Here is a 57,671-nt window from a genome sequence, read left to right as displayed (position 1 = left end):
AGCGGCGTGTACACAAAGCCGTACAGCACCAGCGACAGCAGCGACAGCCCAGCCGTGAGGTAATTGAACTGCAACGCCAGCAGCGCTAGGCCTGATACGCCCAGCAAGACGCAAAACACCCACCCCTCGGCTGGCGAGATGATGCCGAGCGGAATTGGCCTCTTCGCCGTGCGGGTCATCAGCTTGTCCAATTCCTTTTCGTGGATTTGGTTGATGATGTTGGCTGAGCCCGTTACCAGCAGTCCGCCCAGCATCACCAGCAGCACGTTCGTCCAGCGGAACTCCGATACCCGTAGCATATAGCCGATGGCGCTGGAAAACGCTACCGTGAGCGAAAGCCGGAATTTGAGCAGTTGAAAATAGGCGCGGGCCTTGACCATCCAGTACAGTGACTACAAAAACCGCTTAGTCCAATAGAAACTAAACGGGGGCCCAAAGTTACGCAACAACCCCGTGGGCTGGCCGGGTGGGCACGCCAATTTCTTGTTTAATGCTTAATCGTCCCGCTGCCAACAGCGTCAGGAATTGCAGCCCGAAGAGCACGGTAGCCAACGTCAGGTGCACCGGTTGCACGGCCGGTGGCAGGGCCCCGTACGCCAGTATAAAGCCGGCCAATACCTCCAGCACCAGCACCGCCACCATGCCTTGCGCCAGCCGCCGCAAATAGGGCCCCAGCGACCACAGCTCATAGGCCAGGTACAGTACTAGTACTGATACCGCCGCCGAAAATGCCCGGTGCACCGTGAAACTACTGCCTAACTGCGCCACCCAATCGGCACGATTGGCATAGTTGGCCGCGGCCGATACCATGTCTACCTGCTCGCGCACCTGGGTTCCCAGCACAATTTGCCCAAACGTTACCAGCAGCCCTAACCATAGCACCGCCCGCAGGCCGCTCGGAGAGGCTTGGGGCCCCACAACCTGCGTTGAAGGCTTATCCTGCATCCGCGCCCGGTCCACGGCATACAGCAGCATGGCCACAATCAGCAAGGCCAGCCCCATGTGCACGGTTACCATCACCGGTAAGAGGTTGGTCGATACCACCAGCGAGCCCAGCCATCCCTGCACTCCCGTCAGCAGCCAGGCCCCAACTGAGAGCCAAAACACCGGCGGGTTACGGCGCCGGTACGACCAGGCAAATCCGGCCGTCAGGAATACGAATACGCCAATTAGGGCCCCCAGCAGTCGGTTCACGTACTCAATCCACGTTTTGACAGGATTGAAATCGGTTTCAATGTACTGGGTAGGGTGGGCGAAAATACTGCCCGCCACTTGGGCAAATCCCAGCCGTTGCAGCGTAAGGGCAAGCTTTTGGTTCTTGGCTACGCGCTGCGCCGTGTATACTTCCTTGTAATTCGATGGCAGCTGGCTGATGTTGGTGGGCGGTATCCAGGTGCCAAAGCACCGCGGCCAGTCCGGGCATCCCATGCCTGAGCCAGTGCTCCGAACTACCCCTCCTACCAGAATCAGTAAATAGATTGCCACTACGGTAAGCAATCCAACGAATCGAAAACGTCGATAAGCAGCGTTTTGCATGGCTATTAAGTTTAAAAGGGGCAATTGCAAAGCTTTTTAAGCAACGCAATACGCCACAAAAAAAGCGGGCCGCCGGTCAGGCGGCCCGCTCGGGACTTTAGTTCATTGCTCCAATTAGTCAGCTAGCTCTTGCTCGTAGGGCAAGTTAGACGACTGCGTCTGAGAGTAAGGAACGTTCTGAGGAATGAAGTCAGTCTCCGACCCAGGCTTGCTGTAGTCGTAAGGCCAACGGTAAACAGCAGGAATTTCGCCCGGCCAGTTGCCGTGGCCCGGCACAAGTGGGGTAGTCCACTCCAGCGTCGTCGAATTCCAAGGATTTTGCGTGGCACGACGGCCACGGAAAATGCTGTAGAAGAAGTTGAAGATGAAGATAAACTGGGCAGCAAAGGCGATAATGGCCGCTACTGAAATGAACTTGTTCATGTCAGCAAACTGCGAGAAAGAGTCAAAACCCGTCCAAGCGTAATAGCGACGCGGGAAGCCTGCGATACCGATGTAGTGCATGGGCAAGAATACCAAGTAAACACCTGCAAACGTCAGCCAGAAGTGGATATAACCAAGCTTCTCGTCCATCATGCGGCCAAACATCTTCGGAAACCAGTGGTAAACGCCAGCAAACAAACCGAAGAATGCCGAAGATCCCATCACCAAGTGGAAGTGAGCAACCACGAAGTAGGTGTTGTGCATCTGGATATCCAGCGTGGCGTTACCAAGGATAATACCCGTTAGACCACCCGAAATAAAGAGCGACACAAACCCGATGCTGAACAACATGGCCGTGGTGAAGCGAATATTACCGCGCCACAGCGTAGCCAGCCAGTTGAACACTTTCACACCGGAAGGCACTGCGATAATCAACGTCAGGAACATGAATACCGAACCTAAGAAGGGATTCATGCCGGTCACGAACATATGGTGAGCCCATACAACGAACGATAGCAGCGATATACCGATCAGCGAGCCAATCATGGCGCGGTAGCCAAAGATTGGCTTACGAGCGTTAGTAGCCAAAATCTCCGAGACCATGCCCATTGCTGGCATAATCACGATGTAAACTTCGGGGTGACCCAAGAACCAGAACAAATGCTGGAACAGAACCGGCGAACCGCCTTGGTTAGGCAACGCTTGGCCAGCAATGTAGATGTCCGAAAGGAAGAATGAAGTGCCAAAAGAACGGTCAAATACCAGCAGCAAAGCTGCCGAGAAAAGCACCGGAAACGAAAGGATACCAAGGATGGCGGTCAGGAAGAAAGCCCAGATGGTGAGCGGCAACTTGCTCATGCTCATACCACGGGTACGAAGGTTGATGACGGTGGTAACATAGTTAACACCACCCAGCAACTGTGACACGATGAAGAACACCATACTAACCAACCACATCGTCATGCCCATACCCGAACCTGGAATTGCCTGGGGCAAGGCCGAAAGCGGCGGATAAATCGTCCAGCCGGAGGCAGCAGGACCAGTCTCCAAGAACAGCGAGAAGAACATGATCAAGCTCGACAGGAAGAAGAACCAGTACGAGAGCATGTTCATGAAACCCGAAGCCATGTCCCGGGCCCCTACCTGCAGAGGAATTAGAAAGTTGGAGAACGTTCCGCTAAGACCAGCAGTGAGCACGAAGAATACCATGATGGTACCGTGCATCGTGACCAGTGCCAAGTAGAACTCTGGGTTCAGCTTGCCGCCTTCTACCCACTTGCCAAGTACTGGAGTAAGCCACTCCATTGTGCCTTCCGGCCAGCCTAGCTGTAAACGGAAAAGGCTGGACAGCGTACCACCAATTATGGCCCAGAATATCCCAGTGATGAGAAATTGCTTGCCAATAACCTTGTGGTCTTGGCTGAACACGTATTTCCATAACCAATGCTGGTCGTGGTGCTCGTGCTCATCGTGGTGAGCATCGCCATGCTCCGTGTGCGAAACAGGGGCAGTGCCTACACCACCAGCCGTCTGAACCCCGGCCGACAAATTCGGCTTGGCTGACATATCTGACATATAGAAAGGCTTTTGATTTGTATTTAGAAGGAAGCGTTAGCCAGAGGGACTGGTGCTACTTCTTTTGGTTCAGCAGGGGCAGTCGGCTTTGCGATGTCCTGGATAGCCTTTTTCTTAAAAGAAGCAACTAGATCAGGGTTTTGCGAAGCAAATGATTTTTGCGAAGCAAACCAGTTCTGGTAGTCATCTGGCTCATCAACAACAATAGTTGCCTTCATTGCATAATGGCTTTTACCGCAGATCTGGTTACAAGCCAATTCGTATTTAAAATTCGGATTGCCCAATTTAGCCCGCATCTCATCGGTCGAGGTAGTTGGGGTAAACCAAAAGCGGGTGGGCATTCCGGGCACTGCATACATCTGCACCCGGAAGTTGGGCATGTATACTGCGTGTAGGACATCGCGTGAGCGAATTTTGAACAATACTGGGTGGCCCTTCGGAACGTGAATTTCGGTTACCGTAAAGTCATCTTGTGATGCTTGGTCATTGAGGTCGATACCAAAGTCGTTAGAAGCATCAATCAGGCGGTAATTAATGACGCCCAACTTCAGGTCGCGGCCAGGGTAACGCACCAACCAGTTAAACTGCTTACCCATCAATTCCACTACCACAGAATCCTTAGGAGCAGGACCCGTAATTCGGGTCCAAGCCTTCCAGCCGGCGAAGATGAGCGCAGCCATTACAATGGCTGGAATAATCGTCCAGATTACCTCGATCTTGTTATTGTGTGAGAAAAAGTAAGCGCGGCGACCTTCCTTGTACTGGTACTTATAAGCATACACGAAAAGTAGTGTCTGGGTAATTGCAAAAGCAACACCAATAACTGCCATCGTCGTCCAAAACATCGTCTCCATGTGATGGCCATGAACCGACGCAATTGGGGGATTCATTTTGCTGTAGTTCTCAACAAAAGAATAGGCAAACCATCCGCCACCACCAACTAGGAACACGAGCATAAGCACAGCGTTTACGCTATTGCTCATGCCGATATCACGGGTGAATGATCCGGAGAAAATGGAGGACAGAATCTGGAGACGGAACAGCAAGCCGAATACGACCAGCAGTAGTACCAGGACCGCTACAATGGTAAGAGCAGACATTATGATTTATTTGGTAACCAGCAGAAATTAACTAATAGGTGCTTCAAGAACAGGTGCAACCGGCTTAAGTTATGTACCGTGACCATTAATATCAGCAAGCAGCTTCCTAGGTAGTATGGTGAACGCTTTCGTCAATAAAAGGGTGATTAACCGTAATCAACGACGCTTCCGAAAGCCGGCGAGTCAATAACAAGAGGAATGCGCCAAGGAATATCGCTGCGACCCCAATCTCTATCAATAACCCGTTTTCACCCTTTAGAGTGCCCGGCATCAACATCAAATAAAAGTCGCTCCAATGACCAGCGAGGATTGCAATACACACAATCTTCAAAATAATCATCTGACGCTTGGCATCGCGGGTCATCAGGCCCAGGAAGGGGAAAACGAAGTTGATAACGATGTTGAAGAAGAACATACCAGTGTACTGCCCGTTGAACCCTCCCAAGCGCTGATTGAAGTAAACAGCTTCCTCAGGCAGGTTTGCATACCAGATCAACATAAACTGGGCGAACCATACGTAGCACCAGAAGATGCTAAAGCCAAACATTAGCTTACCCAAGTCATGGAAGTGGTTAGCGTTCATGAAACGCAGGTAACCGTTTTGCTTCAAGAAGATGGCAGTGAGGGTAATGCCAGCAATGCCAGACACCCACCAAGATGCAAACACATACCACCCAAACATAGTGCTGAACCAATGTACATCAACTGACATAACCCAGTCCCATGCAGACATCGAAGACGTTACAGCGTATAACACTAAGAAAAGGGCCGCAGTTGTCACGCTAGTGTGGAAATACTTGGTGCCGCCATTCAAATCCTCCTCTACCGACAGCTTCCGCAACTTCCAAGAAAAGGCCCACCAGATAACCAGATAAGAAATCATCCGGATTAGGTAAAATGGCACACTCAAGAACGCACCCTTGCCCGCGATAATGGCATCGTAGTTGGGCGAGCCCTTGGTCATAATGCCTTCATGTGTCCAGTGAAATATGTCATGGCGACCTATCAAGAACACTACAAGCATTATGACTGCACCCGGTAGGATCCAAACGCTAAATGCTTCGGCAATACGTTTGACAATAACTGACCACCCAGCATACGCTACATAGTTGATGGCAACGAATACGGTACCAACAGCTGATATGCCTAGAAAGAACAAATTGCTATGCCACAGGCTAACCAGAAGCCGCTTGAGCCAGATAGGGCTGCCCTCTTCGTGAGCTGCTGATCCAACAGCCTCGTGCGCCTCTCCCCAATGGAAGATAGAAGCCAATAATCCTGCAATTAGTAAAGCTACCCCGGCCAGGATTATGATAAAGAATATTTTACGGGCGCCATCCGTAACGACGAGTTGCTCAGCCGTGGCGCTTTCTTGATGCGTCAGAGTTGCCATAGTGCGTGCGAGATGGGATTAGTTAGCGGAGCCGTTCTGGCCTTTAGTATTGCCCTGACCGGGCGTCTCAGAACCAGTGTTAGAACCAGCTTTGCTCGTAGGAGTAGTGCCAGCCGCCGCAGCGGTGACAGTAGTATCACTAGCTGAAGAGGTGGGGCCCTTGGCAATCATTTCGGTAAGTCCATCGGGGCCCTTGCCTAACTCTAGGGCTCTTACGTACATGGCTATTTTCCAACGCTCTTCAGGATTTACCTGTGAACCGTGGGGCATCATGCGGTTGCGGCCCCATTGAATAACGTGGTAGATGTGGCCATCATTCATTTTGGTGTACTGGCCAGCTGCGTAGTTAGGAACACCTTTGAACTTGAGTCCAACAGGGCCCTGGCCATTGCCTTGCTCGCCGTGGCAGTGCTGGCAGTAGCGTGAATAAAGCAGTTTGCCTTCTTCCAGGTTCACCTTGGTATAGGCATAGGGGTTACGCAGCGTACGTTCGGCAATACCCACACTATCCTTAGGGACGTGGGTATAGTAATTCAGCTTGCCACGAGCTACAGTACCAGTAGCAGGAGTGCGCTCATTAATCCCGAAAGCATTAATGGTATTATAACCCGTTTGGCGCAAAGGCTCATACGGGATGGACTCATACATCTCCGGGGCGTATTCTACCCCAGGGTTATCAGCTTGCGGCGTGCAAGATGACGCCAGTCCTCCCAGCGATAACAGCAGCGCCGAAACGCGCAGACTCAGGTTCAGCGGATGCGTCATTATTTCTTGGTCATTTCTTTCTGATTGACTTCCGATGCGCCGTTTTCACGCAATAGTTGAGTCAATTTTGGTAGCGCCGAGTTGTTTTCATCTAACTCGATAGCCATTACAAATTTATCGTCCGTGGAGCGCACGTCCATTACTGGCGTCTTGAAGCGTGGGTAAAGTCCAGTGATGGTGTAAAATGTTATAACCATGCCATGACATGTGAAGAACACAGTCAATTCAAAAGCTACTGGGATAAACGCAGGCAGTGCGATATGTGGCTTACCGCCAATGATCATTGGCCAGTCGAAACCCAGTGTGTAAATCTGGAGCCAGAGTGCGAAAGCAAGTCCACACATGCCGTAAAAGAATGCGGCGATAGGCAAACGCGAACGTTCTATACCCAGCGCATCATCGATGCCGTGTACCGGATAAGGTGAGAACACGTCGTAGATCTTGACCCCTGCGCCGCGCACATTGTCAATGGCGTGCAGGAGCACGTCCTCGTCTTCGAAGACGCCGAGGGCGAAACGCTTAGTCATGCTTGTCGTAGGTTACGGGAGCCGAAGCAGGCACACCAGGAGTTACGGAATGGGTAGTAGCCGGCGCGTGATGGGCGTGGTTACCGCTATAAGTAGGGCCGTTGTCAACGGTGTACTTGAGGATAGTTTTCACCTCGGCCATGTTGATGACGGGGAAAAACTTAGCGAAGAGCAGAAACAGGGTAAAGAACAACCCCAGTGTGCCTACATACACCCCAATGTCTATCATAGTGGGCGAGAACATAGCCCAGCTTGAAGGCAAGTAATCGCGGTGCAGCGAGGTAACAATAATTACGAAGCGCTCAAACCACATCCCGATGTTCACAATAATGGACAGTAGGAACGTCCAACCAATGCTGTAACGCACGCGACGGAACCACACAATCTGCGGCGTAATTACGTTGCATGACATCATGCTCAGGTAAGCCCACCAGTAGGGGCCCGTAGCGCGGTTGATGAAAGCATACTGCTCAAACTCTACCTGTGAGTACCAAGCAATGAAGAATTCCGTGATGTAAGCAACCCCTACGATAGAGCCCGTTACCATCATGATTTTGTTCATGAGGGCAATGTGCTCAAGGGTAATGTAATCTTCAAGCTTAAATACAACGCGGGTGATAAGCATCAGCGTCAACACCATTGCGAAGCCCGAGAAGATGGCACCAGCCACGAAATAGGGAGGGAAAATGGTAGTGTGCCAGCCTGGGACAACCGACGTAGCAAAGTCCATCGATACAATGGTGTGTACTGAGAGTACCAGTGGCGTAGACACACCGGCCAAAATCAGCGATACTGTCTCGTAACGTGACCATGCTTTAGCAGAACCCGTCCAGCCGAAGCTCAGCATAGAATAGCTGAACTTGGCGATGGGGCCCTTAGCGCGGTCGCGAATACTAGCAAAGTCAGGCACCAAACCCGTGTACCAGAATACCAAAGAAACCGTGAAGTAAGTCGAGATGGCGAACACGTCCCAAAGCAGCGGGGAGTTGAAGTTTACCCACAACGAACCCAACGTGTTTTGCAACGGAAACACATAGAAAGCCAGCCAAGGACGGCCCATGTGCAATACCGGGAACATGGCAGCACAGATAACCGCAAAAATCGTCATAGCCTCTGCAGCCCGGTTGATGGACGAGCGCCACTTTTGGCGAAACAACAGTAGCACAGCAGAGATAAGGGTACCGGCGTGACCAATACCTACCCACCACACAAAGTTGGTGATGTCCCATGCCCAACCGACAGTTTTGTTTAGGCCCCACTCGCCAATTCCGTACCATAGGGTACGGTAAACGGAGTAGAAGAATATACCTAAGAAGAATAAGGATACGCTCATAGCGCCAATCCAACGGATGTTGGGCTTGGCCTCTACCTGATAGCAGATATCCTGGGTTACGTCATGTAACGTTTTGCCCCCAGTGATGAGCGGCTCACGAATGGCTGATACGTGTTGCATAATGGGTATTGGGGGCTTAGGTGCGTAGAAACTAAGTACTCCGATGCAATTAAGCTTCTTCCTCCGGCCCGAACATTTCGGATACCGAATTGCGAATCTTTGTTAAGTAGGTCACGTTCGGCTGCACGTTGATAGAATCTAGTGAGTGGAAAGCCCGCTCACCGTCCTCACGACGCAGCAACTGGCTAATGCGGCTGGTAGTGTCGCGCATATCGCCAAACACAATAGCATCAGTGGGACACGACTGTGCACAAGCCGATACTATCTCCCCGTCTTTAGGACGGCGCTTTTGCTTCTTAGCTTCCAGCTTACCCAGTTGGATACGCTGAATGCAGAAAGAGCATTTTTCCATCACCCCTCGGGCCCGCACAGTTACGTCAGGGTTGAGGATCATACGGCCCAGGTCAGTAAACATGTGGCCGTTAACAGTTTCAAATTTCTCGTTAGAGTAGTACGAGAACCAGTTGAATCGACGCACTTTATACGGGCAGTTGTTGGCGCAGTAGCGCGTACCAACGCAACGGTTGTAAGTCATCTGGTTCAAACCTTCTGAGCTATGCGTAGTAGCCAACACCGGGCACACTGTTTCGCAAGGTGCGTGGTTGCACTGCTGGCACATCATCGGCTGGAAAATTACCTGCGGGTTATCCGAAGGGTCTTCCATAGCGCTGTAAGTCGACAACTTACCTTTCGTATCGAACTCACTCTTGTGGTGGTCCGAAGAGTAGTAGCGGTCAATGCGCATCCAGTGCATTTCGCGGCGGTTGATAACCTGCTGTTTGCCAACCACAGCAATGTTGTTTTCCGTCTGGCAACCCAATACGCACGAGCCGCAGCCGATGCACGAATTGAGGTCGATTGCCATGCCCCAGTGGTGGTTGTTGTACTGGTAATCTTGCCACAGCGAAACCTTATTTGGCTTCTCAAGGCCATCAGGCGTGGTAATCTTCTCGTACTCCGTTACCTCTTTAGGGTTCTCCTTATACTTAGCCAGCGTATTCTCTTGCACCACCGAGCGGCGGTCCATGATGGTATGGTGGGTCTGGGTTTGAGCAATGGGCGACGTAGCAGAGGTTTTTTCCAGCGTTACTGCCGTGGCATACATAATGCCGTTAGGAGTAGTAACCAACAAAGGCGCTGCGTTGGCACCCACGTTGTCACCAGCTTTGCCACTCAAAACCCGGCCATAGCCCAAAGCAATGCTGACCGTGCCAGCAGCTTGGCCAGGCTGCACTAGCACGGGCAATTCGATAGGAGCCACATTAGGGGCCGTAACCTTAATTACATCACCTTGCTCCCACTTGTTGGCTACTGCCATCGAACGCGGAACAGCCAAATAGTTGCCCCAAGTAGCTTTAGAAATCGGATCGGGTAGCTCTTGGAGGAAAGGATTATTAGCCCCTGAGCCGCTAGCAGGCAAACCTACTTTTTCGTAGAATGAAACCTCTACTAAATTATTAGCGGGCTTAGGGGCCCCAGTAATACGTACTACGGCATCGCTAGCGCCTAGTGCAGCCGTAGTCATAGCTGGCGCCGCAATCAACCCCGTGCCAGTGGCTACACCATCGTGAACAGCTTTATCCCAAGCGGCATTGAAATTACCGCTGCCCAGCACCTGGCGCCAGTTGTTGCGCAGGAAGCTGTAGTATGTTTCATTGTTGCCGGCCCACCGCAATAGGCTTTCTTGGGCCTGCCGGGTAGCAAAAATTGGGGTAATGGCTGGCTGTGCCAAGCTCAAGAAACCACGCTTCGGCTCGAAGTCATTCCACGATTCCAACCAGTGGTTGTCCGGAGTAGCATAGTCACACAAGCTACCGGTTTCGTCAAGACGGTCGTTGAACGAAATGCTCAGCGGCACTTTGGCGATACCGGATTTTACTTGGGCAGATAGTGGATGGTTGTATACAGGGTTGGCATTGTAGAAAATTACTGCACCTACCGTCCCGGCATTCATCTCTTTCACCAATGCAGCCATGCGGGCATCGTCTCCTTGGCGCACATTACTAGGGGCCGTCAGGTCAACCGTTGTGCCTACGTTGCCCAAGCTCTGGTTCAGCGCGGTTACCAGCGATTGAATGGCTGGGTCGTTAGATCCGGATACTATTAGGCTAGCACCGCGGTTTGCTTTTAGCTCGGCAGCAGCTTTGGCTATTTGCGGAGCTACTCGGGGATTACTAAAAGCGGGCGTGCTTCCCCCTCCCACCACGGCGTTGTACAATGCAACCGCTACAGCGCCCCACTCCGATGGCTTCACAGATTCACGCACATCGGCGTTCGATCCGGTGAGCGACATCGTGGTTTCAAACTGGAAGTGACGCGACATGGAGGGCTTGTCGCTGCTCACCTTACGGTTCTTGACGTACTGCTTGGCAAATTCTACCGGCGAGATCCAAGTACCCAGAAAATCAGCACCGATGCTGACAATTACGTTGGCTCGGCTGAAATCGTAGCCTGGCAACACGCCATTATTAGCCTGAAGCAAGCCACTAGCCGACTGCGCATCGTACATCACGTGCTCAGTGGTACCGTAACGAGCAGCGAAAGCGGCAATGGCCTTCTTGGTGCTTGGGCTAATAATAGTTGGCGAAACGATGGCGATTTTGCCCGTCGTTGCAGCTAGCTTGGACTGAATTTGACGGTCTACTTCGGCTGTTTCCGTGCGCACACCTTTGACGGCAAAATGCTGCAAGCGGCCGCTATCGTACAAGTCAAGTACAGCGGCTTGGGCCCGCGCAGAAAGACCACCACGAGTGATGGGCGACTCCGGATTGCCTTCTAGCTTAATTGGACGACCGTCGCGGTTTTTTACCAGCACGGCGTTGTAATCGGAGCCCGTGAAGTACGTAGAAGCGTAGAAGTTGGAAATAGTAGGATCTACTTCCTCCGGCTTGTTCAAGTAAGGGATGGCCTTGTGCACCGGAGTTTCGCACGAAGCAAGCGCAACGGCACCTACTCCAAAACCCATCAGCTTCAGAAAGTCACGGCGGGGAGCCGAGGTAGCATCCTTGCTCTCATGGCTTTCCTTCACCGGCAGGAACTCGGCAAATGCCGTGCTCATGAACTCCGGAGTGCTTTCTAGTTCCTCAATTCCTTTCCAGTACTTCATTTTCGGGGACTTAGAGACTCCAGGTCTTAGGGGCTTTCAGCCGGCTAAGCCAAGAGGGACTTAATTTTTTAGCGGAATTTTGTAACGGGTAGCTAGCGGCTTTAAAGTCCGAGGCATGAGCATTTCGGATTTTAAAGCATCGGCTAACTGATTAATAGTGGCACTTCGAACACTCGGTACCGCCGTTCGACGATACGGTGAAAGGAGCTGCAGCATTTTTGGTATCGTGCAACTTCACCAAGTTGTCATAGTATGCGTTGCCCTTAGTGTTGAGCGGCGTTTCGCGGTGGCAGTTAATGCACCAGCCCATCGTCAGGGCCGAATACTGGTACACCACTTCCATGTTCTGAATTGGGCCGTGGCAAGTCTGGCACTGGAGGCCGGCTACCTGGGTGTGCTGCGAGTGGTTGAAGTAAGCCAAGTCAGGCAGGTTGTGTATACGAACCCACTGGACAGGCTGCTTACGCTCGATGGCGCGGTAAATTTTCTTGATCTCCGGCGACTCTGTCTTGATCTGTGAGTGGCAGTTCATGCAGATGTTGGCCGAAGGGATGTTAGCCGATTTGCCTTTGTATACTGACGTGTGGCAGTAGGCGCAATTGATCTGATTTTCTCCGGCGTGCAGCTTGTGCGAGAAGGCAATAGGCTGGGTTGGCTGGTAGCCCTGGGTCAAGCCCACAGCCATTACGCTTTGCACGCCCTCGTAGAGCAATACAATGGCAAACACAGCTCCGACGATACCACGCAGCACGGGCGAACGATAGAACTTTCCCCAATCGAAACGCTGCTCCAGAATCTCGGTGTCGCGACCATCGAGGTCTTTACGGCCCCGCAGAACATCTTTCATCAGGTTACCAATGATGATCAGCGTTACCACCATCACGATCAGCACCACAACCAACGCGATGAGCAGGATGTCCACATACTTACCGGCACCAGTATCAGCATCACCAGCTGCGGCGGCACCATCGGTTGCCCCAGCATTTTGCGCCGTTACGCCACCCGTTGCAGCGGCAGCCGGCTGGCCTTCTTGCGCAGTGATGTAGGCAACAATCGAAGTGATTTCCTTATCCGAAAGCCCGAAGCTGGGCATCTGCTGCTTCTGGAACTTGTTGTAGAGGGCTACGGCATATTCGTCGCCACTGGCAACTACTTTGGCCGAGTTCTTGATCCACGGAATGATCCAGGTGATGGGGCGGCGCTTGCTGATGCCAGCCAATGCAGGGCCCACTACCTGCTCATTAATGGCATGGCACTGAGTACAGTTGGCTTTAAACAAGGCATCGCCCGCTTGCACAGCGGCGGCATCAGCCCCACCGGCGGCGGGGGCAGCCGCCGTGGCTGGGGTAGCGCCGGCAGTAGCGCCGGGCGTGACGCCGGCTTTGCTCACGGTGGCAGTGTTTGCACTGGCATCCTGAGCCGTGGCCTGCTGGGCTCCGGCAAACGTGAGCAATAGCGCCAGCAACAGGTGAGGTAACGAACGTAGTCGGTTGCTATTCATACAGAAACAAGCAGAAATAACGAAATGCCAAGGCATTTCAGGGCCACAAAGGTAGGATACGATTCGCGGGCAGCAAAAGCTAGCGGGGGTTTTATAGGCTCAGGAACGGCCTTAAGGGACTATTTGGAATTTGACTAAATAAGCTAAATTGTCTTATTTAGATACAAAATATCTAGTAGTATCTACCGGTTGGCTCGGCTGCTGGGGGCCCTAAAATGGACCCTAGCCTCGGTAGCTGGCCGCGTTTATTGGACAAAGTTGCTTGGCAACTTGTTCAAGGATTTGGGCATATAAATGCGTGCTGTGGGGAAAAGGCGGCAACAGCTTGGCATTCTGTCGCAAAGTCAGTACCTTTGCGCCCCAATCAAATTTTTTTCAACAAATTCACCCCGTCGTAATGGAAGTAAGAAATTACGAGACGGTCTTCATCGTAACCCCCGTTTTGAACGAGGGCCAGGTGCAAGAGACGGTCGAGAAGTTCACCCAGGTGCTTAAGGAAAATAGCGCCGACATTCTGTCCACCGAAGCCTGGGGCCTGCGCAAGCTAGCCTACCCCATCCAGAAGAAAACCACCGGTTATTACTTCTGCTTGGAATTCACGGGTTCGGGCAACATCGTTGATGCATTGGAGCTGGCTTTCCGCCGCGACGAGCGCATCATTCGTTTCCTGACCACGGTGCTTGATAAGCACGCCGTGGACTACAACCGCCGCCGCCGCAACGGCGAGATGAACCAGCAGAAGGCTGCGAAAGAATCCGAAGCCGTAGCCCAATAACTATAAAAAGATATGGCAACGCCCTCGAACAACCGCAACAATGACCGCTCGGCAATGAACAAGCCGGTGGATACGCGTAAGAAATACTGCCGCTTCAAGAAGAACGGTATTAAGTACGTGGATTACAAAGACCCGAACTTCCTGCTGAAATTCGTGAACGAGCAGGGCCGCGTGCTGCCCCGCCGCCTCACGGGCACCAGCCTTAAGTTCCAGCGCAAGGTGACACAGGCCGTAGCAAAGGCTCGCCACTTGGCCCTGATGCCGTACATCGCCGACGCCCTGAAATAAATTATGAGTTATAAGCTATGCGTTGTAAGCCATTGATTCAGTGGCGAATAACTCATAATTCATAATTCAAAACTCATAATTAAAACAAGACATGGAAATTATCCTCAAAGACGACGTTAAGGGCCTCGGCTACAAAAACGACATCGTGACCGTGAAGTCGGGCTACGGCCGCAACTTCCTGTTGCCGCAAGGCCTAGCCATGCTGGCCGACAAGACGAACAAAAAGATTACGGCTGAGAACGTGCGCCAAGCGGCTCACAAAGCCGACAAAGTGAAAGGCGACGCCCAAGCCATTGCCGACCAGATTGGCGGTATGGTGTTGGACATCCCGGCCAAGATTGGCGAGAGCGGCAAAATCTTTGGCCGCGTTACTACACTGCAGCTGGCCGAGGCTTTGAAAGCTAAGGGCATCGACGTGGACCGCAAGCGTCTGTCGTTTGACCAGGAGCCTTCGGCCGCTGGCGACTACACCGCAACTTTGAGCCTGCACAAAGAAGTAAAACACACCGTGAACTTCCGCGTGGTAGCTGAGTAACCTACCTGGGCCTAGCCCTGTTTAAAAAGGCCCTGCCGTGACGGCGGGGCCTTTTGCTTTTTAATGCTGCGGGGCGGCTATTTTTGCCACAATGTTTAGAACTGAACTGATACTTGCGCCCGTGGCGCAACAGCTGCCGCCGTCGGCGCGGGTGCTCACACTGGGCTCTTGCTTTGCCGACAGCATTGGCGCGCGCCTAGCCGCGCACAAAGTCAACGTGGTGGTGAACCCGTTCGGCACCGTGTTCCAGCCCTTGGCGGCAGGCCGGCTGTTGCGGGCGGCGCTGGGCGAAGACGTGGACTGGCAGCAGCATCTAGTAGAAGCCCGGGGCCGCTGGCAGAGCTACGACCTGCACGGCAGCCAAGGGGCCCCCACGCCCGTGGAGCTACTGCACGACATCCAGCAGACGGTGCGCCGCACGGGCGAATTCCTGCGCGGGGCCGATGCGGTGCTGCTGACGCTGGGCACGGCCTGGGCCTACCGCCTGCGCGAAACTGGCGAGCTGGTGAGCAACTGCCACAAGATGCCTGCCGATCTCTTCACCAAAGAACTGCTGACGCCGGACGAAATCATCAACGCTCTGGCGGAGACGCATGCTTATTTGCGGCGCATTAACCCCAAGCTGCGCATTATATTGACGGTGAGCCCGGTGCGCCACCTGCGCGATACGCTGCCGCTGAACGCGGTGAGCAAATCGGTGCTGCGCGTGGCCTGCCACTACCTCAGCGAACTGCTGCCGGAGGTGAGCTACTTCCCGGCCTACGAGCTAGTAAACGATGACCTGCGTGACTACCGGTTTTACGCCGCCGACATGCTGCACCCGTCAGAAGTGGCAGAGGACTACGTGTGGGAAAAGTTTGCCCGCACGTATTTCGACGCTGATTTTGGCCGCTTCCGCAAGGAGTGGGCAGGGCTGCGCCAGGCCTTAGGCCACCGGCCCCTGAACGCGGCTGCGCCCGAGCACCGGCAGTTTTTGGTGGCTACCCGCGAGCGGCTGGAGCGCCTGAGCCGCCAGCGCGTGAACGTGGCCGCCGAGCTGCGCGAAGTAGACGAGCGACTGGCGACGCTGCCCGTACCCACCGAAGTGCTGGCCTTTGAGCCAGCGTTTGATGACGAAGAGCGGGTGGACATCGGCAATACCGAAGCGACGGAAACGTTTACCCAGGCAGCAGTAGCTGCTAGTGCGGATGGGGCCCTGGCAACGAATAGTGAGCGACACGAACGCTTGTCGCCGGAAGAATTCCGGGCGCAGCGGGCGGCGCGTAACAATCGGCCCGAGCGCGGCCGGCGCGAAGACCGCACCGCGGATCTGGGCCCCAAGCAGCCCGCCGCTGAAGCTACCACAACGCCTGCTGCCACACCGGCAATGGCTGATGTGCCCCTAGAGGCCTTCGATGACAGCGCCATTGAGGTTTCTCCCACCGTTGACGGGGGTGAGCAGGACCCAATGAAGAAGAAAAAGCGCCGCTCGCGGGGCGGTGCCAAGCGCACGGCTCGCAAAAACGCAGCGAAGCTGGCTGCTGGGGGCGAGGATGAAGTTCTATCTACTAATGAGCCTGATGAGGCCACCGAGGGGGCCCCAGTGCTGCCGCGCAACCCGCAGCCGGAAGCCCGCAAGTCGAGCGTTATCACCAAATCGGTACCCGTGAAGCGGGGCGGCCGCGGGCGCGACCGTTCGCCGGAAGACGGGGCCCCGGTGGAGGCAGCGGCCAATGAGCAAGCGCCGATGCCGGTAGAAACCACCGCAGCACCACAGGCAGCCAGCGCCGAGCCAGCTACTCAGGTCACTGCACCAGCCAGCGAGCCAACGGCTCCGGCGGATGATCGGACGGGCAACCGGCGCAACCAGGGGGCCAAGACCCGGCCATTGTTTGCCGTACCGGCCCAGGGGGCCCCAGACGCTTCCGAGAATTCGGAGGCGGCCAGCCCTGTGGTGGCCACGAGCCAGCCGGCTCCAGCCAACGCCCCAGCCAAAAAATCGTCGCGCCGCCGGCCTTCGCTCATTACCGAAACGCCGCCCATGACGCCCATCGTGCCGATTCGGACGGCGCCGCAGGTGGGAGTGGCCGCCGGCCGAATGCGCGGCTCCGATGCCACGCTGATAGCCAGCGTGCCCGCCAAGAAGGCCATAGCACCGGAAGCAGCCGTTTCGAAAGTGGCTGTTCCGGAAGAAATTGTTGCTCCAAAAGCGGCCGCTCCGAAAAATGCTGCTTCGAAAAATGCGGCTCCGAGAAAGGCCGCCATTCCAAAAGCTGCTAAGCCGAAAGCTGCTGCAGTGGAAGCTTCGGTGTCGGAAGCTGTGGCAGTAGCAGCCCCACTGGTCACGCCGAGCGCTCCCGAAGCTAAAGCGGCGGCTCCCAAGGCCAAAGCAGCTCCTAAAGCTAAGGCGACGGCTTCCAAGGTAAAAGCAGCGGCTTCCAAAGGCAAAGCAGCAGTTCCTGAAGCCAAGGATACAGCGGCCACTCCTGAGGCCCAGAAGCCAGCGAATCCTGCTAAAGCCAAAGCGCCGGCCGCTACTCCCAAAGCCAAGGCGGTGGCCGCCGGCACTGCCGAGGCCACAGAGCCGAAAGCGACTGCGCCAAAAGCCGCGCCACGCCGCAAAGCCGCTGCCACTGACGCCGCGCCTGCCCCGGCGGCACCCGCCGCTAAGCGACCGGCTAAACCCCGGGCGAAGAAGGCTGCTTCTCCGCCCGATAAAGGCAACAGTTCAGATTCTCCGGCTTAGTCGGCATTTATTCAAACCCGGCCTTGTTAGCCGGGTTTGTTGTTTAACCGCCGCTCCAGTTTTGCCCCGCCCATGCCCGAACACGCCCCCAACCGCCTCGCCCACGAAACCAGCCCCTACCTGCTTCAGCACGCCTACAACCCCGTGGACTGGTACCCGTGGGGCCCCGAGGCGCTGGCCCGCGCCCGCGCCGAGCAAAAGCCCATCCTAGTGAGCATTGGCTACGCGGCCTGCCACTGGTGCCACGTGATGGAGCGCGAATCGTTTGAGCACGAAGCAGTGGCGGCGGTGATGAACACGCACTTTGTGTGCATCAAGGTGGACCGCGAGGAGCGGCCCGACGTGGACCAGGTGTACATGGACGCGCTTCACGCGATGGGCGTGCAGGGCGGCTGGCCGCTGAACGTGTTCCTAACGGCCGACGCTAAGCCGTTCTACGGCGGCACGTACTTCCCCCGGGCCAGCTGGACGCAGCTGCTGGCCAACATCGGCGAGGCCTACGCCGGCGAACACCGCGACGAGTTGGAACAGTCAGCCGCCCGGTTTGTGACCGTCATCGGGGCCAGCGAGCTAGAGAAATACGGCACCACAGCGGGCGGCGGCGTATCGGCCGACGAGTTTAAGCTGCTGCTGTACCACCTGGGACTGAAATTTGACCTTGAGCGCGGCGGCACCAATAGGGCCCCCAAGTTCCCTATGCCCAGCATCTGGCGGTTTTTGCTGCGCGCCCACGCTGCCACGGGCAGCGCGGAGGCCCTCCAGCAAGCCGTGCTCACGCTGCGCGAAATGGCCTGGGGTGGCATTTACGACCAGGCCCACGGCGGCTTCGCCCGCTACTCGGTGGACGGCGAGTGGCTGGCCCCACACTTCGAGAAGATGCTCTACGACAACGGCCAGCTGGTGAGCCTCTACAGCGAAGCCTTCCAACTGACCGGCGAGCCTTTGTTTCGCAGCGTGGTGTACGACACCGTGGAGTTCGTGCGCCTGGAGCTAACGAGCGAGGAAGGCGGCTTTTTCTCATCGCTCGACGCCGACAGCGAGGGCGAGGAGGGCAAATTTTACGTCTTCACCAAAGACGAGTTGGTCGAGATTTTGGGCCCCGAGGAACCGTTGTTTTCTGATTACTACAACTGCACCGCAGCGGGCAACTGGGAGCACGGCCGCAACATTCTGCACCGCCGCGAGTCCGACGCCGACTTTGCCGCCCACCACCACCTCACGCTGGGGGCCCTGGCCGAGCGGGTGGCCGGCTGGAAGCAGAAAATAATGGCCGTGCGCGCCGACCGGGTGCGCCCCGGCCTCGACGATAAGATCCTGACCGGCTGGAACGCCCTGTTGCTGCAAGGCCTCACCGACGCTTACCGGGCGTTTGGCGAGCCCGAATTTCTGGCCATGGCGGAGCGCAACGCAGCTTTCATCGAAAAAAACCTGCGCCGGGGGCCCCAGCTATGGCGCACCTACAAGGCGGGCACGGCGCACATCGACGGCTTTCTGGAGGACTACGCGCTCGTGATTCAGGCCTACATCAGCCTGTACGAAGTGACATTTAACGAGCAGTGGCTGCGCACCGCCGAGACCCTAACGGAGTACGTACGGGCGCAGTTTTTCGACCCGGCCGAGCAGCTGTTCTTTTATACCGACAGCCACGCCGAGCCGCTCATCGCCCGCAAAAAGGAGCTGTTCGACAACGTCATTCCGGGCTCCAACTCGGTGATGGCCCACAACCTGCGCCGCCTGGGCCGCCACCTCGACCGGACCGACTACGTGGACCTGGCTGCTGCCATGCTGGCCCAGGTGCGCGAGCTGGTAGTGAAGGAGCCCCAGCACTTGGCCAACTGGGCGTCGCTGTACGCCGCGCTGCTGCACCCGGGGCCCGAAATCGCCATTGTGGGCCACCAAACCGACGCCTTCCGCGCCGAGCTGAACCAGCAGTTTCTGTTCGATACCGTGCTGGCCGGGGGCCCTAAAATGGGCCCGCTGCCGCTGCTCCAGCACCGCCCGGCCCGGCCCGGCCACACCGATATTTATGTGTGCCGCAACTACACCTGCCAGGCCCCCGTGCAAACCGTGGCCGATGCCCGGGCGGCGTTATCTTTAGAATAATGTCGGTAATTAAGCCGTCAGGCCCATCTGGCGTCTGCTTGCCGAAGCACCTCTCCTGCCCTACCCCACCGCTGTTTTGACCCTCGCTTTAGACTTTGTTGCGCCGACCCCGGCCAGTGCGCCCGACCGGGTGACGCTGTTTGTGGACGTGATTTTGCCCCTGCCGCTGCCCCGGCTCTACACCTACCGCGTGCCGTTCGAGCTGAACGACAACGTGGTGATTGGGGGCCGCGTCATCGTGCAGTTCGGGGCCAAGAAGACGCTGAGCTGCATTGTGGCCGCCGTGCACGAAACGCCGCCGACTAACTACCAAGCCAAATACATCCTCGAATTCATCGACGACGCGCCCGTTGTTACGCAGCCCCAGCTCAAGCTATTCCGCTGGATGGCAGACTATTACCTCTGCACGCTGGGCGAAGTGATTAACGCGGCACTGCCAGCGGCGCTCAAGCTCAGCTCGGAGTCGCGCATCCAGTTGCACCCAAGCTTTTCGCGTGAGGAGAACGAGTACCCGCTCACACCCCAGGAGGAGCTCATCATCGATGCGCTGGGCGCGGTGAGCGACGGCAAGGCCCTGACGTTCACCGAAGTGGGCGACCTATTGGGCATTGCTTCGTTCCACAAAGTCATCAAGTCCTTGATGCACAAGGACGTTATTTTCCTCTTTGAGCACACCGCTGACAAGTACGCGCCCAAGGTGTTGAAAAAGGTACGCCTGGCCCACCGCTACGTGACCGCGGGGGCCCTGGAAGAGCTGTTCAACGTGCTGGGCAGCAAGCCCAAGCAGCTCGATGCGCTGCTGCACTACTTGCAGCGCGTGCCGGTGGTACAGAACGAGCACGCCAACCACGCGGGCCTCGAAAAAGCAGCCCTCACGAGCAGCCCGCGCCTGTCGGCCTCGGCCGTGAACACGCTGATTAAGAACGGTGTGCTGGAGCAATTCGACCAGATCGTGTCGCGCTTCCCCATGGACGACGGCGCCACCACCCAGCCCAATTTCGACCTCACTGCGGCCCAGCTTACGGCCCGCGACGAAATTATGCAGCACTTTGGGGCCCGCGACATCACTTTGCTGCACGGCGTGACGGGCGCGGGCAAGACCGAGATTTACATCGACCTGATTCAGCAGGCGCTGGCCGGCGGCGGGCAGGTGCTGTACCTGCTGCCCGAAATTGCCCTCACGGCCCAGATTGTAACCCGCCTCATGCGCGTGTTTGGGTCCCGGCTGGGCGTGTACCACTCCAAATTCTCGGATAATGAGCGGGTGGAGGTGTGGAACGGCGTGCTCGGCGGACGCTTCCAGGTGGTGGTGGGCGTGCGCTCGGCGGTGTTCCTGCCGTTCGACAACCTCTCGCTCATCATCGTGGATGAAGAGCACGAGTCCAGCTACAAGCAATACGACCCCGCCCCGCGCTACAACGCCCGCGAAGTGGCCCTGATGATGGGCAGTTTCCAGGGCGCCAAGGTGCTGCTGGGCTCGGCCACGCCGGCCGTCGAAACCTATTACCAGGCCCGCCAGGGCCGCTACGGGCTGGTTACGCTAAGCAAGCGCTTTGGCGAGGCCGGCATGCCCGACGTGGAACTGGTGGATACCCGCAAGGCCCGCGAGCAGAAGTCGATGCACAACCACTTCACGGCCGAGCTGCTGGGCGAAATCGAGCGCAAGCTGGGGGCCCAGGAGCAGGTCATCCTGTTCCAGAACCGGCGCGGCTACTCGCCCGTGGTGGCCTGCGACGACTGCGGCTGGATTCCGAAGTGCGCGAACTGCGCCGTGAGCCTGAGCTACCACAAGCACAGCCACGAGCTGCGCTGCCACTACTGCGGCTACCACGAAAGCATGGTGGTGAAGTGCCCCGCCTGCGGCTCGCGGGCGGTGAAGACGGTGGGCTTCGGCACCGAAAAGATTGAGGACGACCTCAAAATCATGCTACCCCAGGCCAACGTGCAGCGCATGGACCTGGACACGACCCGCGCCAAGAACTCGTACCAGCAAATCATTTCCGACTTCGAGAAGCAGAACACCAACGTGCTGGTGGGCACCCAGATGGTGACCAAGGGCCTCGACTTTGCCAACGTGAGCTTGGTGGGCATCATCAACGCCGACAGCATCATCCACTATCCCGACTTCCGGGCCCACGAGCGGGCCTACCAGATGTTTGTGCAGGTGAGCGGCCGGGCCGGGCGCAAAGGCAAAAAAGGCAAGGTACTGATTCAGACCGCCGACCCCACGCAGGTCATCTTCGACAAGGTGATGCGCAACGATTACGAGGAGTTTTACAACTACGAAATCACCCAGCGCCACGAGCACGGCTACCCGCCCTTCACCCGCATCATCAAGATGACGGTGAAGCACGTGGAGCAGGGCGTGGGCGAAAAAGCGGCCATTCTGCTGGCCCAAGAGCTGGTGGAGCGCCTGGGCGCGGGCGCCGTACTGGGCCCTGAAGCCCCCTACATCTTCCGCATTCGCAACTTCTTTTTGCAGGAAATCACCATTAAGCTCGAGCGCGCCCACACCGTGCTGCGCCACGCCAAGCAGCAAATCGGCGAAGCCATGGATGTAGTGCGCGACCAAAAGGAGTTCAAGCAAGCCCGCCTGGTGGCCGACGTGGACCCCATGTAGGGCCCCCGGCACCGCACAAAAAAGGGGCCCTGGCTGCATAGCCAGGGCCCCTTTTTTATTGGTTTTGGTTGGGCTAGATGTTATCCAGCAGCCACAGCACCAGGAAGATCAGGCCGATGATGGCCGCCACGATGGCGATGACGCCGAAGATGGTGCCCACGCCGCCGCTGATGCCGCTGAACAACGAGGCGATGACCGCGATGAGCAGGGCGATGATGCCCGTGCGCAGGTTGCCGTCGAGGCGGGCCGTGTTGGCCGTAGCCTGCTTGCCCTGCACCTTGGCCATCATTTTGTCCATGCTTTTGTTCACGTTCTTCATCATCTTTTTGGCCACAAAGCGCTGCACCAAGGTGGGCTTGGGGGCCGCTACGGTAGCGGCAGCAGTAGCAGGGGCGGCGGCGGGCGCAGCCAGGGCGCGGGGAGCCGCGGCGGGCGCCACAGCAACCACGGACGCAGCAGCTACCGGAGCAGCGGCCACGGGTGCGGCAGCTACCGGGGCGGCCACGGCAGCAGTGGGCTGCTCGGCAACGGCGGCAGCGGGGGCCGGCGCGGCAGCTACGCGGCGGTGCGCGGCCTCGCCGTAGTAGGTCGATGTTTTGGGGAGCATGGCGTACTCGGCGCGGTTGCAGCTGCCCAGGGCGAGGGCGCAGCCGGCCACGGCCAGCAAGCGAGCGAAGGGAGAAGAGAGTTTTTTCATGAGGTATTTGGTTAGGATAAAATGAAAGTTGGCTTACGGCGTTCAGAAGTAAAAGTAGGCGCTATTGATTTTTTTACGCTTTTCTTTCGGCCCAAGGGCCCCGGGCAACGGCCCAGGCGGGTACCCCAGCGGGTCCATTTAACCTCGGCCGTAGGCCAGCGCGCTGAACGAGACGGCCCTGTTTACTGTTTAGTCCGGCGCGAATAGCAGCTCCTCCTTATGCGTAAATATTCAGTGATTTGGTTGGCCGGCCCGGCCGTAGGGGCCCTGTTGGCAGCTTGTGCTCAGATGCCTACCGAAACCGCCACCACCGGGCGCATGGGGGCCCTGGCCGCATCGGCTACCGCTGCGCCGGCCCTGCCCGATACCAGCGGCTACGAACTGGCCCCGCCCCGCGACCCCAACGGCATCGGCAAGTATTACCTGGGCCGCCAGATTGCCCACGTGATGGGCCACGAGGGCGCCGACTGGCTGGAGCGCCGCGGCCGCAGCCAGGAGGAAGGCACCGACCAACTGCTCAAGGAACTCAAACTCAAGCCCACCGACGTGGTGGCCGACATTGGGGCGGGCACCGGCTACTTCTCGTTTCGGATGGCCCGGCTGGTGCCCCGGGGCCAGGTGCTGGCCGTTGATATTCAGCCTGAAATGATTGCCGAGCTGACCGCCAACAAGGCCCGCAACCACCTGACCAACGTGCGCCCCGTGCTGGGCACGGCCAGCAACCCCAACCTGCCCGCCAGCGCCGTGGACCTGGTGCTGATCGTGGACGCCTACCACGAGTTCGACTACCCGCGCGAGATGGGCCGCGCCATTCGGCAGGCCCTGCGCCCCGGCACCGGCCGCCTGGCCCTGGTCGAGTACCGCGCCGAAGACCCCGACGTGCCCATCAAGCGCATCCACAAGATGGACGTGGCCCAGGCCCGCAAGGAGATGGCCGCCATCGGCCTGGAGTTTGCCGGCACCATCGAAACCCTGCCCCAGCAGCACCTGCTGCTGTTCCGCCGGCCCTGATTCAATCAAAGAATAAGGCTTAAAAAATAAAAGGGCGCGGGTAACGGCGGGTTCCTTTTTAGTTTTTAAGCCTCATTCTTTGATTGAAAACCTGACCTTTGGGGCCATGAACCAGCTTCCAGCCCCGCCGACGGACCCGCGCCAGCTCGCCATCCTAGATTTTGTGTACGACTTGCCGCCCGGGCGCATTGCCCCCGAGCCCCTGCCCGACCGCGCCGCCAGCCGCCTGCTGGTGAGCCGCGGCGGCGTTATTCAGGACCGCACCTTCCGCGACTTGCCCACCGAGCTGCCCGCCGGGGCCCTGCTGGTGTTTAACGACACCAAGGTGGTGCGGGCCCGGCTGCTGGCCCACCGGCTCACGGGCGGGGCCGTCGAGCTGTTCTGCCTCGAGCCCGTGGCCCCGCACCGGGCCCTGGAGCCCGCCCTGGCCCAGGCCGAGGCCTGCACCTGGCGCTGCCTGGTGGGCAACGGCCGCCGCTGGAAAGAGGGCCCCGTAGCCGTCGAGTTCACGGCTCCCGGCGGCCAGCCCGCCACCCTGTGGGCCACCCGCCAGGCCCGCGAAGCCGGCGGCACGGCCCTCGTCGATTTCCACTGGGCCCCCGGGGCCCTCACCTTCGCCGAGGTGCTGCAAGCCGCCGGCCACCTGCCCCTGCCGCCCTACCTGGGCCGCCCCAACACCGCCGCCGACGCCGTGCGCTACCAAACCGTGTACGCCGCCCACGAGGGCGCCGTGGCCGCCCCCACCGCCGGCCTGCACTTCACACCCGAGCTGCTGGCCGAGCTGCGTACCCAAGGTTTTGAAACGGCGCACGTCACGCTGCACGTGGGCGCCGGCACCTTCCAGCCCGTGAAGGCCGCCCGCATGGCCGAGCACCCCATGCACACCGAGCCCCTGCTGGTAACGGCCGCCCTGCTGCGCCAGTTGCTGGCCCACCGGCCGCGGCCGGTCATCGCCGTGGGCACCACCAGCCTGCGCACCCTCGAAAGCCTGTACTGGCTGGGCGCGGCCCTGGCCGCGGGGGCCCCCGCGGGCCCCGCGCTGGCCGTGGGGCAGTGGCAGCCTTATGAAGAAGCCCCCGACGTTTCGGCTGAGGAGGCGCTGGGGGCCCTGCTGCGCCACCTGGAGGCCACCGGCACCGACACGCTGGAGGCCAGCACCCGGCTGCTCATCGGGCCCGGCTACCGCTTCCGGCTGGTGCAGGGGCTCGTCACCAATTTCCACCAGCCCGAAAGCACCTTGCTGCTGCTGGTGGCCGCCCTGCTGGGACCCGGCTGGCGCGCCGTGTACGACCACGCCCTGGCCCACGATTACCGGTTTTTGAGCTACGGCGATAGCTCGCTGCTGCTGCCGGAACAGGAATGAAATTTTAGGCTGATTTTATTGCTCTGGCACGCTCCTTGCCAATAACCTTTGCCTAGCGGGATCGTACAAAGCCGCATCACAATTATTTACTCCCAACCATGAAAAAAGCACTTCTGTTGCTCGCCAGCTTCGCCTTCACCACCGCTGCTTTCGCCCAAACCACGCCTACCACCGAAGTGAAAGTGCGCGACAACGGCACGAAGAAAGTAGTGACCACGACCGGTAAAACCAACGTGGGCCAAGCCCTCGAAAACACGACGGATGCCGCCGGCAACCTCGTTAAGAAAGGCGCCAACGCCGTGGAGCACGGTGCCAAAAAGGCCGCCCGCAAAACGAAAAGCGCTAGCCTGAAAGCCAGCCGCAAAGCCAAAAAGAGCAGCGCTAAACTGGAAGATAAGACCGAGTAGGTCTGCTTCTTAGCTCGCAAAAAAAGCCCCGGAGTAATCCGGGGCTTTTTTTTGTGGGCTGGCCGTGGGGGCCCTACGCGTCCGGCGCGGGCTTCTCCCGCAATTGGTACAGGACACTTTCCGCTACGCCGCGGCCGAACAGGCTAACGCCGGCGTTCAGCACAACCAGGGCGGCGGTGCCGACGGCCACCCAGTGCTTGGTGGGCGTCCGGCGGTCCTTCAAGCTGCCGGCCCAGTGCACCATGCTGGCGCCGGCGCCAATGACGAGCAGCCCAGCGGGCGCAAATAGTAACCATTTCTTCTTGTGCGTCATGGGGGCAAGGTTAGGGGTCGAGGGAAGAAAGCCGGGGCCCGTTCGCCTCGTAACTTTCGGCGCGAAGGTAGCCTGCCGGCCTTCGTTTGCCCACGGCTCAGCTGTGTTTCCCGCCCCCATGTCGCCCTACGAACAACTCCTGCACCTCGCCTTCGCCGCCCCGGCCGAGGCCGCCCAGTACCTCACCCCCACCGCCCGCGGGGCCCACGACCAGTTCCGGGCCGCCGCACCGCCCGATCAATCGTTCCGGTTCGAGCAGCTGCGCCTGGGCATTGCCATGAGCTTGCTGAAGCTGCTGGCCGACCTCGGCGACCACGAGGAGAGCCGCCGCGCCCTGGCCGTGCTGCACCGGGCTCTGGAGCAGAGCCGCTCGCCCGCGGACATTGACCGCATCATCGGCCGCGAAGCCCAGCTGTTCGACCAGCTCTACGACAACCTCTACGTGAACGAGCAAGGCGAGGAATTGCTCAACCTCTTCGGCCGCACCCTCGACGCCGACACGCCCCACCTGCTGGCCGAAATTGCCCGCGAGGGTATGGACCTGGCCCGCAACCTGGACTTTGAATCCGACGCGGACGACGAATGAATTGCGGGGGTTAATTGTTGAAAATTAACGGCTTCCGGCCCGGGCGCTTTCGCGTGCCCGCGCGCCGGTGGGGCCCCAAATTTCTCTTTCCCGTCCCATGTTTTTGGTTATTGTTGGTTTCTTTATTTTGGTGGTGGGCCTGAACGCCAGCCGCTTTTCGGAGCGCGTGGAGCGGCTGCGCGGGGGCCTTATTTTCCTGGGCGGCGCGCTGCTCGTGCTCGGGGCCGGCTTCAGCACGCTGGTGCAGGTGGGCGTGGGCCAGGTGGGCGTCCAAACGCTGTTTGGGCAGGTGCAGCCGCGCGTGCTCCAGCCCGGCCTGAGCCTGGTGAACCCGCTCGTGGACGTGACGCGCTTCGACACCCGCACCCAGAACTACACCATGTCGGCGGTGCGCACCGAGGGCCAGCAGGCCGGCGACGACGCCATCCGGGTGCTCTCGGCCGACGGCCTGGAGGTGGTCATCGACCTCACCGTGCTCTACCACGTAGTGCCCGCCCAGGCCCCTAAAATCCTGGCCACCATCGGCGAAGACTACCAGGACAAGGTTGTGCGCGCCCTGGCCCGCACCCGCATCCGCGACAACGCCGTGTACTACGACGCGGTGGCCCTGTACTCGACGCGCCGCGACGAGTTCCAGACCCGCATCCTGAACGCAATTGAGAAGGATTTCCGCAGCAACGGCCTCCAGCTCGACCAGCTCCTCATCCGCAACATCCAGCTCCCGCAGTCGGTGAAGGCCAGCATCGAGAGCAAGATTTCGGCCGAGCAGGACGCCCAGAAGATGCAGTTTGTGCTGCAAAAGGAGAAGCAGGAAGCCGAGCGCAAGCGCGTAGAAGCCCAGGGCATTGCCGACTACCAGCGCATCGTGAACACCGAGCTGAGCGACAAGCTGTTGCAGTACGAGAACATCAAGGCCAACCAGGCCATCGCCACCTCCCCCAACGCCAAGGTCATCATCATGGGCGGCGGCCGGGGGGCCCAGCCCCAGCTGCTCATCGGCGAGAAGTAAACTTCGCCGGCTACCAAACGCAAAACAGGGCCCCCAACCGCGGTTGGGGGCCCTGTTTTGCGTTTGGCGCTGCGCCGGTTAGTACCCGGGGTTCTGCACCAGGTTGGGGTTCGCGTTGATTTCGGCCAGCGGGATGGGCAGCACCAGGCGCGGCGAGTTCCAGGCAATGGGGGCCTTGGTAACGGGGTCGGTGGTGGACTCCTGGTTGCGCTTGAGGTCGCCGAGGCGGAAGCCCTCGAAGGCCAGTTCCAGCTTGCGCTCCTTGAGGATGATGGGCAGCGTGACGGTGGCCAGCGCCGGCAGGCCCACGCGGGCCCGCACCCGGTTCACGTCGCTCAGCGGCGAGGCCCCCACCGCGGTGCCGGCGCGGAAGTTGCCCTCGGCGCGGGTCAGGTACATTTCGGCCAGGCGGATGAGCTTGATGTTGCCGTACAGCGCGTCGTACTTGTTGGAATAGGTCTGGTTGGTGGTTGCCGTGAACAGGCCGGCGCGGTCGTCGCCGGCCTCAAACTGGTTGAGCAGCTGGTCGTTCACACTTATGTCGCCCCGCTGGTTTTCCGAATAGAACACGTTCAGCTGGTTGGTGCCGCTCTGGGCCGAATTTTGGACGGCGAAGATGTCTTCTGCCGTGTTGGCCAGCAAGGCGGTGCCCTGGTAAAACTCGGTGTCGTAGTCAGGGTTGAGCGAATAGGGCCCCGCGGCGGCGCGGTTGGCGGCGGCCGCCGCCTCCGAGTAGCGGCCCTGCTGCAAGTACACCCGCGAGAGGATGGCCGCCGCGGCGTACTTATTGGCGAAGATGCCGTTGCTGGCGGGCAGCTGCGCTTCGGCCGTCGTCAGATCGGTAATGACTTGGGCATACACCTCGGCCACCGTGTTGCGGGCCAGCAGGTTGGCCTCCGTTACGGTGCCGGTGGGCGTGGTCACCAGGGGCACGCCGGGGTTGGCGCTGGGCGTGCCGTCGTTCCAGGCGCGGGCGTACTGGCGCACCAGGTCGAAGTACGTCAGTGCCCGCAGGAACCGAGCCTCGCCCTCCGTCCGGGCCTTGCTGGTGGCGGCCGTCACCTTGTCCAGGTTGGCCAGCACGTTGTTGGTGCGGTTGATGGTGATGTAGCCGCGGCCCCAGGTATTTTGCGCGTTGGCGTTGTCGCGGCGAATGCTTTTGCGCTGAAACTGGAACGGGCCGATGTACGTCCCCACGAAGGTGAAATCGCCGTCATCAGCCAGCAGGTCCGAATCGAACTGCAAGTACCCGCCGTACGCATCGACGGACTGCAGGCTGGTGTAGCTGCCCACCAGGGCGGCCTGCACGTCGTCGGAAGTGCTCAGGGCATTGCCGGCGTCGATGGAATCGACGGGCACCACGTTGAGCTTATTGTTGCAGCTCGGCAGCGTGCCCGCCGCGAGGCAGGCGGCCAGCAGCCCAAATACTATTTTTTTCATAAGAGTAGCGCGTTGAGAAGAAGTAGGGCCCCGGCGGCTTAGAAGCCCAGGTTGACGCCCACCGTGAAGGTGCGCGCCTGCGGCGCGGTGTAGAAGTCCGTGCCCTGGTTGATGTTGTTCTGGCTCGTGCTGCCCGTGCCGGTCAGGTAGTCGGTGCTCACTTCGGGGTCCCAGCCTTTGTACTTGGTGAAGGTCAGCAAGTTGAGGCCCTGCACGAAGATGCGGGCCGATTGCAGGTAGCCGCGCTTGGCCACGCTGCTGGGCAGGTTGTAGCCCAGCAGCACGGTGCGCAGGCGGCCGTAGTCGCCGTTGCGCACAAAGCGCGACGAGGCGCCCGTGCCGTTGCCGTCGGCAAAGTAGGCCTTGGGCACGTTGGTGATGTCGCCCGGCTTCTGCCAGCGGCCGAGCTGGTCGGTGGTCTGGTTGTCGTAGCCGTTGTTGAAGGCCACCGAGTAGAACTGGGCCCCACCGTCGTAAATCTGGTTGCCGAACACGCCCACCAGCGTCGCCGTCAGGTCGATGCCTTTGTAGGAGAGGGTGTTGGTAATGCCGCCCGTCCAGGTCGGGTTGGGGTTGCCCACCACCACGTAGGTCGCGCCGTTGATGTCGTTGGTGGTCGAGCGGTCGAGGCTGCCGTCGGCCATCGTAGCGTTGGAGTAGTAGAGCGCGTCGCCGTTGGCGGCGTCCACGCCGGCGTACTCGGGGCCCACAAATACGCCTAGCGGCTGGCCCTCCTGGGCGCGGCTGAGGTTGCTGCCCAGGATGGACGGCCCGTTGAGGTTCGTGATTTTGTTGCGGTTGATGGCCGCGTTGAAGCTGGTCGTCCAGGCAAAATCCCCCACGAAGTTGCGGGTCGTCAGCGTGAACTCGATGCCCTTGTTTTGCAGGCTGCCCACATTGCGGAAAATCGAGCTGAAACCGGTGGTCAGCGGCACAGGCTGGTTGAGGGCCAGGCCGTTGGTATTTTTCAGGTAGACGTCCAGCTCGCCCGAGATGCGGTTGTCGAAGAAGCCGTACTCCAGGCCCCCGTCGTACTGCGTGGTCGATTCCCAAGTCAGGTCGGGGTTGCCGAGCTGCAGCGGCGACTGGCCGGGCACGCCCACGTAGCCGGTGGTGCCGCTGTACAAGTTGCGCGAGGGGAAGTTGCCGAAGCCCTGGTTGCCGGTTTTGCCAATGCTGGCCCGCACCTTAAGCGTGCTCAGCGTGGTGTTACCCTTCAGAAATTCCTCCTCCGAGATGAGCCAACCCAGCGAGCCGGCCGAAAATAGGCCGTAGCGGTTGTTGGCGCCGAAGCGCGACGAGCCGTCGAGGCGGGCGCTGCCGCCCACCAGGTACTTGCCGGCGTAGGCGTACGAGAGGCGGCCGAAGTACGAAACGAGCGTGTTGCCGCCGTTGTTGAACGAGCTGCCCGCCGTGATGGACGAGGCGTTGGCGATGGTTTTGTAGGCATCGGAGGCAAACTGGGTGCCGGTCACGTTGTTGCCCGTGATCTGGCCCTGCTCGTAGGCCGTGCCCACGGTCACGTCGAGCAGGTGCTGCTCGGCAAACGTTTTGTGGTAGTTGAAGTAGTTGTTTACCACCAGCTTGGCGTTCACCTGGGCCGCATTGTAGCCGTAGCCGTTGGTGGGGCCGCTGTTGCGCGAGGTAATGCGGCCCAGGTACTGCTCCTCGTTGTAGTTGGTGAAATCGACGCCCACTTCGGAGCGGAAGTACAGCTCCGGCGTGAACTTGTACTGCGCGTACACATTGCCCAGCAGCCGGTAGGTGGTGGTGATGTACGAGCCCCCCGCGATGCTCAGCAGGGGGTTGTAGTAGAACGGGAAGTTGGTGCTGTAGGTGCCGGTGGCGGGGTCGAGGGCCCCGGCGGGCAGGTTGGTGCGCGGGTCGGTGATGGGCGTCAGGGGCGAGAGCGCCACAATCTGCATCGGCGAGCTGAAGGCGTTATCGTTGGGCAGGCGCTTGTTGACGGAGCGGGTGGCCCCTACGTTGGTACCGAAGCTCAGCTTATCGGTGGCCTGGTGGTCGAGGTTGAAGCGGGCGTTCATGCGCTGGTAGCGGTTGCCCACGATGATGCCGTTCTGGTCGCTGTACTGGCCCGAGATGAAGAACCGCGTCTTCTCCGAGCCGCCGCTGGCGCTCAGGTCGTACTGCGAAAACGGGGCGTGCTGAAACGCCTCGCGCTGCCAGTCGCTGTCGAAGCTCTTGGGGTCTTGGCCGCCGGCGATGATGCCCAGGCGCGTGGCCGTGGACGCCGCCGAGTAGCCGCTGTTGTTGCGGGCCTCGGTGAGCAGCTCGGTGTACTGCGCCGCGTTCAGGAAATCGCGCAGGTGGGTGGGCTTGCTCAGGCCGGTCTGGTAGGCCACGGTGAACTTGGTGGCGCCCACGCGGCCGCGCTTGGTCGTCACGATGACCACGCCGTTGGTGGCCCGCGAGCCGTAAATGGCCGTGGCCGAGGCATCTTTCAGCACGCTGATGCTCTCGATGTCGTTGGGGTTGATGTCGCCGATGGGGTTGGTGGCGGCCGACGTCGACGACAGGTTGTCGGCGAGCACCGGGATGCCGTCCACCACGTACAGCGGCTGCGTGTCGCCGCTGATGCTCGACACGCCGCGCACCCGCACCCGGATGCCCTGGCCCAGCTTGCCGCTGCTGCTCTCGATGAACACGCCAGCCGCCTTGCCCTGGATGGACTGCTCGAACGACTGCACGGGCTGGTTGCCCACGTCTTTGCTCGAAAGCTGGGCCACAGAGCCCGTGAGGTCGGCCTTGGTTTGGGTGCCGTAGCCCACCACCACGGCCTCGCTCAGCTCGGTAGCGCTGGCTTGCAGCGTCACGTTCACGGTGGCCTGGCCGCCCACGGCCACGGTTTGGGTGGCGTAGCCTACGGAGCTGAACACCAGCGCGGCCCGGGGCCCCACGCTCAGGCGGAAAGTGCCGTCGGCGCCGGTGGTGGCCCCGTTGGTGGTGCCCTGCTCCAGCACGGTCACGCCGGGCAGGGCCCCGCTGTCGGAGCCCAACACGCGGCCGCTAACGGCCTGGCTTTGGGCCCAGGCGGGCGCGGCCAGTAACCAACTCAGCAGCAGTAGCAGCAGTCGGGAGTGAGTAAAACGTTTCATTTCCATACGGCAGAGGTTAAAGTTGAAAAAGCAAAACGAGGGGGATCAACGCCTAAAAACACTAGTTTTTCTTAAAACAGCATTAATTTAGAATGGCAAATCTATTATCAAGTTAACAAAAACTTCACTTAACCCCTATTTTTTTTACCCTTACCTGGGCATAGCAAACTATTTGTATTGGCGGGCCAATCAGCTTTTGGTAGGCAACGGGGCCCGGGCCCCTACTTTTGCCGGCGATGCCCACGATCCACTACCTCACCACCGCCGACGCCATCGCGGCCGCGGCTGCCCACTTCGCCACCCTGCCGCGCATCGGCATCGATTTGGAGTTTGACGACATGCGCTACCGCTACGGCCGGCACCTGGCGCTCATCCAAGTGTTCGACGGGCAGGAGGCGTACCTCATCGACCCGCTCCCGCTGGAGCCCGACATGGCCGCCGGCCTCGAGCCGCTGTTTGCCGTGCTGCGCGACCCGGCCGTGGCCAAGGTGTTCCACTCCTGCAAGTCGGACATTCTACTGCTCGACGAGGTGTTCGGCGTCAACTGCCGCACCATCGTCGATACCAGCGTGCAGTTCAGTCTGCTGGCGGCCGAGGACAACAACATTTCTTTGGGACGCCTCATTCAGAGCGAGTTGGGTTTTGAGGTAGACAAGGGCGAGCAGAAGTCGAACTGGCTGAAGCGCCCCCTCACCGAGGCCCAGAAGGAGTACGCCGCCAACGACGTGCTGTACCTGTTCGAGCTGACCGACCGCTTGGCCGCCCGCCTCGCCGAAATGGGCCGCGCCCAGTGGGCCGCCGAGGAAAACCACGCCCTGGAAGCCGTGCGCTACGGCCGCGACGAGCCCCGCCCCTGGGCCCGCAACGCCGCCAAGTTCAAGATTACGCCCCAGGAAATGCCGGTGTTCCGGGAGCTATACAAGCTGCGCGACACCGTGGCGCGGCAGCTCGACCGCCCGCCCTACCACGTCATTAGCAACGACCGGCTGGCCGAGCTGGCCCGGCAGCCCATCGAAACCGCCAACCAGCTGCGCGCCGCCAACGGCCTGCACCCCGAGCTGAAGCGCGCGCCCTACGCCGACCAGCTGCTGGCCATCGGCACCACCGACCTGCCCGACGAGGCCCCGCTGCCCCCCGACCAGCGCAAGTTCCCCTTCCGCCGCCGCCTGAACGGGGCCGCCGCCAACCGCGCCGAAGCCCGCGAAACCCTGCTGCTGGCCCTCAAGGCCCACCTCGCCGCCGACCAGGGCCCCGTGATGGCCAACATGGTGCTCAGCAACCGCCTCATCGCCGACATCGTGGAGCAGGGCGCCGCGGGGGCCCTGCGCCCGTGGCAGCAGCAGCTGCTGCAAGCCGCCGCCGAAAAGCACGGCGAGGACTACGCGCAAATCGCGCAGCCCTTTTAGGAAGGCTGCGCCGGGCAGTCATTTGGAACGGCGTGGTCCGGCGGCTTATGGGTCGCCGGACCACTTTTTTTATTGCCGGGGCCCTGTTTCGCGGCCGGCCGGGGCCGGGGCTGCCCGCTGGGGCCCCCGAACCTTTGGGCCTGCCTTGGCGGTTGGGGCCCCGGGGCGGCTTTCATTTCTTACCTGAGTGCGATGCGCCGTTGGCTGTTAATTGGATGTTTGGGGGCGCTGGGGTTGCTGGCGGCGGGCGGCTACGCGGCGTGGCGGGTGCTGTACCGGCCTAGCGTAGTGGCGTTTGAGGAGGGCGACGCCTACCTGTACATCCGCACCGGCAGCGGCTACGGGGCCGTGCGCGACTCGCTGCGGCGGCAGGGGCTGCTGCAAGCGCCGGGGGCGTTTGACTGGGTGGCGCGCTGGCGGGGCTACCCGGCGCACGTGCGGCCCGGCCGCTACCGCCTGGGCCCCGGGCTGGGCAACCTGGCCTTGGTGCGGCTGCTCGAAAGCGGCCCGCAGGACACGGTGCAGTTTGAGCTCAAGCCCTTCCATTACCTCGAAAACCTGCCCCGGCAGGTGAGCCGCCAAATCGAGGCCGATTCGTTCAAAATCAGCCTGTTGCTGAACAACAACGCCGGCCTGCGCGCCCGCTACGGCCTCGACACCTGCACGGTGCGCACGCTGTTCATCCCGGGGCCCTACCGCCTGCTGTGGAACACCAGCGCCGCCGCTTTCCTCGATACCGTGGCGGCGCGGCACCGCCGGTTTTGGTCGCCGGTGCGCCGGGCCCGGGCCGATTCGCTGGGCCTCACGCCGGTGCAGGTGGGCGTGCTGGCCAGCATTGTGCAGCGCGAAACGGCCCAGCCCACCGACAAGCCCCTGATTGCCGCCGTGTACCTCAACCGCCTCCGCCTGGGCCTGCCCCTGCAGGCCGACCCTACCCTGCTGTGGCCCCTGCACGGCCTCGGCACCCGCAAGCGCGTGCTGAACGTGGACAAAAAAGTCGATTCGCCCTACAACACCTACCGCCACAAGGGCCTGCCGCCGGGCCCCATCACCACGCCCCGCGCCAGCTCGCTCGACGCCGTGCTGCGCCCCGCCCACAACGACAATCTATTCTTCTGCGCCCGCCCCGACGGCAGCGGCCTCTCCGACTTCGCCGTCACCTACGCCCAGCACAAACGCAACGCCCGCCGCTACCAGCACCACCTCGACAGCCTGGGCGTGAAGCGGTGAGGCGGGGTTAGTTGTTGATTAAATAACCATTCCAAGGCCGTCATGCTGAGCGCAGCCGAAGCATCTCTACCGCGTACCTAACCTAATTGGCTAGATTACTTGCGCGGTAGAGATGCTTCGGCTGCGCTCAGCATGACGGCCTTTTTTTGCGCTTATTCTAAGCAATACACAATAAGTAAACCCCGCTACCGGGGCCCCAGGCGGTACACGCGCAGCTGCACCGAATCGTGCGCGGACTCGCGCTGCCACTCCAGGGTTTGGGCGTAGTTGAGGCCGGTGAATTCGGAATGCTCCAGGAACAGCAGCGGCTCGGTGAGGCGAGCCTCGGGCCAAGCGGCCAGCGGGCGCTGGCGGCGCAGCGAGTCGAACTGCACCACGCCGGCCACTTGCCAGTAGGCGTCGAGCACCACGTAGTCGTAGCCCTGGCGGCGCAGGGCCCCCAACTGGCGCTCGTCGGTGATGCTGGTAAAATCCTGGTCATCGGCCCAGTATGGAGCCAGGCCCAGGCCCACGGTGCTGGCCACGCGCCGGGCCCCGTGGGCGCGCAGCCAGGCGGCTACTTCGGGGTAGCGGCTGGGCGGGTAGCGGTAAATGTGCTGCCAGAGCCGGTAACCATTCAGGGCTAGGGCGGCCAGCAGCACGGCGGCCCCGGGGCCCCACCAGCGGCGGGGCAAGTGGCTCAGGCTGAGCACGACCAGCGCCGCCAGCGGCAGGTAGGCGTAGGTGAGGCCGCGGGGCGCTTTTTGGAGCAGGGCCATGCCCGCCAGCCAGCACCCCGCCCAAATGCCCAGGTACAGCAGCAGCGGCAGCGGCCGGCCCGCGGGCCCCGGCGGCCGCGCCCGCCACTGCCGCCACCCCAGCCACGCGCCCGCCACCAGCCCCGGCAGTAGCACCGGCGACTCAAACGCCGCCAGGTAGCGGAAGTAGAAGAAAAAGTCGGGGCTAAGCACCAGCTGCCGGCCGGCGGGGTTGGGCGCGTCGGGCAGCACCAAGCGCACGTAGGTGGCCGGCCAGCGGTACCAGGGCAGGCCGGCCAGCAGGGCCCCGGCGGCCATCAGCACGATGTAGGGCAGGGCCAGGCGGGCCAGCACCTGCCACTTCACAGCCCCGCGCCAGGCCGGCCAGTCGGCCCGCCACACCTCCAGGCCCCCCAATATGGGCAGCACCAGCAGGAACTTATAGCTGTAGCACAGGCCCGCCGCCAGCCACCACGCGGCACTGCGCAGCGCCGCTTGCCGCCCGGCCAGGGGCCCCGCCTGCACCCGCCGGAAGTGGCTGCGCAACAGGCCCGCGGCCAGCACCAGCCCGCCCGCGCCCGCCGTGAAGTCGCGCCCCGAAAACGTGAGCAGCAGCCCGGTGCCGCCCAGCAGTACCAGCGCCGCCGCCTCAGCGGGGCGCCAGGGCCGGCCGCTGGCCACCACCGCCTGCCCCACAAACTGCGCAAATAGCCCCAGCCCCGCTGCGCCCAGTAGCACGTTGGCCACCTGAAACGCCCGCACATCGGCCGTAATGCAGGCCAGCAGAGCAAAGAGCAGGTTGAAGCCCGGTCCGGCCGTGAAGAACATGGAATGACCATCGCCGTGCGCCAGCTCCTGCACCAGCTGCCAGTTGCGCACCGAGTCGTAGTCGGGCAAGCCGTTGGCAAACAGGTGCCACAGGCGCAGGCCCAGCACCGCCAGCAGCGCCAGGCCCAGCCCCCAGCGGGCACTGGGCAGAGCGGGAAGCGGCGGGGCGGCGTTATTTGCGGGCATTCGGAGGCAATTAGGGCCCCGGAGCCGGGCCGGCGCAAAGGTCGGCACGGGCGCCCGCTGGGGCCCCGGCGAGCTACTGTTCCACTTACTTTTTCTTATGCGCCTTGTTATTCAGCGCGTTCGCAGCGCGCAGGTTACCGTGGCGGAGGCCGTTACGGGCCACATCGGGCCGGGCCTGCTAGTGCTGGCCGGCGTCGCGCCCGCCGATGGCCCCGCCCAGCTGGCCTGGATGGCCCGCAAGCTGGTGCAGCTCCGCATTTTCGCCGACGATGCCGGCCAGATGAACCGCAGCGTGCTCGACACCGGCGGCGAAGTGCTGGTGGTGAGCCAGTTCACGCTACTCGCCGACGCCCGCAAGGGCAACCGCCCCAGCTACGTGGGCGCTGCCCCGCCGGCCGTGGCCGAGCCGCTCTACCAGCAGTTTGTGGCCCTGGTGGCCGAACTGCTGGGCCGCCCCGTGCCCACCGGCATCTTTGGGGCCGACATGCAGGTGAGCCTGGTGAACGATGGACCCGTCACCATCGTGCTCGACTCGCCCGCCGGGTAGCGTGTACCGCCAATCTGTGCTTGGCCTTGCGTATGCTGCTCTTAGAGGCCCTGGCGTGAGGCCAAGCGCAGCTTGGCGGTACAATCAGCCCACTATTTTTATCATCAAAATCAACGCCACACCATGACCATCGAGCAAGCCCAACAAACCGTCGACCAGTGGATTACGACCACCGGCGTCCGCTACTTCAACGAGCTCACCAACATGGCCATTCTCACCGAGGAGGTGGGCGAGGTGGCCCGGCTCATTGCCCGGCAGTACGGCGAGCAGTCGTTCAAGGAGTCGGACAAAGGCCACGAACTGGGCGACGAGCTGGCCGACGTGCTGTTCGTCGTCATCTGCCTGGCCAACCAAACCGGCGTCAACCTCACCGAGGCCATGACGCGCAACCTGGCCAAGAAAACCCAGCGCGACGCCCAGCGGCACCACAACAACGAGAAACTGAAGTAGCTGGTCCCCGGGGCCCTACGCCAGCGTCAGCCGGTCGTTCGTCAGCAAAGGCAGGGCGTTGGCGTAGGTGTCTATTTTAGTGCAGAACAGGAAGTCGTCGTTGGCTTCCAAGGCGTTGAGGCGGCGCACGGCGGCCGATTGCAGCAGGTAGCCGGGCAGATCCACGCGGGCTTGCTGCCACATGTTCAGCGCGGCCAGGGTGCTGTCGGAGTGGTGCACGTCGAAGCCCAGGGGCCCCAGGCGGGCGGCCAGGGCCCCACCAAACAAGGTGTCTTCGAGGCAGAATTGGCCCTTCCAGCCAGCGCACACCACCAGCACGTCGCGCTGCTGCTGCTCGGCAAAATTGGCCACGGCCGTCAGGTTCACGAAGCCGCCGATAACGACGGCCTCGGCCGCCAGCGAGCGGCGCAGGGCCTGGGTGCCGTTGGTGGTGCTGATGGCCAGGGCGCGGCCCCGCACCGGCCGGGCGGGGTCGAGGAAGCCGAAGGGCGAGTTGCCTAGGTCGAAGCCCTCGGCCGGCACGCCGTCGCGCTCGGCCGCCGTCAGGCAGCCTTGGGCCCCCAGCGCCGCGCACTCGTCGAGGGTACCCACCGGAAACACGTGCGTGACGCCCGCCACCAAGGCCGTGACGATGGTGGTACTGGCCCGCAGCACGTCCACGATAACCGCCACCCGGCCCCGTAAATCGTATAGCGGCAGCAAATCGGGGGAAAAACAAACGTCTAGAGCAGGCATTCTGGGAGCTTATTGAATTTGAAACTGGCAATACGCGTGTCATCCTGAGCGCCGCGAAGGACCTGGGGACAGCCGAACAATTAGCAGCATTCATTTACTGCAAGCCATTCGGTCGTTCCCAGGTCCTTCGCGGCGCTCAGGATGACAGTTCTTTCGTCAAAACTTATACTTCCTCGGTGCCCGGCACCAGCGGCAGCTTGTGCACGGTGGCGGGCAGGTTTTTGCCCCGGATTTGGACGAAGATTTGGGTGCCGGGGGCGGCCAGCTCGGCGCGCACGTAGCCCAGGCCCACGCCCTTGCCCAAGCTCGGCGACTGCGTGCCGCTGGTGACGTCGCCAATTTTCTGGCCGTCGGCGTCCACCAGCTCGTAGTGGCCGCGCGGAATGCCGGGGCCGTCCATCACGAAGCCGACCAGCTTTTTGGCCATCCCGGCGGCTTTTTGCGCCTTCAGGGCTTCGCTGTTGGTGAACTCCTTGGTGAACTTGGTGATCCAGCCCAGGCCGGCTTCGAGGGGCGAAGTAGTGTCGTCAATGTCGTTGCCGTAAAGGCTGTAGCCCATTTCGAGGCGCAGCGTGTCGCGCGCGCCCAAGCCGATGGGCTTGAGGCCGTGGGGCTTGCCAGCTAGCATGATGGCGTCCCACACGCGCTGGGCGTACTCGTTGGGCACGTACAACTCGAAGCCGCCCGCGCCGGTGTAGCCCGTGGCCGAGATGATAACGTCGGGGGCCCCGGCGAAGGGGCCCTGCGTGAACGAGTAGTACGGAATGGCGGCCAGGTCCACGTTGGTGAGGCCTTGCAGCGCGGCCACGGCCTTGGGGCCCTGCACGGCAAACAGGCTGGTGCGGTCGGAAATGTCTTCCATCTCCGCGCCCTCGGTGTTGAATTCCTGAATCCAGTTCCAGTCCTTTTCGATGTTGGAGGCGTTGACGACCAGCAGGTAATCATTTTCGGCCAGCATGTACACCAACAGGTCGTCGACGAGGCCACCAGTGCGGTTGGGCAGGGCCGAGTACTGGGCCTTGCCGGGCTGGAGCTTGGCGGCGTCGTTGGTGGTCACGCGCTGGATGAGGCCCAGCGCCTGGGGCCCCCGCACCCGGAACTCGCCCATGTGCGACACGTCGAACATGCCCACGGCCCGGCGCACGGTGTGGTGCTCGTCGAGGTCGGAGGAGTAGCGCACGGGCATGTTGTAGCCTGCGAAGGGCACCATTTTGGCCCCCAGCTGCTGGTGGGTGGCGTCGAGGGCAACGGTTTTGAGCGAGGAAACGGTCATGGAGAACGGGGGGTAAGGTCGGCCGCGGCCGCGGCTTCGGCCCACGAAAGTAGCCACTTTCGGCCCACAGCCGTAGACGAGCTTCCGCCGACGACGCCCCCATGACCCCCAACGCAATCAAGCAGGACTTCGAGTCGGCCGTAACCAAACACTTCCTATTCAAGACGAAGCTGCGCTCGTTTTTGTACGGCAACGACTACACCGAGGGCCCCCTGCGCGACCCCGACCAGTGCGCCCTGGGCCACTGGATTGCCGAGCGCCGGGTCGGGGCCTACGCCCAGGTGCCCGCCATGGCCGACCTCGACGCTGCCCACCGCCGCCTGCACCGCGACGCGGCCCTGCTCATGGACCACCGCCTGGCCGGCCGCCCCGACGCGGCGGCCGCGGGCCTGCCCGCCGTGCTGGCCCAGGCCGAAAGCATTGCGGACCTGCTGCGAACCATTGAGCGCACGCTACGTACCGAAGCCTAAGCCCGGGGCCCCTATTCAGCGCCGGGCCCGCGGCCCCGCAAGTCCATGAAAATCAAGCTAAGTACTAAACTATTTGCCGGCATTCTGCTGCTGCTGGGGCTGTTTGCGGCGGTGCTCTTTGTGAACTACCGGCTGGCCGTGCAGGTGGTGAGCAACGCCCGGGCCGTGGCCGCGTCGCAGCAAGTAACGGAAGAGGCCAACGGCCTGCTGCGCAACATTGTGGACATGGAAACTGGCTTCCGCGGCTACCTGCTCTCGGGCGATGAGCACTCGCTGGAGCCTTACTACGGGGGCGAGCGGCGGCTGGTGGGCCTTTTCAGCGACCTGCGCACGCTGGTGGCCCACAACCCGACCCAGGTCGACCACCTCAACCGCTCGCAGCGCCTGTTCCAGCAGTGGAGCGCCTATACGCACCTCATCATTGCGGAGAAGCGCCGCCTGCACGCCACCAACCCCAGCATGGAGGCCCTCGAAGGCATGCCCCACCGCCGGCTGGTGGAGGGCCTCACGGGCAAGCAAATTATGGACAACGTGCGCTTCCACCTCGGCCAGTTCGACGTGGTGGAGAATGCTACCCGCAAGCGGCTCGACGCCCGCCGCGACGCCAGCATCGGCCGGGCCCAGTGGATTTCGGTGAGCGCGGCCGTGGCGGCGCTGGTGCTCGGCCTGGCCTGGGCCGTGTACCTGGTGCGGGCCCTGGCGCGCCGCCTCACCGAGCTGGTGGGCCTGGCCCGCCGCCTGGCCGCCGGCGACTACAACGCCCAGCTCGTGGACGATAACCAGGACGAGCTGAGCGTGCTTACCGGGGCCCTCAACGGCCTGGGGCGCACCATCAGCACCAACATCGGCCAGCTCGAAACCCGCAACCGCGAGCTGGACCAGTTCGCCTACGTGGTGTCGCACGACCTGAAAGCGCCCCTGCGCGGCATCGAAAGCGCCTCGCGCTGGATTGAGGAGGACATGGGCCCCGACCAGCTGCCGGCCCACATCCGCGAGTTTCTGGGGCTGATGCGCCAGCGCGTGCACCGCATGGAAAACCTCATCACTGGCATCCTCGACCTGGCCCGGGTGGGCCGCGCGGCCGAGGTGCACGAAACGGTGTTTGTGCGCCAGCTGCTGCGCGAAATTGCGGGCAACCTCAACCTGCCCGAGGGCCTGCACTTCGAGCTGCCGTTCTTCCTGCCCACCCTCGTCACCACGCGGGTGCAGCTCGAGCAAGTGTTCACCAACCTCATCAGCAACGCCGTGAAGTACCACGAGCACCCCGAGCGGGCCAACATCACCATCGGCTGCGACGACGCGGGCGACTACTACCGCTTCTCGGTGACGGACGACGGACCGGGCATCGCGGCGGAGTACCACGAGCGGATTTTCGTCATTTTCCAAACCCTGGTTGAGCGCGACACGCTGGAAAGCACCGGCGTGGGCCTGGCCATTGTGAAGAAAATTGTGGAGCGCCAGGGCGGCACCATCGGCGTCGAGTCGGTACCCGGCCAGGGGGCCACTTTTACCTTCACCTGGCCCAAGCAGCCGCCCGGGGCCCAGGCCAAAGCCGCCAAGGCCGCCGCCCTGGCCGCCTGAGGCCGTTACTTTGCCCTTTCCATGCCCCGGCCCCGCCGGATTCTTCCTCTTTACTATGTCCCCCGAATCAATTCCGAGCATCCTGTTGGTTGAAGACGACCAGATGGACGTCATGAACGTGCAGCGCGAGCTGCGCCGCCAGCACATTGAGGTGCCGCTCACCCATGCCCGCAACGGCCGCGAGGCCCTGGACCTGCTGCGCGGCGAAAACGGCCAGGAAAAAATTGCCAAGCCCAGCTTGGTGATGCTTGACATCAACATGCCCCGCATGAACGGCCTGGAGCTGCTGGCGGCCCTGCGCGCCGACCCAGACTTTGCCGATTTGAACGTGTTCATCATGACCACTTCCGACCTTGACTCGGACCGCCTCCGGGCCCAGCAGCTGGCCGTGAGCGGTTACATCATCAAGCCGCTGAGCTTCGAAACCTTCGGCGAGGGCGGCACCAGCGTCGACGGTTTCAGCCTGTTCCTCGACCTGATTCAGCTGAAGCGGTGAGGGCCCCGGGGCCCCGGCCGGCGCTGCTGGCCACCCACACCGGCCTGCCCCTCGAAGCCGGCCTCGACGAGGCCGGGCGCGGCTGTCTGGCGGGGCCCGTGTTTGCGGCGGCCGTTATCCTGCCGCCCGATTTTGCCCCGCCCCTGCTGCGCGATTCCAAGCAGCTCAGCGCCCGGCAGCGCGCTTTGCTGCGTCCGCTCATTTGCGCCGAGGCCGTGGCCTGGGCCGTGGGCGAGGCTTCGGAAGAAGAGATTGGGGCCCTGAACATTGCCCAGGCCAGCTACCTGGCCATGCACCGGGCGGTGGCCGCGCTGCCCGTGGCCCCGGCCCACCTGCTGGTCGACGGCAACCGCTTCCGGCCGCTAGCGGGCTTTGCCCACACCTGCGTAGTGGGCGGCGACGGCCTGTACCGCAGCATCGCCGCCGCCTCGGTGCTCGCCAAAACCTTCCGCGACGAGCGCATGGCTGCCCTCGCCCTGGAGTTTCCGGCCTATGGCTGGGCCCAGAACGCGGGCTACCCCACCACGGCCCACCGGGCCGCCATCCGGGCGCACGGCCCCACGGTGCGGCACCGGCCAGGGTTCCGGCTGCTGTAGGGCCCCGGACTATTGCTGGTTTAAGCGCAACGAGAAGGGGCCCCCGGCAGCCACTGTGGCTGCCGGGGGCCCCTTCTCGTTGCGCAGTATCAGGATAATTGCCGCTTAAGCTTAGGCTTAGCTATGGCCACCGGCGTTGCTACCAGTCCGGTCCGGGTCTTCCTCGCCGCGCACGAAGCCTTGGCTGTCGCGCGGCGTTAAGGCCTCGTCGATATTTTCCTCTTCGTCGTTGGATACGTACTGGTTGCTGGTCGGGCCGAGGCCGCCGTTCTTCTCCTTCAGCGCAGCTTCGGCTTGCGCGAAGTGCAGCGTGAAGAGCGGGTCGCCCTCAACGGGTACGGGCGGGGTGTTTTCGTTATCGGTGGGTTTTTTGGAGCTAGTGGACATGTTGCAAAGGGAAACAGCCGGGAAATAAGCGGCCGTCGCCCTTATTAAATACGACGGTCGGCCGGCCCGGGTTTATTCACCAGCCCCGGCCGGGCACAAAAAAAGGCCGCTGCCCAAGGGCAGCGGCCTTTTATAAGTGGCAGGGCCGGCCGGAAGCTGTCTACCCCAGCTTTTTGGCTAACCCTACCAGCGCACGAGAGGTCCTTCCTTTCCACATTTCCAGCCCGTGCGGGGCACTTATGAATACAAAGCTAGGGGGTGCTTCCGGTGGCTGTTTCTTCATTTAGACCAATTCGGCCTTGTACTCTGCCAATTGGCAGTATTCCTATCCGAATGGCGCGGCGGCGGCAGGCACCGCGTAGTTTTGCCGGGGGCACGGCCCTTGCCCGCGCCCTCTCCGCCCATGCTTTCCGACGCCAACTTCGACGAAACCCACAATCCCTGGCGCGTGCTTTCCAGCGCCGTACACTACCAAAACCCCTGGATTTCAGTACGTGAAGACCAGGTGTTGAACCCCGCCGGGGGCCCCGGCATCTACGGGGTGGTGAGCATGAAGAACAAGGCCATTGGCATCATTCCCGTCGATGCCGATGGCAACACTTGGCTGGTGGGCCAGTACCGCTACCCGCTCAACGAGTACAGCTGGGAGATTCCGATGGGCGGGGGCCCCGTGGAGCTCGACGTGCTGGAATCGGCCCAGCGCGAGCTGCGCGAAGAAACCGGCCTGCTCGCCGCCCGCTGGACGCGCATTGCCCGCCTGCACACCTCCAACTCCGTGACCGACGAAGAAGGCTTTGTGTACCTGGCCGAGGAGCTGACGCAGGGCGACACCGAGCCCGAAGAAACCGAGGACCTGCGCCTCTGGAAGCTGCCCCTGGCCGAGGCCGTGGCCATGGCCATGGACGACCGCATCACCGACGGCATCAGCGTGGCGGGCCTGCTGAAGGCGGAGCGCATTTTGGCGGCGCGCGCCAAGGGCTAACTTTGCCCGGAATATGCGCCACTTGCTTCGCTACCTGGGCCACCGCCTGTACACCACCTGGGCCACGTTTTGGTTTGTGCTGCCGTTCGTGGTCACCTACCCCTGGCAGTGGTGGCTGGGGCGCACGCCGGCCGGCTACCCGGCGCTGCACCGCATCTACAGCGGCTGGGCCAAGTTTTCGCTGTTCATGTGGGGCGTGCCGATTGAGGAAGTGCACGAGGCGGCGGGGCCCCTGCCCGGCCCCTGCGTGTACGTGGCCAACCACGGCTCGTACATCGACATCATGCTGATGTTCAAAACCATCCCTGGCTACCTCAACATGATGGGCAAGCACTCGCTGGCCAAGGTGCCGCTGTGGGGGCCCCTGTTTGGCCGGGTCTACATCACCGTGGACCGGGCCAGCGCCGTGAGCCGGGGGCGCGCCCTGGTAGCGGCCCGCCAGGGCCTGGCCGCCGGGCGCAGCATCGCCATCTTTGCCGAAGGGCGCATTTCGCCCACGCCCGGCCGCGAACTACTGCCGCTGCAGGACGGCGCTTTTCTGCTGGCCATTGCCGCCGGCGTGCCCATCGTGCCGGTGGGCATGCCGCTGAACCACATGTTCATGCCCGACGTGAAGGGCAGCCTGCGGGTGCGCTACCACCGCCTCAAAATCGTGTTCCATCCCGCCATTGCCACCGCCGGCCTCACCGCCGCCGACGTACCCGCCCTCAAGGCCCGCGTGGCCGCCCAGCTCACCGCCGACTTTCTGCCCGAGGGCGCCGAGAAACCGGGCCCCAGCACGTGGCGGTAACTTAGCAAAACCCAAACGGCCATGCTGATCTGGCGTCCGCGCAGCCGAAGCGTCTCTATCGCCCACTATTCATAAATTACTGCTGCGAAAAAGATGCTTCGCTGTGCGGACGCCAGATCTGCACGACGGCCCTGACTAACTTGTAATTCATAATTCCTACTAATGAGCACCGACCTAGCCACCCTGCGCGGCCTCGCCCACCTGGCCCGCCTCGAATTTGACACCGCCCACGAACAGCAGATGCTCGGCGACCTGAACAACATCCTCGACTTCGTGGCCCAGCTGGAGGCCGTGGACACGACCGACGTGGAGCCGCTGGTGCACTTGTCGCAGGAAATCAACGTGCTGCGCGACGACGAGGGGCGCAACACCGTGAGCCACCAGGAGGGCCTGCGCAACGCCCCGCGCAAGGATTCGGACTACTTCCGGGTGCCCAAAGTGCTCGACTAGTTGGCGGCTCCTGCACTCCCCGGGGGCCCCGGCCGCCCCTGGCGGCCCCGGCCGCTGGCCGGGCTGGCGGCGCTGGCCGTGGGCCTGGCAGCATACTACTACTTTACGGGCGCGGCGGCCACGCTGCCCCTGGTGCTGGTGCCGCACCTGCTGGCCCAGCCCCTCACCCTCGATGCCTTGGCCGTGGGGCCCCTGGCGCTGCCCGTGCAGGCCAGCGGCTTCGTGGTGAGCCTGACGCACGACCTGGTGGGCCCCCTGGTGCAGCCCGAGGCCGCCACGTGGCTGGTGGCGCTGCTGGCGGGGGCCCTGGCGGGCTGGGTAGCGGTGGCCACCACGCTGCGACGCACGGCCTTCGTGGCCGCGCTGGTGCCGGTCATCTTCCTGCTGATGTCGCTCAACCTGGATTTGGTGGGCGTTTTTTCGGTGGAGAAACAATACTTTCTGGGTCTGAGCCTGGCCCTGGTGGGCGGCCTGGCCTTTGGGCTGCACGCCTACGGCGAGCGGGTGCCGCTGGCCGGGCGCGTGGCCCTGTGCCTGGCCCTGGTGGCCGGGCTGGGGGCCCTACTGGCCTTCCGCGGCCAGCTGCCGCCCGCCGAGCTGGCCCTGCACCTAGCCGCCTACGCTACCCCGGGCGGGGCGGTGCTGGTGGCGGCGCTGGTGCTGTGGGTGGGCATCGAAAACGTGCGCGGCCTGCTGTGGCTGGCCGGCCGCGGGAACTCCACAGGTACGGGCCTGTGGCCCTTTGTGGGGGCTAGCCTGGTATACCTGGGCCTGCTGGCCGGATGGTTTTGGGGCAATGAGGAGCTGTTGCTGTACCGCGGCATGGGCCTCGACCCGCTGGTGCTGCTGTTGCCGGCCGTGCTGGTGGGCGGGCTTGGCCTGCGCCTGCGGGCCCCCAGCTACGCCGCCTGGGTGCCCTACGCCCCCGGCGCGGCCCAGCTGTACCCGCTGCTAGTGATGGCCGCCGGCGGCACCCTGGCCTACGCCCTGGCCACGGATAACACGCCGCTGCTAGCGGCGGCGCGCAGCTTCAGTGGCCTGGCGCTGCTGGTGCTGGGGCTAGCCTTTTTTGGGTACCTGCTGGTCAACTTTGGGCCCCTGGTGCGGCAGCGGCTGGCGGTGTACCGGGTGGCGTTTGCGCCGCGGCGGCTGCCATTCTACACCGTGTACGTGCTGGGCCTGGGGGCCCTGCTGGCCTTGCAGATGCGCCTCGATTGGCCGCTGCTCACGCAGGTGCGCGCCGGCATGTTCAACTACCTCGGCGACCTGGGCCGCCGCCAGAGCGAGGCCCACCCCGACGACCTGGGCCTGGCCCTGCTGGCCGAGCGCTACTACGCCGAGAGCGGCGACGTGCTCGACCGCAACAACCTGCACGCCCAGCTGGGCCGGGCGGCGCTGTACCGCTTCCGCGAGCAGCGCCAGAACGAGCTGAACGCCCTGCGCCGGGCCCTGCTGCCCGCCCCCAACGAAAAGGTGTCGCTGCGCGTGGCCGCCCTCGGCACCGCCCCCCAGGACCTGTTCGACAACCTCGACGCCCTGCGCCAGGGCCTACGCCGCCAGCCCGGCAGCGCCGCCCTGGCCAGCGACTTGGCCCAGCTCTTCACCCAAACGGCCCTCACCGATTCGGTGGCCATTTACCTGGACCGCGCCGAGCGCCTGGCCCCCGGGGCCTACCCCAGCCGCACCAACCGCCTGGGCTTTTTGCTGCAGCAAAACCTGCTGCCCGCCGCGCAAAAGCTGGCCGCCGGCTTCCAACCCGCCGCCGACGAGCCGGCCCTCGCCAGCAACCTGCTGCTGCTGCGGCTGCTCCAGCACCGGCCCGCCGCCGGGGCCCCCGGCGTGGCCGACGGCGACCTCGACGCGGCGCAGTTTGCGGCGGTGTACCACGCGGCGCTAGCGGCGGCCGGCCAGGCGCGCCCCACGCTGCTGCCGCTGCTGGCGCGCTTGGCCACGCGCCCGGCCAATGCGCCCTACTACGAGCAGCTGCTGTTTTTGCAGGCCCTCACGCGCCACGCGCTGGGGCAGGAGCAAATAGCCCGGCAGCTGCTGGCCCCGTTGGCGGCCGGCTCCAGCGCCACCGCCGGCTACTACCAGCAGCTGCTGGGCCTCTGGCAGTTGCAGCAGGGCCAGTACGCCACCGCTGCCGGCCAGCTGGCCCTGGCGGCCAGCCACGGGGCCCCCACGGCCCCGCTGGCCCGTGCCGGGGCCCTGCTCCTGGCCGGCCAGGCCGATTCGGCCCGCGCCGTGCTGGCCCGCATTGCCGCCGCGCCCGATACGGCCTTGCGCCGCGCCGCGGGGCCCTTGCTGGGGGCCCTGCCCGGGGCCGATGTGAGCCAGTGGCGCACGGCCTTTGCCGCCCGCTACCCGCGGGCGGGAGCCGCCTGGCTGGCACAGGCGCAGCAGGCCGGCGCGGGGCCCCGGGCGGCGGGCTTGTACCAGCGCATCGTGCGCGAAGCCCCGTTTAATGAGCCGGCGGTGCTGGCGGCGGCCGCATTTTACACCCAGCGGCGCGACTACTCGGCGGCCTACAACGCCCTGCAAACGGGCCTGGCCGAAAACCCCGGCTCGCTGCCGCTGTTGCAAGCCTACGTGCTGGCCGCAGCCGACGCCGGCCTGTCGGACTACGCCACCGACGCCCTGGCCCGGGCGCAGCAGCAACTGCCCGCCGCGGCCTTTGCGGCGCTCCAAGCACAGCTGGCGGCGCGGCGGGCGGCCCACGCGGCTTTTTAAGCGTTTCTTTCGCCTGTTTTCCGCGCCCGCCTATGCAACCGAACGTCATCGAAACCCACAACATTTCCCGGATGTACCGCATGGGCACTGAGGAAATCCACGCCCTGCGCTCCGTGAGCATCACCATTCCGCGGGGCGAGTACGTGGCGTTCATGGGGCCCTCGGGCTCGGGCAAGTCCACGCTGATGAACATTGTGGGCTGCCTCGACACGCCCAGCGGCGGCCAGTACGTCCTCAACGGCCAGGACGTGAGCCGCATGAGCGACAACGCCCTGGCCCAGGTGCGCAACAAGGAAATCGGCTTCGTCTTCCAAACCTTCAACCTGCTGCCCCGCGCCTCATCGCTCGACAACGTGGCCCTGCCCCTGATTTACGCCGGCTACGGCAAGCGCGAGCGCGACGAGCGGGCCATGCACGCGCTGCAGAGCGTGGGCCTGGGCGAGCGCGCCAAGCACCGCCCCAACGAACTCAGCGGTGGCCAGCGCCAGCGCGTGGCCATCGCGAGGGCCCTGGTCAACGACCCCAGCATCATCCTGGCCGACGAGCCCACGGGCAACCTCGACACCAAGACCAGCTACGAAATTATGGACCTCTTCGAGGCCCTCTACGCCAAGGGCAACACCATCATCATGGTGACGCACGAGGAAGACATTGCCCGCTACGCCCACCGCATCGTGCGCCTGCGCGACGGCCTGGTGGAAACCGACGAGGTGAACACGGAGGTCGCCACCCACACGGTGCCCCGGTAAGTGAATGGGTGAATGGTGGGATGGCTCCTTATTGGCGGTCCAAACACGGGTTTGTCATTCCGACGAAGGAGGAATCGGAGGACAACCTTTGCCTGGTTTTACCCCAATTCCTCCTTCGTCGGAATGACAACCTCTTCGCCGACTTGGATGATTGCCAAGCCGCATCTCCTAACAAAAAGCTCATTCTTTCCTTCTACCGTTCTACTACTCACCCACTGAAAGAATGAAAATCTACACCCGCACCGGCGACCAGGGCCTCACCTCCCTCATTGGCGGCACCCGCGTATCCAAGGGCAGCCTGCGCATCGAGGCCTACGGCACCGTGGATGAGCTGAACGCGCACGTAGGGCTGGTGCGCGACCAGGACATCAACGCCTCGCGGCGCTTGCTGCTGAAGGAGGTGCAAGACCGGCTCTTCACCATCGGCTCGGCCCTGGCCGCCGACCCCGAAAAGTCGCGCATGAAGCTGCCCGACCTGCACGACGCCGACGTGAAGCTGCTCGAAGACGAGATGGACCGCATGAACGAGGGGCTGCCCGAGCTGCGGGCCTTCGTGCTGCCCGGCGGCCACCCCGCCGTGAGCATGGCCCACGTGGCCCGCTGCGTGTGCCGCCGGGCCGAGCGCCTGGCCATCCACCTGCGCGAGGAGTCGTTTGTGGCCGATTTGGTGGTGATGTACCTCAACCGGCTCTCCGATTACCTATTTGTGCTCAGCCGCCGCATGGCCCACGAGCTGGGCGTGGAGGAAGTGACCTGGAAGGCCCGGGTGTAGCCCACCCAACCGGCCAGGGCCCCTAGCCGTACCTTCGCCCTCTCCCACCCGTTCTTCGTTCGTTACTTTTTCCGATTATGCTCGACACCCTCGCCATCCGCACCCAGCGCACCAATGCCTCCCGCATTGCCGAGCGCGACGCCACTCCCCTGGAGTTCGGCAAAGTGTTTTCCGACCACATGTTCCTGGCCGAGTACCGCGGCGGCGAGTGGCACAACGCCCAGATTCTGCCCTACGGCGACCTGCCCGTGAGCCCGGCCAACTCGGCCCTGCACTACGGCCAGGCCATTTTTGAGGGCATGAAGGCCTACCCCACCGAAGGCGGTGGCGTGGCCCTGTTCCGGCCCCTCGACAACTGGGCCCGCCTCAACGCTTCGGCCGAGCGCATGTGCATGCCCGCCGTGCCCGAGGAGCTGTTCATGCAGGGCCTCAAGGAGCTGGTACGCCTCGACGCGAACTGGCTGCCCCAGGTGTCCGGCGGGGCCCTCTACATCCGCCCCTTCATGTTTGCCACCGACGGCATGCTGGGCGTGCGGCCCTCTGAAACCTACCTGTTCGCCATCATCACCTGCCCCGTTGATGTGTATTACAGCAAGCCGCTGCGCGTGCGCTTCGAGCAGAAGTACGTGCGCTCGGCCGAGGGCGGCGCGGGTTTCGCCAAAAACGCGGGTAACTACGGCGCCGCCATGTACCCCACCAAGCTGGCCCAGCAGGAAGGCTACAACCAGCTCATCTGGACCGATGCCTCCGAGCACCAGTACGTGGAGGAATCGGGCACGATGAACATCATGTTCATCATCGACGGCAAGATCATTACCCCTTCGCTCAGCACGTCCATCCTCGACGGCATCACGCGCCGCTCGGTGCTCCAGCTGGCCCGCGACATGGGCGTGGCCGTTGAGGAGCGCCGCGTGAGCAGCCGCGAAGTAATTGGGGCCCTGCAAGCCGGCACGCTGCAAGAGGCGTTCGGCGTGGGCACGGCGGCCACCATCGCCCCCATCGCCGTTATCGGCCACGAGGGCCACGACTATGAAATCCCCACCGCGGGCCCCGACGCGCTGTCCAAGCGCATCGGCGCGGCCCTCGGCGCCATCCGCAACGGCCAGGCCCCCGACCCGTACGGTTGGGTGGTGCCCGTGGGCGAGTAGCCCTTTTAGGCAGAGAACGTCACGCAGAGCGCCGCAAAGCATCTTGCCCGCGGCAGCAACCAATCAGCTGAGCAGAAAAGATGCTTTGCGGCACTCTGCATGACGTTCTAATTTGAGCAACACAAAAAAAAGGCAGCCGACCCCGCAACGGGCCGGCTGCCTTTTTTTTGTGGACCTTTGCCCGTTCCAAACCCATCCCATTCAACACTCCTAAGAATGACTCAAGACCACGTACGGGACTTGAAGGGCCGCGCCGAGGCCCTAAGGAGGTATCTTTGACTACGATACCCGCAAAGAACAAGTGACCACGGCCGAGGCCGAAACCCTGGCCCCCACCTTCTGGGACGATTCCAAGGCGGCCGAAACCAAGCTCCGCGAAATCAAGGCCGTGAAGACCTGGACCGACGATTTCGAGGCCGTGCAGCAAGCCGTGGCCGACGTGGAAGTGCTCTTCGACTTCTACAAAGAAGGCGACGCCACCGAGGCCGAGCTCCAGGCTGAGTTCGACGGGGCCCAGCAAAAAGTGGAGGCCCTGGAATTTAAGCGGATGCTCTCCAATGAGGAGGACCAGCTGCCGGCCGTTATCGAAATAAACCCCGGCGCGGGCGGCACCGAAAGCCAGGATTGGGCCGAGATGCTCATGCGCATGTACATCATGTGGGGCGAGCGCCACGGCTTTGGCGTGCGCCAGCTCAGCTACCAGCCCGGCGAGGGCGCGGGCATCAAGTCGGCCTCGCTCGAAATCGACGGGCCCTTCGCCTACGGCTACCTCAAAAGCGAGATTGGGGTGCACCGCCTCGTGCGCATGTCGCCGTTCGACAGCAGCGGCCGGCGGCACACCTCGTTCGCGTCGGTGTTTGCCTACCCCGTGGTTGACGACACGATTGTCATCGACATCAACCCGTCCGACATTTCCTGGGACACGTTCCGGGCCGGCGGCGCGGGCGGCCAGAACGTGAACAAGGTCGAAACCGCCGTGCGCCTCACCCACGCGCCGTCGGGCATCGTCATCGCCGTGCAAATCGAGCGCAGCCAGCTCATGAACAAGGAGCACGCCTTGCGCATGCTCCGCTCGCGCCTCTACCAGGTGGAGATGGACAAGCGCCACGCCGAGCGCGACAAAATCGAAGCCACCAAAAAGCGCATCGATTTCGGCTCGCAAATCCGCAACTACGTGCTGCACCCCTACAAGCTCATCAAGGACCTGCGCACCGGCATCGAGCGCACCGATGTGCAAAACGTGCTCGACGGAGACCTAGACGAGTACATCAAAGGCTTTTTGATGCAGCACTAGGGCCCCACCAACGCCGTTTTCCACGCCCGAATCCCGCCGGGGCGGGGGCCCTAATTAGGGCCCCCGCCCCGGCGGGATTCGTATTTAGGGCCCCCACCGGATGGCCACATCCGAGCCCCAGCCGGCCAGATGCCCCGCCCCTGGAATGCCGTGCACACCGGCACCGAGCAGATTGCCATAAGCAGCAGCAGGCTCATAAAAAAGCGCCGCTTAGTCCAACTATTTATTTCTAATTGCCTGGTTTCGATAGTATTCTGGTCAGTCACTGAATCATTCTAAGCAATTTAATAAATTAAGCTTCACATATACAATTATTTATCTTAGCTGAAAGTCATTATATATCCTCTTTCTAATTTGAAAAATTACAATTCTTTACGACAAAATAAATTTTTTTTACTCATCCATCCGTCATACTTTTAGCCAGCGTAATAATTCTTTAACTCAAAGACTACTGCTGGTTCACCTTACTCACTTCTTTTTTCATTGATTATGAAGAAAACACTACTCATGAGCTTGGTGCTCATGTTCGCACTTTTTCACCAGGTGATGGCCCAGACGCGGACCATTTCGGGAAGAGTAGTCGACCAGACCAACGGCGGCGGCCTACCGGGCGTCACGGTGTTGCTGAAGGGCACCACCACCGGCGTATCGACCAATGCCGACGGCGGCTTTAGCCTGGGTGTGCCCGCCACTGGCGGCACGCTGGTTTTCAGCTCCGTGGGCTTCATCACCCAGGAGCAGCCCATCGGCAGCTCAAATGTGGTAGCGGTGACCATGGCCACCGACATGAAGCAGCTGAACGAAGTAGTTGTGACGGGCTACGGCCAGCAGGCCAACCGCCGCGACATCATCGGCGCGGTGACCCAAGTAAACTCGGCTGACTTTAAGGACCAGCCCGTTATCGGCGTTGACCAGGCTTTGCAAGGCCGGGCCGCGGGTGTGCAGGTGAGCCAAGCTTCGGGCACGCCCGGCTCGGGCATCAGCGTGCGCGTGCGCGGTGCGGCTTCTATCGGGGCCAGCAACGAGCCGCTGTACGTAGTTGACGGCTTGCCCATCGTTTCGGGTAACACCAGCCAGCTCGGGGCCGGCAACCAGCAGACCAACGGCTTGAACGACCTGAACCCGAACGACATCGAGTCGATTGAGGTACTGAAAGACGCCGCCGCCGCCGCTATCTATGGTTCGCGTGCTTCGAATGGCGTGGTGCTCATCACCACCAAGCGCGGTAAGTCGGGCAAAGCCCGCGTCGACCTGGATTATTACACGGGTGGCCAAGCAGTGTGGAAGCGCCCCAATATCATAAACGGCCAGCAGCAAACCCAGCTTTTCCTGGATGCCGCCGCCAACCGCTACCCAGCCAACGCCGCTGGCAACTACCCAACCACCTTCGGTCCTGCTGCGTCTCCTTATGTTTTTCGTAGTAACGCCGACTTGGCTGCTTACATCTACGGGCCTGGCGACGTAGGGGCCCCTGTTAACGGTATCGTATCTTATGTGACGCCTACCGGCAACACCATCCGTCCCCTCAGCCAGTTCCAAGACCCCACCACGGCTCCTACCACCAACTGGAGCGACCAGGTACTTCGCACGGCCCCCATCAGCAACTACGGCCTGACTTTTTCGGGTGGTTCGGATGTCAGCCGCTACCGTTTGTCGGTTAACTACTTTGATCAGCAGGGCACCATCATCGGCTCGGGCTATGGCCGCGGCAGCGCCCGCCTCACGCTCGACAATAAATTGTCGGATAAAATCCGCCTGGGCACGTCCATCGGCCTCAGCCAGAGTGTTAACAACCGCGTCAACAACGACAACAGCATCTACGGGGTACTGACGACGGCGCGCTTGTACGCTTCGGATCTGCCCATTTACAATGCAGATGGCACTTATTACAAAGTTGGTTCGCTGGAAAACCCAGTGGCTGCTGCCAAGGAGCCATTCATCAAAAGCACCAACAGCCGCCTGATTGCCAGCCAATTCGCAGACTTTGAGTTGATCAAAAACCTGCGCTACCGGGCTACGTTTGGTATTGACTACACGTATGGCCGCGACGACCGCTTCTACTCGACCCTGACGAACCCCGGCGCCGCCGTTCGGGGCGATGCCACGGCCGCCACAGTCCAGGACCTAAACTACAACCACATCAGCTCGCTGAACTATTCCAAAGTTTTCGCTACCGACCACAGCCTGAGTGCTTTGGCAGTGGTTGAATTTCAGCGCGACTCGTACAGCGACATCTTTACGGAAGTAACGGGTTTCCCGAGCAACGCCATCCGTCAGCTGTCGGCCGGCGCTACCAAAACCCAGGCTACCTCCTCAGCAACGGGCAACGCCTTGTTCAGCTTGCTGGCTAAAGTGGATTACTCCTACAAAGGCCGCTACCTGATTGGAGCCACGGTACGCCGCGACCGTTCTTCCCGTTTTGGCGCCGATAACCAAGTAGGTTATTTCCCCGCAGTTTCAGTGGGCTGGCGCGTTATTGAGGAAAACTTCCTAAAGGACCAAACGGCACTCAGCGAGCTTAAGCTGCGCGGCAGCTTTGGCGAAACGGGCAACCAGCCTACGGCCAACTTCGGCTCGCGCGGCTTGATCAGCCCCGGTGCCAACTACCTCGATCAGGGTGGCCTTGCCCCTTCGCAGCTAGCAAACCCTAACCTGAAATGGGAGCGCACCCGCCAGACCGATATCGGTTTGGACTTTGGCTTCTTGCAGAACCGTTTGTACGTGTCGGCCGACGTGTACTTGCGCAAAACGAGCGACTTGCTGCTCAACGCGCTGCTTCCCTCCGACACGGGCTACCAGACGTACAGCGCCAACGTGGGTAACATTGAGAACCGGGGTCTTGAGTTTGCCTTGACGACCATTAACCTTCGCAACGAAGGCACGGGCTTCAACTGGGAAACTAACTTCAACATCAGCTTCAACCGCAACAAAGTAACCAAGCTGTCGGACCCTAGCCCCACGGGTACACCCCAGGGCTTCGCCAGCCGCTTGGCGCTCGACCAGCCCCTCGGTGCTTTCTACGGCTACCGCGTGGACCACATCTTCCAAACTCAGGAAGAAATTAACGCGCTTGATGCTGCTGCCAAAACCGCTACGGGCGTGGCCAGCGCTACTTACCAGTCTACGCTTACCCGCCCCGGCGACATCAAGTTTAAGGACCTGAACGGCGATGGCCGCGTAACGGCTGCTGACCAAGAAATCATTGGTAGTGCCCAGCCCAAGTTCTACGGCGGCATCACCAACACGATTCGCTTCATGAATTTCGACTTGAGCGCGCTGTTTCAGTACAACGTAGGCAACAAGATCTACAACTCGGCTGCTAGCAATACTCAAGGCATGAGCCAGGCCTACGGCCAGGACGCCGCTGTGCTAAACCGCTGGACGCCCACCAACACCGATACCAACATCCCGCGTGCGGTGTACGGCGACCCCAATACTAATACGCGTAACTCAGACCGCTTCCTGGAGAACGGCTCGTATGGCCGCTTTAAAACGGTGACGCTCGGCTACACCTTGCCCCTGGCAATGGCTAGCCGGGCCCACTTGCGGACCGTTCGCATCTACGCGCAGGCTCAGAACCTGGTGACCTTCACTAAGTACTCCGGTCTCGACCCGGAGGTGAGCACGTTCAGCAGCTCCAGCACTTCGATTGGCACTGACTTCTTTACCTATCCCCAGGCCCGCACCATCACCGGTGGCGTCACGCTCGGCTTCTAATATTTTTGTCTTCTCATAACCATGCAGATAATTAACTTTCGTCAGCTTGCCACCCGCTCGGCTTTGCTCCTGAGCCTGGGCCTGACCGTAGGGGCGTGCGATAAGGCGGTGAACGTAGAACCGTCGAACAGCGTGAGCTCCAACACCGGCTACAGCACCAAAGAGGATGCCGCCGCCGGCTTGCTGGGCTGCTACGATGCCACGCAAAGCTCCGACTACGACGGCTTGGCCTTCCCGTCGATGGCCGACCTAATCGCCGGTGATATTCGGGAAGTGGGTACGTTCACCACCACTTACGGCGTAATTGGGCAGAACCAGACCCTGCCCGACAATATCCAGGTCGTCAACACCTGGTACCAGATCTACATCGCCATCAACCGGGCCAATTACCTGTTGCAGCAGAGCGATGCCATCACGGACCCGGCTTTTCCGAAGCTGACCACACAAGGCGAGGCCCGGGCCCTGCGGGCCTTCCACTACATGAACTTGCTGGCCCTGTGGGGCGGCACCGCGCAAGGGTACGGGTATGATGGGGGCCTCGGCGTGCCGCTGCGCCTCACCCCAACCAACGCCATTGGCGCTGATACCCAGCCCATTGCGCGCTCAACCGAAGCTGAGGTGGCTACTGCTATTCGGGCCGACCTTGATTTTGCTATTGCCAACCTGTCCAACGGCACCGGCTCGCGCATCACCAAAAACGCGGCGCTGGCCCTTCGAGCCCGGTTTGAATTGCGGATGCGCAACTACGCCGATGCGCTGTCTTTCGCCAAGCAAGTACCGGCTATTTCGGGCTTTGCTACCGCAGCGGCTACCGGTACTACGTCGCCGGATGCCATCTGGCAGCTGGTATTTTCTACCACCGACCAGAACCAGTACGCTTTTTACTGGTACCCTGCTCCTGGCGGACGTAACGAATTTGATCCGGGTACAGGCTTTGCCGCTGCGCACCCTACCGGTGACCGGCGTTTAGCAGTTAACGTTGCCACATCCCCGGCAGGCACGACGCTCAAGTATACTCGTACTTCTACCCGCGACGATCCGTTTAATGCGGTACGTTATGCTGAAGTAGTACTCACCATTGCGGAAGCAGCTGCCCGAACCGGCGACCTGACCACGGCCACCACGCAGTTGAATATTATTCGCACCCGGGCCGGCTTGGCCGCTACGACGGCCACAACTGCCGACGCAATAGTGACGGATATTCTGTTGCAGCGCCGGTTGGAGTTTGCCTACGAGGGCATGCGTTGGTTTGACTTGCGCCGCACCAATACGGTGCAGACTGCTCTGCCGACCTACACGCAGACGTTCCGGAACCTGTTTCCAATTCCGATCCGCGACATCAACCTCTCCGGCGGTTTGTTGGTACAAAACCCGCTCTATTAGATCAGCGAAACCATTCATCAAAAAAGCCCCGGCCAAGTTGGTCGGGGCTTTTTTGTGAGCAATGCAATCCAAAAAATCAGAGGATGTACTGGCTGAGGTCGCGGTTTTTGACCATGCTGGCCAGGCGCTCTTCCACTAGCTCAGCGGTGATTTGGATGCGGGCCTGGGGCCCTATTTTGTCGGGCACGTCGAAGAGCAGGTCGTTGAGCAGGCGGCTCATGACGGTGTGCAGGCGGCGGGCCCCGATGTTCTCCACCTCGGCGTTCACCTCAAAGGCAATTTGGGCCACGCGTTCCAGGGCCGCATCGTCGAAGGTGAGCTCCACTTCCTCGGCCTGAAGCAGGGCCTCGTACTGCTTGGTGAGGGC

The 57,671-nt window shown here is 61.6% G+C and carries 48 protein-coding genes (2 of these 48 cut by a window edge); 29 read left to right on the top strand and 19 right to left on the bottom strand.

Features of this window, described 5'->3' with window-relative positions:
- The 10 genes from cyoE to EAH73_RS06900 all read right to left on the bottom strand — a co-directional run.
- Window positions 1–380, bottom strand: the start of a protein-coding gene (gene cyoE / locus EAH73_RS06945; protein WP_140465749.1) for a heme o synthase. The gene continues 493 nt to the left of window position 1, outside the view; 380 of the gene's 873 nt are visible here — the first part of the coding sequence; it begins with the start codon at window positions 378–380; its stop codon lies beyond the left edge, outside the window.
- Window positions 381–438: 58 nt separating this feature from the next.
- Window positions 439–1,536, bottom strand: coding sequence for a COX15/CtaA family protein (locus tag EAH73_RS06940; RefSeq protein ID WP_140465748.1), 1,098 nt, complete (start codon window positions 1,534–1,536; stop codon window positions 439–441).
- Between the two features lie 114 nt (window positions 1,537–1,650).
- Window positions 1,651–3,525, bottom strand: coding sequence for a cbb3-type cytochrome c oxidase subunit I (locus EAH73_RS06935; protein ID WP_140465953.1), 1,875 nt, complete (start codon window positions 3,523–3,525; stop codon window positions 1,651–1,653).
- A 32-nt stretch (window positions 3,526–3,557) separates the two neighbouring features.
- On the bottom strand, window positions 3,558–4,634 hold the full coding sequence (locus EAH73_RS06930; RefSeq protein WP_140465747.1) for a cytochrome c oxidase subunit II: 1,077 nt from the start codon (window positions 4,632–4,634) through the stop codon (window positions 3,558–3,560).
- A 106-nt stretch (window positions 4,635–4,740) separates the two neighbouring features.
- A complete protein-coding gene (locus tag EAH73_RS06925) occupies window positions 4,741–6,027 on the bottom strand; it encodes a quinol:cytochrome C oxidoreductase (RefSeq protein ID WP_170214072.1) in 1,287 nt (428 codons plus the stop codon).
- A gap of 18 nt (window positions 6,028–6,045) precedes the next feature.
- The gene (locus tag EAH73_RS06920) at window positions 6,046–6,792 is read right to left on the bottom strand and encodes a c-type cytochrome (RefSeq protein WP_140465746.1); all 747 of its coding nucleotides are present in this window, start codon (window positions 6,790–6,792) and stop codon (window positions 6,046–6,048) included.
- Window positions 6,792–7,319 carry a DUF3341 domain-containing protein gene (locus EAH73_RS06915; protein ID WP_140465745.1) on the bottom strand — a complete coding sequence of 176 codons (528 nt, stop codon included), beginning with the start codon at window positions 7,317–7,319 and terminating at the stop codon, window positions 6,792–6,794. Before EAH73_RS06915 ends, EAH73_RS06920 begins: the two co-directional genes overlap by 1 nt.
- Window positions 7,312–8,772 (bottom strand): NrfD/PsrC family molybdoenzyme membrane anchor subunit, encoded by a 1,461-nt coding sequence (gene nrfD, locus EAH73_RS06910; RefSeq protein WP_240047166.1) that lies wholly within the window; start codon window positions 8,770–8,772, stop codon window positions 7,312–7,314. The genes EAH73_RS06915 and nrfD overlap by 8 nt, the downstream gene beginning before the upstream one ends.
- Window positions 8,773–8,821: 49 nt before the next feature.
- Window positions 8,822–11,878, bottom strand: coding sequence for a TAT-variant-translocated molybdopterin oxidoreductase (locus EAH73_RS06905; protein ID WP_140465744.1), 3,057 nt, complete (start codon window positions 11,876–11,878; stop codon window positions 8,822–8,824).
- A 151-nt stretch (window positions 11,879–12,029) separates the two neighbouring features.
- Window positions 12,030–13,379 (bottom strand): cytochrome c3 family protein, encoded by a 1,350-nt coding sequence (locus EAH73_RS06900; protein WP_140465743.1) that lies wholly within the window; start codon window positions 13,377–13,379, stop codon window positions 12,030–12,032.
- 397 nt (window positions 13,380–13,776) lie between these two features.
- Here EAH73_RS06900 and rpsF point away from each other — a divergent pair, with 397 nt between their 5' ends.
- From rpsF to priA, 6 genes are all read left to right on the top strand, one after another.
- Window positions 13,777–14,154, top strand: a complete 378-nt coding sequence (gene rpsF / locus EAH73_RS06895; protein WP_140465742.1) for a 30S ribosomal protein S6 — start codon at window positions 13,777–13,779, stop codon at window positions 14,152–14,154.
- 54 nt (window positions 14,155–14,208) lie between these two features.
- A complete protein-coding gene (gene rpsR / locus EAH73_RS06890) occupies window positions 14,209–14,442 on the top strand; it encodes a 30S ribosomal protein S18 (RefSeq protein WP_068239553.1) in 234 nt (77 codons plus the stop codon).
- A gap of 91 nt (window positions 14,443–14,533) precedes the next feature.
- Window positions 14,534–14,977, top strand: a complete 444-nt coding sequence (gene rplI, locus EAH73_RS06885; protein WP_140465741.1) for a 50S ribosomal protein L9 — start codon at window positions 14,534–14,536, stop codon at window positions 14,975–14,977.
- A gap of 91 nt (window positions 14,978–15,068) precedes the next feature.
- Window positions 15,069–17,702: a GSCFA domain-containing protein gene (locus EAH73_RS23610; RefSeq protein ID WP_140465740.1), complete on the top strand. Its 2,634-nt coding sequence runs from the start codon at window positions 15,069–15,071 to the stop codon at window positions 17,700–17,702.
- A gap of 72 nt (window positions 17,703–17,774) precedes the next feature.
- Window positions 17,775–19,805 (top strand): thioredoxin domain-containing protein, encoded by a 2,031-nt coding sequence (locus tag EAH73_RS06875; RefSeq protein ID WP_140465739.1) that lies wholly within the window; start codon window positions 17,775–17,777, stop codon window positions 19,803–19,805.
- 76 nt (window positions 19,806–19,881) lie between these two features.
- Window positions 19,882–22,425, top strand: a complete 2,544-nt coding sequence (gene priA, locus EAH73_RS06870; protein ID WP_140465738.1) for a primosomal protein N' — start codon at window positions 19,882–19,884, stop codon at window positions 22,423–22,425.
- A gap of 73 nt (window positions 22,426–22,498) precedes the next feature.
- On the opposite strand, the gene EAH73_RS23365 is transcribed toward priA, so the two are convergent.
- On the bottom strand, window positions 22,499–23,122 hold the full coding sequence (locus EAH73_RS23365) for a hypothetical protein (RefSeq protein ID WP_193560188.1): 624 nt from the start codon (window positions 23,120–23,122) through the stop codon (window positions 22,499–22,501).
- Between the two features lie 288 nt (window positions 23,123–23,410).
- Between EAH73_RS23365 and EAH73_RS06860 the strand changes: the two genes are divergently transcribed.
- The 3 genes from EAH73_RS06860 (at window position 23,411) to EAH73_RS06850 (ending at window position 25,903) form a co-directional block, all read left to right on the top strand.
- The gene (locus EAH73_RS06860) at window positions 23,411–24,133 is read left to right on the top strand and encodes a class I SAM-dependent methyltransferase (protein ID WP_140465737.1); all 723 of its coding nucleotides are present in this window, start codon (window positions 23,411–23,413) and stop codon (window positions 24,131–24,133) included.
- A 106-nt stretch (window positions 24,134–24,239) separates the two neighbouring features.
- Window positions 24,240–25,496, top strand: coding sequence for an S-adenosylmethionine:tRNA ribosyltransferase-isomerase (locus EAH73_RS06855; RefSeq protein WP_140465736.1), 1,257 nt, complete (start codon window positions 24,240–24,242; stop codon window positions 25,494–25,496).
- 98 nt (window positions 25,497–25,594) lie between these two features.
- The gene (locus tag EAH73_RS06850) at window positions 25,595–25,903 is read left to right on the top strand and encodes a hypothetical protein (RefSeq protein WP_140465735.1); all 309 of its coding nucleotides are present in this window, start codon (window positions 25,595–25,597) and stop codon (window positions 25,901–25,903) included.
- Window positions 25,904–25,976: 73 nt separating this feature from the next.
- On the opposite strand, the gene EAH73_RS06845 is transcribed toward EAH73_RS06850, so the two are convergent.
- Window positions 25,977–26,216, bottom strand: coding sequence for a hypothetical protein (locus EAH73_RS06845; RefSeq protein WP_140465734.1), 240 nt, complete (start codon window positions 26,214–26,216; stop codon window positions 25,977–25,979).
- A 118-nt stretch (window positions 26,217–26,334) separates the two neighbouring features.
- On the opposite strand from EAH73_RS06845, the gene EAH73_RS06840 reads away from it, so the two are divergent.
- Window positions 26,335–26,802: a hypothetical protein gene (locus EAH73_RS06840; RefSeq protein ID WP_140465733.1), complete on the top strand. Its 468-nt coding sequence runs from the start codon at window positions 26,335–26,337 to the stop codon at window positions 26,800–26,802.
- A 97-nt stretch (window positions 26,803–26,899) separates the two neighbouring features.
- Window positions 26,900–27,811, top strand: coding sequence for a prohibitin family protein (locus tag EAH73_RS06835; protein WP_140465732.1), 912 nt, complete (start codon window positions 26,900–26,902; stop codon window positions 27,809–27,811).
- A gap of 78 nt (window positions 27,812–27,889) precedes the next feature.
- On the opposite strand, the gene EAH73_RS06830 is transcribed toward EAH73_RS06835, so the two are convergent.
- Complete coding sequence (locus tag EAH73_RS06830; protein ID WP_140465731.1) at window positions 27,890–29,251, bottom strand: RagB/SusD family nutrient uptake outer membrane protein; 1,362 nt, start codon at window positions 29,249–29,251, stop codon at window positions 27,890–27,892.
- 38 nt (window positions 29,252–29,289) lie between these two features.
- A complete protein-coding gene (locus EAH73_RS06825; protein WP_140465730.1) occupies window positions 29,290–32,367 on the bottom strand; it encodes a SusC/RagA family TonB-linked outer membrane protein in 3,078 nt (1,025 codons plus the stop codon).
- A 236-nt stretch (window positions 32,368–32,603) separates the two neighbouring features.
- Here EAH73_RS06825 and EAH73_RS06820 point away from each other — a divergent pair, with 236 nt between their 5' ends.
- Together EAH73_RS06820 and mltG are read left to right on the top strand one after the other, a co-directional pair.
- Entirely contained in the window at window positions 32,604–33,773 is a 1,170-nt protein-coding gene (locus EAH73_RS06820) for a ribonuclease D (RefSeq protein WP_140465729.1), read from the top strand.
- 192 nt (window positions 33,774–33,965) lie between these two features.
- On the top strand, window positions 33,966–35,003 hold the full coding sequence (gene mltG, locus EAH73_RS06815; protein ID WP_140465728.1) for an endolytic transglycosylase MltG: 1,038 nt from the start codon (window positions 33,966–33,968) through the stop codon (window positions 35,001–35,003).
- Window positions 35,004–35,188: 185 nt separating this feature from the next.
- Here mltG and EAH73_RS06810 read toward each other — a convergent pair whose 3' ends face one another.
- Window positions 35,189–36,754 carry a hypothetical protein gene (locus tag EAH73_RS06810; RefSeq protein ID WP_140465727.1) on the bottom strand — a complete coding sequence of 522 codons (1,566 nt, stop codon included), beginning with the start codon at window positions 36,752–36,754 and terminating at the stop codon, window positions 35,189–35,191.
- A 97-nt stretch (window positions 36,755–36,851) separates the two neighbouring features.
- Here EAH73_RS06810 and dtd point away from each other — a divergent pair, with 97 nt between their 5' ends.
- Together dtd and EAH73_RS06800 are read left to right on the top strand one after the other, a co-directional pair.
- Window positions 36,852–37,301, top strand: a complete 450-nt coding sequence (gene dtd / locus EAH73_RS06805) for a D-aminoacyl-tRNA deacylase (RefSeq protein ID WP_140465726.1) — start codon at window positions 36,852–36,854, stop codon at window positions 37,299–37,301.
- A gap of 123 nt (window positions 37,302–37,424) precedes the next feature.
- Window positions 37,425–37,751 carry a nucleotide pyrophosphohydrolase gene (locus EAH73_RS06800; protein ID WP_140465725.1) on the top strand — a complete coding sequence of 109 codons (327 nt, stop codon included), beginning with the start codon at window positions 37,425–37,427 and terminating at the stop codon, window positions 37,749–37,751.
- A 15-nt stretch (window positions 37,752–37,766) separates the two neighbouring features.
- Here the strand turns inward: EAH73_RS06800 and EAH73_RS06795 are convergent, their stop codons facing one another.
- Together EAH73_RS06795 and gcvT are read right to left on the bottom strand one after the other, a co-directional pair.
- On the bottom strand, window positions 37,767–38,486 hold the full coding sequence (locus EAH73_RS06795; protein WP_140465724.1) for a 2-phosphosulfolactate phosphatase: 720 nt from the start codon (window positions 38,484–38,486) through the stop codon (window positions 37,767–37,769).
- A 163-nt stretch (window positions 38,487–38,649) separates the two neighbouring features.
- Window positions 38,650–39,759: a glycine cleavage system aminomethyltransferase GcvT gene (gene gcvT / locus EAH73_RS06790; protein WP_140465723.1), complete on the bottom strand. Its 1,110-nt coding sequence runs from the start codon at window positions 39,757–39,759 to the stop codon at window positions 38,650–38,652.
- A gap of 101 nt (window positions 39,760–39,860) precedes the next feature.
- On the opposite strand from gcvT, the gene EAH73_RS06785 reads away from it, so the two are divergent.
- Genes EAH73_RS06785 through EAH73_RS06770 form a run of 4 tightly spaced genes read left to right on the top strand, consistent with a single transcriptional unit; the run spans window position 39,861 to window position 42,902 of the window.
- Window positions 39,861–40,229: a CZB domain-containing protein gene (locus EAH73_RS06785; protein ID WP_140465722.1), complete on the top strand. Its 369-nt coding sequence runs from the start codon at window positions 39,861–39,863 to the stop codon at window positions 40,227–40,229.
- A 45-nt stretch (window positions 40,230–40,274) separates the two neighbouring features.
- Window positions 40,275–41,810, top strand: coding sequence for a sensor histidine kinase (locus EAH73_RS06780; RefSeq protein ID WP_140465721.1), 1,536 nt, complete (start codon window positions 40,275–40,277; stop codon window positions 41,808–41,810).
- A 55-nt stretch (window positions 41,811–41,865) separates the two neighbouring features.
- A complete protein-coding gene (locus EAH73_RS06775) occupies window positions 41,866–42,306 on the top strand; it encodes a response regulator (RefSeq protein WP_140465720.1) in 441 nt (146 codons plus the stop codon).
- Complete coding sequence (locus EAH73_RS06770) at window positions 42,303–42,902, top strand: ribonuclease HII (protein ID WP_240047164.1); 600 nt, start codon at window positions 42,303–42,305, stop codon at window positions 42,900–42,902. Before EAH73_RS06775 ends, EAH73_RS06770 begins: the two co-directional genes overlap by 4 nt.
- A 117-nt stretch (window positions 42,903–43,019) precedes the next feature.
- On the opposite strand, the gene EAH73_RS06765 is transcribed toward EAH73_RS06770, so the two are convergent.
- A complete protein-coding gene (locus EAH73_RS06765; protein ID WP_140465719.1) occupies window positions 43,020–43,289 on the bottom strand; it encodes a hypothetical protein in 270 nt (89 codons plus the stop codon).
- Between the two features lie 403 nt (window positions 43,290–43,692).
- On the opposite strand from EAH73_RS06765, the gene EAH73_RS06760 reads away from it, so the two are divergent.
- The 10 genes from EAH73_RS06760 (at window position 43,693) to EAH73_RS06715 (ending at window position 57,304) form a co-directional block, all read left to right on the top strand.
- Window positions 43,693–44,271 carry an NUDIX domain-containing protein gene (locus EAH73_RS06760; RefSeq protein WP_140465718.1) on the top strand — a complete coding sequence of 193 codons (579 nt, stop codon included), beginning with the start codon at window positions 43,693–43,695 and terminating at the stop codon, window positions 44,269–44,271.
- 13 nt (window positions 44,272–44,284) lie between these two features.
- Complete coding sequence (locus EAH73_RS06755; protein ID WP_140465717.1) at window positions 44,285–45,061, top strand: lysophospholipid acyltransferase family protein; 777 nt, start codon at window positions 44,285–44,287, stop codon at window positions 45,059–45,061.
- Window positions 45,062–45,223: 162 nt separating this feature from the next.
- A complete protein-coding gene (gene gatC / locus EAH73_RS06750) occupies window positions 45,224–45,511 on the top strand; it encodes an Asp-tRNA(Asn)/Glu-tRNA(Gln) amidotransferase subunit GatC (protein WP_068235413.1) in 288 nt (95 codons plus the stop codon).
- On the top strand, window positions 45,512–48,241 hold the full coding sequence (locus EAH73_RS06745; protein ID WP_140465716.1) for a hypothetical protein: 2,730 nt from the start codon (window positions 45,512–45,514) through the stop codon (window positions 48,239–48,241).
- A gap of 32 nt (window positions 48,242–48,273) precedes the next feature.
- Window positions 48,274–48,990 (top strand): ABC transporter ATP-binding protein, encoded by a 717-nt coding sequence (locus EAH73_RS06740; protein WP_140465715.1) that lies wholly within the window; start codon window positions 48,274–48,276, stop codon window positions 48,988–48,990.
- 223 nt (window positions 48,991–49,213) lie between these two features.
- A complete protein-coding gene (locus EAH73_RS06735) occupies window positions 49,214–49,762 on the top strand; it encodes a cob(I)yrinic acid a,c-diamide adenosyltransferase (RefSeq protein ID WP_140465714.1) in 549 nt (182 codons plus the stop codon).
- A gap of 77 nt (window positions 49,763–49,839) precedes the next feature.
- A complete protein-coding gene (locus EAH73_RS06730; protein WP_140465713.1) occupies window positions 49,840–50,910 on the top strand; it encodes a branched-chain amino acid aminotransferase in 1,071 nt (356 codons plus the stop codon).
- 216 nt (window positions 50,911–51,126) lie between these two features.
- A protein-coding gene (prfB, locus tag EAH73_RS06725; RefSeq protein WP_193560187.1) for a peptide chain release factor 2 occupies window positions 51,127–52,204 on the top strand; the annotation gives its coding sequence in 2 pieces (ribosomal slippage) (window positions 51,127–51,177 and window positions 51,179–52,204; 1,077 coding nt in all).
- 489 nt (window positions 52,205–52,693) lie between these two features.
- Window positions 52,694–55,921: a SusC/RagA family TonB-linked outer membrane protein gene (locus EAH73_RS06720; protein ID WP_140465711.1), complete on the top strand. Its 3,228-nt coding sequence runs from the start codon at window positions 52,694–52,696 to the stop codon at window positions 55,919–55,921.
- A 21-nt stretch (window positions 55,922–55,942) separates the two neighbouring features.
- Window positions 55,943–57,304: a RagB/SusD family nutrient uptake outer membrane protein gene (locus EAH73_RS06715; protein WP_140465710.1), complete on the top strand. Its 1,362-nt coding sequence runs from the start codon at window positions 55,943–55,945 to the stop codon at window positions 57,302–57,304.
- A gap of 76 nt (window positions 57,305–57,380) precedes the next feature.
- Here EAH73_RS06715 and hslU read toward each other — a convergent pair whose 3' ends face one another.
- Window positions 57,381–57,671 carry the end of an ATP-dependent protease ATPase subunit HslU gene (hslU, locus tag EAH73_RS06710; protein ID WP_140465709.1) on the bottom strand. The gene runs 1,134 nt beyond the window's last position, so the window shows 291 of its 1,425 coding nt (coding positions 1,135–1,425); the start codon falls outside the window, past its right edge; its stop codon occupies window positions 57,381–57,383.

This window comes from Hymenobacter nivis (assembly GCF_006439025.1).
GTDB lineage: Bacteria > Bacteroidota > Bacteroidia > Cytophagales > Hymenobacteraceae > Hymenobacter > Hymenobacter nivis_A.
Note: the sequence above shows the minus strand (reverse complement) of the source record. Positions and strands in the feature narration are given on the sequence as shown.

Bases quoted from the DNA above. Each gene is read 5' to 3' on its own strand.
- EAH73_RS06940 (WP_140465748.1), bottom strand. From the start codon at position 1,536: ATGCAAAACGCTGCTTATCGACGTTTTCGATTCGTTGGATTGCTTACC.
- EAH73_RS06935 (WP_140465953.1), bottom strand. From the start codon at position 3,525: ATGTCAGCCAAGCCGAATTTGTCGGCCGGGGTTCAGACGGCTGGTGGT.
- EAH73_RS06930 (WP_140465747.1), bottom strand. From the start codon at position 4,634: ATGTCTGCTCTTACCATTGTAGCGGTCCTGGTACTACTGCTGGTCGTA.
- EAH73_RS06925 (WP_170214072.1), bottom strand. From the start codon at position 6,027: ATGGCAACTCTGACGCATCAAGAAAGCGCCACGGCTGAGCAACTCGTC.
- EAH73_RS06920 (WP_140465746.1), bottom strand. From the start codon at position 6,792: ATGACGCATCCGCTGAACCTGAGTCTGCGCGTTTCGGCGCTGCTGTTA.
- EAH73_RS06915 (WP_140465745.1), bottom strand. From the start codon at position 7,319: ATGACTAAGCGTTTCGCCCTCGGCGTCTTCGAAGACGAGGACGTGCTC.
- nrfD (WP_240047166.1), bottom strand. From the start codon at position 8,772: ATGCAACACGTATCAGCCATTCGTGAGCCGCTCATCACTGGGGGCAAA.
- EAH73_RS06905 (WP_140465744.1), bottom strand. From the start codon at position 11,878: ATGAAGTACTGGAAAGGAATTGAGGAACTAGAAAGCACTCCGGAGTTC.
- EAH73_RS06900 (WP_140465743.1), bottom strand. From the start codon at position 13,379: ATGAATAGCAACCGACTACGTTCGTTACCTCACCTGTTGCTGGCGCTA.
- rpsF (WP_140465742.1), top strand. From the start codon at position 13,777: ATGGAAGTAAGAAATTACGAGACGGTCTTCATCGTAACCCCCGTTTTG.
- rpsR (WP_068239553.1), top strand. From the start codon at position 14,209: ATGAACAAGCCGGTGGATACGCGTAAGAAATACTGCCGCTTCAAGAAG.
- rplI (WP_140465741.1), top strand. From the start codon at position 14,534: ATGGAAATTATCCTCAAAGACGACGTTAAGGGCCTCGGCTACAAAAAC.
- EAH73_RS23610 (WP_140465740.1), top strand. From the start codon at position 15,069: ATGTTTAGAACTGAACTGATACTTGCGCCCGTGGCGCAACAGCTGCCG.
- EAH73_RS06875 (WP_140465739.1), top strand. From the start codon at position 17,775: ATGCCCGAACACGCCCCCAACCGCCTCGCCCACGAAACCAGCCCCTAC.
- EAH73_RS23365 (WP_193560188.1), bottom strand. From the start codon at position 23,122: ATGAAAAAACTCTCTTCTCCCTTCGCTCGCTTGCTGGCCGTGGCCGGC.
- EAH73_RS06860 (WP_140465737.1), top strand. From the start codon at position 23,411: ATGCCTACCGAAACCGCCACCACCGGGCGCATGGGGGCCCTGGCCGCA.
- EAH73_RS06855 (WP_140465736.1), top strand. From the start codon at position 24,240: ATGAACCAGCTTCCAGCCCCGCCGACGGACCCGCGCCAGCTCGCCATC.
- EAH73_RS06850 (WP_140465735.1), top strand. From the start codon at position 25,595: ATGAAAAAAGCACTTCTGTTGCTCGCCAGCTTCGCCTTCACCACCGCT.
- EAH73_RS06845 (WP_140465734.1), bottom strand. From the start codon at position 26,216: ATGACGCACAAGAAGAAATGGTTACTATTTGCGCCCGCTGGGCTGCTC.
- EAH73_RS06840 (WP_140465733.1), top strand. From the start codon at position 26,335: ATGTCGCCCTACGAACAACTCCTGCACCTCGCCTTCGCCGCCCCGGCC.
- EAH73_RS06835 (WP_140465732.1), top strand. From the start codon at position 26,900: ATGTTTTTGGTTATTGTTGGTTTCTTTATTTTGGTGGTGGGCCTGAAC.
- EAH73_RS06830 (WP_140465731.1), bottom strand. From the start codon at position 29,251: ATGAAAAAAATAGTATTTGGGCTGCTGGCCGCCTGCCTCGCGGCGGGC.
- EAH73_RS06825 (WP_140465730.1), bottom strand. From the start codon at position 32,367: ATGAAACGTTTTACTCACTCCCGACTGCTGCTACTGCTGCTGAGTTGG.
- EAH73_RS06820 (WP_140465729.1), top strand. From the start codon at position 32,604: ATGCCCACGATCCACTACCTCACCACCGCCGACGCCATCGCGGCCGCG.
- mltG (WP_140465728.1), top strand. From the start codon at position 33,966: ATGCGCCGTTGGCTGTTAATTGGATGTTTGGGGGCGCTGGGGTTGCTG.
- EAH73_RS06810 (WP_140465727.1), bottom strand. From the start codon at position 36,754: ATGCCCGCAAATAACGCCGCCCCGCCGCTTCCCGCTCTGCCCAGTGCC.
- dtd (WP_140465726.1), top strand. From the start codon at position 36,852: ATGCGCCTTGTTATTCAGCGCGTTCGCAGCGCGCAGGTTACCGTGGCG.
- EAH73_RS06800 (WP_140465725.1), top strand. From the start codon at position 37,425: ATGACCATCGAGCAAGCCCAACAAACCGTCGACCAGTGGATTACGACC.
- EAH73_RS06795 (WP_140465724.1), bottom strand. From the start codon at position 38,486: ATGCCTGCTCTAGACGTTTGTTTTTCCCCCGATTTGCTGCCGCTATAC.
- gcvT (WP_140465723.1), bottom strand. From the start codon at position 39,759: ATGACCGTTTCCTCGCTCAAAACCGTTGCCCTCGACGCCACCCACCAG.
- EAH73_RS06785 (WP_140465722.1), top strand. From the start codon at position 39,861: ATGACCCCCAACGCAATCAAGCAGGACTTCGAGTCGGCCGTAACCAAA.
- EAH73_RS06780 (WP_140465721.1), top strand. From the start codon at position 40,275: ATGAAAATCAAGCTAAGTACTAAACTATTTGCCGGCATTCTGCTGCTG.
- EAH73_RS06775 (WP_140465720.1), top strand. From the start codon at position 41,866: ATGTCCCCCGAATCAATTCCGAGCATCCTGTTGGTTGAAGACGACCAG.
- EAH73_RS06765 (WP_140465719.1), bottom strand. From the start codon at position 43,289: ATGTCCACTAGCTCCAAAAAACCCACCGATAACGAAAACACCCCGCCC.
- EAH73_RS06760 (WP_140465718.1), top strand. From the start codon at position 43,693: ATGCTTTCCGACGCCAACTTCGACGAAACCCACAATCCCTGGCGCGTG.
- EAH73_RS06755 (WP_140465717.1), top strand. From the start codon at position 44,285: ATGCGCCACTTGCTTCGCTACCTGGGCCACCGCCTGTACACCACCTGG.
- gatC (WP_068235413.1), top strand. From the start codon at position 45,224: ATGAGCACCGACCTAGCCACCCTGCGCGGCCTCGCCCACCTGGCCCGC.
- EAH73_RS06740 (WP_140465715.1), top strand. From the start codon at position 48,274: ATGCAACCGAACGTCATCGAAACCCACAACATTTCCCGGATGTACCGC.
- EAH73_RS06735 (WP_140465714.1), top strand. From the start codon at position 49,214: ATGAAAATCTACACCCGCACCGGCGACCAGGGCCTCACCTCCCTCATT.
- EAH73_RS06730 (WP_140465713.1), top strand. From the start codon at position 49,840: ATGCTCGACACCCTCGCCATCCGCACCCAGCGCACCAATGCCTCCCGC.
- EAH73_RS06720 (WP_140465711.1), top strand. From the start codon at position 52,694: ATGAAGAAAACACTACTCATGAGCTTGGTGCTCATGTTCGCACTTTTT.
- EAH73_RS06715 (WP_140465710.1), top strand. From the start codon at position 55,943: ATGCAGATAATTAACTTTCGTCAGCTTGCCACCCGCTCGGCTTTGCTC.